A 53874-nucleotide genomic window follows, 5' to 3' on the forward strand; every position below is an offset into this window, starting at 1 on the left:
GAGAGGGGAGTTTCAGCCAGTAAAACCTACTCATCCCCACCCGCTAAACCCCATTGCATAGCGCATGGTGATGTTAGCGGTAGAAATCAAGTGCTTGTCCTGCGGGGGTTCCAGAGGTGTATTTAGGCCCTGTCGTCAGTCTTGGGCCATTTTTGGGCCAATTCGACTCGGGGCGGCAGCTTCTCCAGCTCCCTCCAGTCCGAGGAGGAGCTGATCCATTTCGCGTAGGTAGAGAGCAACATCTCGACACTGTGGCCAAGCTGGCTCGCGATGAACGCGGGGTTCATCCCAGGCATCAGGCATAGGGTGGCGTAGGTGTGGCGGGTGTCGTACTGACGGCGTTCACGGATGTTCAGCGCCTTCAGCGCCGATTTGAAGGGGCGGATTGTAACACTTGGCTCGTTGATCCACAGCCCACCTTTGCTAGGTTGGAGCACGAAGGGGCTAGTCGGGTGGGCCGACTTGGACGCCATGCGACGAAGGGTAGCGATTGGCTGGGCATGGTTGATGGCGTTCAATGCGCGCTCGTTTAACAGGACCACCCGATGATGCTTGGTTTTCGTCTGGTCAGGTTTTCGCTTCAGATTGATCGCGGTCGGTTGTGGTTATCAGCTTTCGACCCTTATCGGCCTCTCGTGAAAGAGTGCCTCGCCCCTTCTATTGATAGCGTCGATTAGAAGCCATTGTTAAACAACGGAAGCAGTTGTATTCAAAACATCTAGTCTTGATGCTTGATAACAGCACTGCATCTGATAGGGAAGTTGACTGAGTTGGCAATGAAACATTCGTGGTGAGCATCGTCATGCAGGCGTCTTGCAAGATCCAGATTTGACTGGCTGCTGATAATGACCTGAGGCCTTAACTCAGCGTCTTTGAAATGGCCCTTGCGCTGGCCATCCCCTTCAAGCATCCGGCCCACCGGGTAGTCGACATATTCCAAGACGTTCACGTTGTTGACTGCGCACAGATGAAGATACCAAAGCTTGTGGCAGGCCGAGATCGAGGCCAGCAACATGTCTTCAGGGTTCCAGCGTTCAGGGTTCCCGCGAAAGGCGGGGTCGGCAGAGCCAAGGATAGGTGCCTTGCCTGGAGCCTCCACGTTGAAGTCTCTCTGGTACGCCGTGTAACTGGCAGTACCTTCACCCGTGTTACCTATCCAATTTACCGTGACAGCGTAATGGTGTTCTTTCATGGTCACTCCTGTGTCGAAAGACGGCCGGAAAATCTTGCCCATCGCTTGGGTGCGGTTATCTTGCTCTCGATTGAGGGCTCTGCACCAGCATCTAGTGTTTGCAGCGACGCATGAGCAATCCGAGCACATGCAATGATCCGAACTGCGAACAGTCCTGATTGCTGGCTTCCTCGTGCTCTCTGTCGTGTCCTTGGCTTGAGGATATCGAAACCCTATCTCAGGCTTGGGGCCTCAACACGCACAGTGGTGCTTCAGCTCAACGGAGCCTTCGCCGCCGCCTCGATCGCGTCGAGGTCCAACTCAATTGTTTCGGGCATGACGATTCCTTGGCCGTTCTTGCGACCGGCCTGTGCTTTAATGGGCGATTGTTGAAATGGATTTTTCTAGCGAGGGATAACGCTTATGTTTGCTGTCGGAATTGCGCTTCTTGCCGTAGGATTAGGCACTTCAAATCCTGGGCTCTGGATACCGGGCGCCGCGCTCATGGCTGCCCGCATCGTGAAACGAGCACGCAGCTGACCCCTTGGCCGCCATATCGCGGCAGTGAATAGAGGGAGAAGGGGACAGGGGTTAAATCAGAAAGAGTACGGATTTGCCCTCAGATCAGAAGGACCTGCGCTGCGGAGCCGTCGTCCCCAGCTTTTGCCAGGACGTGCGCCCACCTTTATCTCGAAGAAATAGACCAGACGGTGCTCATGGGTGATGCAGGGGGTGCGTAGACACACGTCAATTAGGCGGTTGAGGTTGCCAAGGATGGTGAGGTTGGCACTCTGCCAGTGGCAGCTTGGACAAGGGCTCCCTCCGGGTCAATGTGCACCCAGCGGCGAGGTCATTCGATTATGATCTGGAATTGACCGCTACAGGGTACCTTGGATCGGGCTATCTATATCGGGGTCGAATGCGGCCAGTCCCAGAATGGCTGCAATCGACTCAAAGCGGTCGGTCACGGTCTATCTTTTAAGACTTGAGTCAGATTGATCGAGGCCTTGATGCCGATAGCTACCCCTGGAGAATTTCTGCAATGGGTCATAGCGGCGGCTTTCAACGTGCTGTGCAGTGCATTTCCGGCCCCTGATAGCCCCACACCACGATGGCCTCGCCATCGTGCTCCCATAAACTCTCATTTTGTCCCTGGTAGCGCGCGCCGCTTGCGGTCTGTTCTAGGTACATCAGCGAACTGCGGTCACCGAACTCGACGATGGCCGTGGGCGGCTCGGTGCGGAAGAAGCGGGCAACCACTTCCTTGGCCGGGTTGCCGTCACACTGGTAGAACACGGGGCCGGTGGCCTCGACCAGCCGGTAGCGCGCCTGCAGTTCGGCGATGCGCAGGCGGTAGCTGTCGGCGATGCAGGCGGGCTGGTCCGCGCTTTTCCAGCAATCGTTGCGGCCTTTGATCCAGCCCCGTTGCTCGGTCTTGAGCACCGGCGGATGTTCATTGCCGGCCTTCTGCTGCGCGGCTGTGTAGACCTCGGCCATTTTCCGGTCCAGTGCCGAGAGCGGCTCGCTCTGGCAGATCTGTTGTTCGATGCTGCCGGCCTCGACCTGAGTGCAGTTGAAGGCAGGTCCCTTAGCTTGGGTGTGCGACAGAGGCAGGGTGAGCAGCAGGGGAAGCCAGTGCTTCATGGGAACCACCATTAGCGATTCAGAATACTGGGCTCAGTCTAGCTCTGCGCTGACTGACGTGGAGGGTGGTCTATCTTTTCGGCGGCTAATGACTGCTATTGGCCGATTGCGGTCATTGCTAGCAAGTCGCTGACATCTATTATTTCACCATCGCTCTAACCTGGTGTGGAATCCTCAACCGGGCCCCGCTAGCGCCTCAGCGGTTGTGTGCTATGTTTCTAACTCCATTCATTATTCCCCGCCCCGAGCGCCTTGGTCTCATAACTCATGCAGTTCGTAAAATATCACGCGGCTGGCAACGACTATCTCGTCTACCACGACAAAACGCCATTCGATTGCTCTATGCTGGCCATCTCGGTGATATGCGACCGGCATAGAGGGTTAGGCAGTGACGGCATCCTGATTCCTGTAATCGAGCCAGGCAAGATGCTCTCAGTGCAGATTCTCAATACCGATGGCTCCGAGGCGGAAAAGAGTGGCAATGGATTGCGAATCCTATGTCGCTACCTTTGGGATCAGCGCATCGTTTCGCACGAACCCTTCGAGTTGTTAACCAAAGGCGGTAAGGTTCGTTGCCAGGTACTTGACGACGGCCGACGCATTTCCATTGCCATGGGTATGGCGACATTCCCCGAGAACGAACGACACTCAATGGAAGTCGATGGCATGCGCCTGCACCTGAACCTTGTGTCGATGGGCAACCCCCATTGCGTGGTGTTTGTCGATCAGACGACTGAGGCACTTGCACGCAAGCTTGGGCCAACCATTGAGCAATTGTCGCTCTTCCCAAACAGAACCAACGTGCAATTCGTGAACGTTGTCGATCGCCGAAACCTGATGGTGCAGATCTGGGAGCGTGGCGTGGGCTACACCCTATCTTCAGGCACCAGCAGCTGTGCCGCTGCGGCAGTCTCACGACGACTTGGGTTCGTTGACGATCATGTGACAGTGCACATGCCTGGCGGTCAGATCACCATCGAACTTGATGAGGACAACCACGTACTCATGAAGGGCCCGGTGTGCAAAATTGGGAAGTACTGGTTGGATCCGGAGTGTCTGGCACAGATTGGTTGAATACGCGGCACCTCTGTATTCGCCGTTATCGCGTGGACTGATCAAGCGTAGGTAAGTGGAACTAAGATCGAGAGTGCCGGATGAAGAGCAGGCAACAAACGAGGTTCTCTGATCAGGGAGATAAGAGAGCATGAGGCGTTCAACCTTGGATCATCTGGCCATTGTTTCACCGACCCGTCCGTTGGGGGCGCAATTTGTTGAGCGTCAGCTTGGAGCGAAACGGCTTTGCCAGATAACGTCAGTTTGCAGTAAGCGTCTGCCCAACACATCTTGCTCAATGTTCAGGGTTCTTCTGTATGCAGGAAATCTACCTCGTAGATACCCCGCGCCGCGCGGATGGTAACAGGGGATATTGGTCTTATGTCACTCAACTCCCATGCGAGCCAGCCGTCTTCAAAATAACTTGCGCAGGCTGCTTCCATGTCAGCCAGGATGAACGGACGCACGGCTTTTACGCGCACAATCGCGACCGCAATACCGTCATCATCTTCCTCCCCGTCGGCATGAAGAAAACGCCCATTTTCGACAATCAGAAGATCCTCGGTAGGTTGTAAGTCTGGATGCCAACGACGGACTTCGAGTGTTTTCTGGCCAGAAGCGATTCGACTGCCACTGGGCCGTACAATTGATAAAGCCTTGATGGTTCTCTCCTAAAAGATATGCGTCCGGCTAAGTTACTTTGTCGGAGGGATGGGAGGTACCGCTACGAGCGCAAGCTTGAGCTGCGGCCAGATTTTCACCCAATTTTTGGACTTGAGGCGGCTTTGATAGATCGCAGTTTTCTCCGTGGCGAACCTCCCCGCTGGCCTGATAATCAAGTCAAAAAGATCATCAAGCCCCAAGGGCGCCGCGACCTCGCATGAGCCTTTCTCTCGCAGTGCTACGGCTACCGCCGTTGCGGTTTCTGGCCAGTAGCGCATTGCGTCGGTCGCTGAGAGATATGGCTTATCGCCGTTCTGAGCATGCATTCTCGCTTGATTTTTCACAGACCATAATACGTTCGGCTCTAGACCTCTGAGAACTGCTTCCAGGGCTTCATCTTGCTCTGGTGTGCAGCGTTGTGCATCAAACCAGATCACATCAACGTCTGTTGAAATCGGGGATGAATCGCGCCCGTGCAGATAATCCCAAACCGCGTTTCGTACAAAGCCTGCTCCGATCCAGCAGTCTGGCAATCCCAAGGAGCGCACTATTTCGAGTAACCGCCACCGAATGGGGTCATCTGAGATAATCGCTTGGATTTTCGAACTATTGTCCACTCAGAAATCACCTTGCAGCAGCACTTAGATCGTTATCGGCGGAAGCTGAAAGCATTTCCATCCCGAGCATCAATGCATCCAGTTCGAGCCTGTTCAACGTTAATGGCGGCATCTCGAAGTCGGCATCCAAGGCATACCCCACGCCGGCGGTACCATAGATTGGGATTCCACTGAAGGAAAGATCGTCGATGTATCGATAGATTGAGCGAACGGAAACGCCAATTCGGCTAGCCAGTCGTTCAGCAGAGATCGGCTGATGGACACGAATCAGATTTACCAATTGAAATAAGCGATCAGCTTTACGCACTAGGTGTGCCCAACTGAGAGTCCTTTGCAAGCTCGATGGCCGCGTTAATGGCGGCCCGAGCTTGGGGGCTATTCTTCCAGCAACTCGATCCCACTGCTGCCGATGCCTGAGCCAGGATGTCACAAGCATTCGCTTTGCTGAGCACAGCCAGCGAGTCAATGCCCATCTGCTCAAGGCGAGCGATAACGGCCGGCCCTACGCCCTTTAGGGCCAACAAGGCATTATGTTCCGTCAGTGGAAATGGCATCCGTAAACTCCTGTTATCGGCCAATGAAACAACCGGAGTTTGCCCGACGGGACAGGGCATCTCAATAGATGGACTCCATCGCCCTCGGCGTAAGCATCAGAACGGTGCGCGCGTCAGGTTTGGGCCAATTTTGGGCCACAGCCCACCTTTGCTCGGGTGAAGCACAAAGGGTCTGACCGGGTATGGGGTTTTGGACGCCATACGCCGGAGCGTGGCCATCCGCTAGGCCAGGTTGTCCATCCGCCGGTAATTCATGGCGCTCGCCTAGCGGAACACCGTAGCCACTTTCCTTGAGCGACCGTGCGTTGACCGCGCGGCGATTGAAGGGGGGGCTTGTGGTGCGATCACGGCTGTTAAATGAAAAAAGCAGATGTAAAAAAATGTAACACGCACCTTCAGCAGTGGATTCATTGGAATAGCTGTGTATTCTGTCTCTCCAGTCAAGAATATGAGTTCAAGGTCCGTTCCATGCGTGATCGCGGCAAAATCTATTGGGAATGGGCCAATTCTGCGTTGCATTCCCGCAATTACGATGAGCGCCTTCCCTGCGGCACTTTAATCAACATCCAAGCCCGACTCTCACTTGAAAACGTCACTCAACTTTTCCTGGGTATCTACGGGAAAAAAGGCGTGCTCTTGCTCGAAGAGGTACACCCTGACTGCCGTGGACAGAAACTGTCCGCGGCGATGGCCTGGGCGCTCGAGCGTGCTCACGACTGGGTCGCCAAGGCGTTTCCTGCGCCCAAAGCACCAGGGCCTGAACCACTCCCGCGCAGAGGCTCGCGTCTTCACGGATAACGATGCAGGGAAAACGGAACGCTCGTCAGATCGCTTGAGTCGTATCTCCATCAAAAGCGCATTGAGGCGCCCAGTTGGAGAAAATGATGAGCCTTCAGTCCACCAGTCATGACCTTTACGTGCATGCCTACCTTGGTTACCAGGCATCGATTTACGTGCTGTGGGAGTCGAGCGTCGAATTTCCCACGGGGATGTTGGTCGAGGTAGGGAAGCCGGGCGCAACGGCGCGAACCCTGCGTGTGAGCCGACCATTCTCCTCTTCGACAGAAGCCATTCTCGAAGGGAAGGTTATGGCTGAACAGTACGTGGAAAGTCAAAAAAGCGGAGCTTGTGCTGCCAGGTGAATTCGCCGAGGTCTGATCGGACCCACCGCAACCACGGGCAGGTCGACCACCTGCGAATCTGTGCAGCTGTTGATAACGGTATTCCCTGTTCGTCGAGTCGAGCCATTTCAACAGTAACCGCTTGCGCAAGTGCCATTGTGGACGGTGGTGTTACCAATCGTCGTGCTGCGCGGGTTCCAAGTCGACGCGGTCCCCGAGTCGAAACCCTGCACATCAGTGGTCGATGATGTTGCGCTACCGGTACTTGGGCCGGCATGGTCTACTACCGCTTCACTGAAGCGGCTCTATCAGCTCGGCGCCTTGGTTGCGCACATTGCCAATGGCTGTGCTCACTCGATACCACTCGAAGGCCTCGGCTGGCTCACTTAGGTTGAGCGCCATCTGCTCGGCCTGTTCCCCGGGCATCGCGGTTTGCATCCACTCACGCGCAAGGTCTGGGGCCAAAACCACTGGCCTGCGGTCGTGCACATCCACCATTCCGCCCTGAGCATCGGCCGTAATGATGACGAACCCATCATGCTCGCTGCCAGCGAACTGGCCGATGCTGGCGCAAAGGGAAGGGCGCCCGTCCCGGCGTCGGATGTAGTACGGCTGTTTCTTCGGTCCGCCTTCATCGACCCATTCATACCAGCCGTCGATCGGCGTTATGCCTCGGTGCGGCCAGATCGCCCGGAAGAAGGGGCCGTGTGCCACCTTTTCGACCCTGGCGTTGATCGGCGCGGCACGGTCGGTCGCCCAATGCGGCCGCCAGCCCCATCTCACCAGGTCCGCCCGCGGGCCTGCTTCATCCACTCGCAGCACTGCCACCGGGGTGGTCGGCGCGACGTTGTACCGGCCAAGTGGCTGGTCGCCGACGTTGTTCCGCCAGGCCTCTGGCAGGCTCAGGGTTTCGACAAAGTCGTGTATGCCTCGGTACTGACTCAACCTTCCACACATGCGCAACCCTCCTGCCAGAGCAAGCATAGCGCTTGGGTGTATTGCCGGTGTGGATGACGCCGACGTGGTGCTGTACGCGCAGTTCTGACGGTGCCGGGCTGAATGAGCGCCCCACCTCCTTCAGCACGGCGCCAAGTCTGATCTTCCAGGCGTTATAGGGTCGTTCGAAGGGACCCTTACAAAAATGCAGTACTTACCGCCTTCCATCGATTCAAAGGCCACCAGCTTTTCCACCAGTGCGGCGCTCAAAACCTTGCCGGCGTTAAGCAGCAACATGCCGTTGTCGGCGTTCAGGTTGCGCGCAAGCACCATTCCCGGCGCCAGGTCACGGGTGGTACACACCTTGACTTCAGGGTCCACCAGGGTGATATCGCTGTGGAACGAGGCGCAAACCTGGACGAAATCCTCAAGGAGCGCCGGGTCATACAACCGGTCGGCGTACTTGCGCAGGTAGAGCAAGGCCTCATCGCTGTTCATCTGCCGTTCAAGAATCAAACCCCGTTGCAGCTCAACGAAGTCCACGGCCAGCTTGAGCAAGCGAGCGCCGAACGGGATAGCTTCACCTTTGAGCCGGTCCGGGAAACCGCTGCCGTCCCAGTGCTCCTGATGATGCAGGATCAGGCGCGCGGCATCTTTCATGGGCTCAAGGGTCATCAGCAGCGCTTCACTTTGGCGTGGGTAGTCGCGATAGCGGTCGCGGTCGCCGTGCATCAGCTGGTCCGATGGGGCTACGATCATGCTATCCGGCCAACTCAATTTGCCTATGTTGTACAGCGCCGCAGCCATGGCCAGATCGCGGCTTATCGCCTCGTCCAAGGCGTGGACCCGACAGTAGCAACGCACCAGTTCGATGATCTGTCGATTGGTCTGCTTGGCTGGAGGCAGCCGCAGATTAGCCAACATCGAGAACACCTCGGTCCCGGTCACATAACTGTGTTTCAGTTCTTCGTAGGCCAGATCGAGCATGTCAGCGGTCTGCTGCAGCTCCGCGGTACGGGCTGCAACGCGTTTCTCCAAGTCGTTATTGAGCAGTCTCAACTGGGCGTTCTGCCGACGTGCCAGCAGCTCCAGGCGTTGGCGCTCGCGTTCGGAATGCTGGTGGTCCAGGGCCTGGCGCAAGGTCATCAGCAATTCGTCGTCGTTCCAGGGCTTGCTGATGTAACGGTGGATTTGACCGTCATTGACGGCCTTGATGATTGCGCTTGGGTCGGCATAGCCGGTCAGCAAGATCCTGACGGTCGATGGGTGATGCTGATTGATCTGTGCCAACAAGGTGGCGCCGTCCATCCCGGGCATGCGCGCATCGCTCATCACCAGATCAACCGGGCCCTCGGCCATCTGCGCCAGTGCCTGCTCTCCGCTGGTCGCCAGCTTCACGTCATAGGGTTGGCCACGCAATAGCCGACGCAGACTGTTAAGGATCGACTCCTCGTCGTCTACCAGCAACACGGTCGGCCGATAGGGTGAAATCAGGGGCGGTTGCACGTCCATGGCAGGCCTCACGTGGTCGATCGATGGAGGCACTCGAGCTCAACGAGCGCTTAGGTCAAAGGCTAGTTCATTTTTCCGTGACAGGTGCCGGGCAAGGTGTGGCGGGTGGCAGGCAAATTGTCTGGAAGGCATCTAACCTGACGGCATGGCACCACCCTTCTGTAAGTCCGTCAGCCCAGGGAAAAGGATTCTCCCGGATGTCAGCGCGCACAACCTGTCGTTATCGTTCCGCTCTTCACCTGCAGCGCTTGCGCCGTTGTCTGGGCCTGTGGGTGCTGCTCGTTCTGAGCGGAGGCAGCGGGGCGGAGCCGCTGGACGAGCCGCTCAAGCCGCTGCCTCCGATACCCACTCTGGCACCTGGGCGTGTCGAGTTGGGCCGCCAGTTGTTCAACGATCCGCGGTTGTCGCGCAACGGCACACGGTCCTGCGCCAGCTGTCACCGTCTGGACAAGTACGGGGCCGATGACCGGGCGTTTTCCATGGGGGCAGATGGCCTGCCGCTTACGCTCAATACGCCAACGGTACTCAATGCCAGCCTTAATTTCCGACAGTTCTGGAATGGCCGGGTCGAGTCACTCGAGGAGCAGGGGGAGGCCGTGATCACCAGCGCTCACGAGATGGGCGGAGACTGGGGCGTGATCGAGCAGCGCATCGCTGCAGACGTGCATTACCGCCAGGCGTTCAAGGATGCCTACCCGGACGCGGTGACAAAGGACAACATCCTCAGCGCGTTGGCCGATTACCAAAGGACGCTTCTTACCCCTGGCGCACGCTTCGATCGTTACCTGCAGGGCGATACCGAGGCGCTTACCCTGGAGGAAAAATACGGCTACCAGCGCTTCAAGGACTATGGCTGCATCGCCTGCCACCAAGGGGTGAATATTGGGGGCAACATGTTCCAGAAATTTGGCGTGTTCGGCGACTACATCGCGGACCGCGGCCACCCCACCGAGGCGGATCAGGGCCGCTTCAACGTGACCGGAGAGGAGGCCGACCGGGGCGTGTTCAAAGTGCCGAGCCTGCGCAATGTGGCGATGACCGCGCCCTATTTTCACGATGGCTCGGCGCCTACGCTGGAGCGTGCGATCGATGTGATGTTTCAGTATCAGCTTGGACGAATCCCAAGCGATGAGGACCGCAGGCTCATCATGCTGTTCCTCAAAACCCTTACTGCTGAAAAGGCGGGTCAGCCATGAGGGTGATTTCCCGGCGCACAAGCCTGATTCTATTCAGTGGGTTGGTCCTTGTACTGGCGTCGATGCTGCTGTACCTGTACCTGAATTCCGGGTCAGAGCAGACCCAGACCTACAACGAATCCCGAGATCTCATTCGTCAGCTCAAGCAACAGGATGCTGTATGGGAAAACGAGGTGCTCAAGGCCCGGGTAGCCGTCTCTCATAACTATGATCCACTCGTGACCCCCCTCAAGGAGATGAAGCGGCTGTGGGCACGATTCGACAGCCGGGAAGCCGAACAAGGGCGCGTTGACGCAGACCAGTGGCGCGATGCCTATGACGGTTTTCTCTCTGCGTTTGGGGAAAAGGCTCGGCTCGTGGAGCAATTCAAATCGCACAATGCCTTGCTGCGAAATTCGTTGGCATTTCTACCCACAGCCGAGGACGGTATTCAGGCCCAGATCAACACCATGCTGGCCCCGAATCGGCCGGAGGTACACGTATTCGTTGCTGACACTTATGACCTGTTGCTAAGTACCCTGGAGTTCGCGCAGGTTACCTCTGTGGAAAGGGCTGCCGAGATAGAGGTGGGGTTAGGTAACCTGGCTGTTAACGCGCAGAACCTGCCCAAAGAGTTCCACACGCCCCTCAATTTGTTGAGTAATCACGTGGCGTTGATCCTGCGCGAGCAACCTGTCGTCAACCGCCTGCTCGAACAGATCGAGGCGATCCCGGTTGCCGAACGCCTGGATACGATCACCAGCCTCCTGGACAGGGATCAACAGCAGGTTGAAAGGATCAACCGTAAAAACCATCTCTACACGTTATGGCTATCCGGCTTGCTGATGTTCTCGGTCATTTGCCTGGCTGCGCTGCTGGTGCGCAGCTTCGCCGAGGTGAGACGGGTCAACAATGCGTTGCAAAGCGCCAATGATGTCCTGGAACAGCGGGTCGAGGATCGCACCCTGGAACTCAGAAACGCTCAGAGCGAATTGCTTAACGCGGCGCGCCAAGCGGGCATGGCGGAGATCGCTACCAATGTGTTGCACAACGTGGGCAACGTGCTCAACAGCGTGAACACATCCTCTGATCTGATCGCTCGAACGTTGCGCAGCAGCAAAACCCAGGGTTTGGGCAAGGCCATGCAACTGTTCCGCGAGCATGCCACTGACATCGGTCAGTTTCTCGACGAGGATCCCAGAGGCCGGTTGCTTCCCGGCTACCTCCACCAGCTGACCGAGGCGATCGCCGAGGAGCAGAAGGAGATGGTGATCGAGCTGGAGCGGATGAACAAGAGCATCGACCACATCAAGGAAGTGGTGGCCACCCAGCAATCCTACGCCGGGGCTAAAAATGTGCCAGTGCCGCTGTCGGTCAACGACCTGGTCGAGGACGCGCTGCGCATGAACGCAGGCGCGTTGATCCGGCATCAGGTGAGGGTAGTGCGCGACTTCGCAGATCTGCCTCTGGTGATGGGCGACCGGCATCGGCTGTTGCTGATACTGATCAACCTGATCAGCAACGCCAAGTACGCCATGTCCGGCCCCGGTAGCGACCCACGGACGATGATCCTCAGGACCCGCATCATTGAGGGGGGCTTGCTGGAAATGAGCGTGCTGGACGAAGGCGAAGGCATTGCGCCCGAAAACCTGCAGAAGATCTTTGCCCATGGCTTCACCACGCGCAAAGACGGGCATGGCTTCGGCTTACACAGTTGCGCCTTGGCCGCCATCGAGATGAATGGTCACCTGACCGCACACAGCGACGGCCCTGGCCTGGGTGCTGTCTTTACCCTGAGGATCCCGCTGATCGCGGTGACGGAGCCTGCATGAGTGACCTGACCAATCGCCGGATCCTGCTGATCGATGACATGCCGACTATCCACGAGGATTTTCGCAAGATCCTTGCCCCGGCCAAAGCGCAGAACACTGAGCTGGACGAGATGGAAGGGTTGTTGTTTGGCGAGCAGATCAAGAACGACCGACCGGTATTCGAACTCGATTCAGCCTATGGCGGTGAGGAAGGGCTCGGCCTGCTGAAGCGTGCGCTGCAGGCCAGCAAGCCTTACGCGTTAGCCTTCGTCGACATGCGAATGCCAGGTGGATGGGATGGCGCTCAAACCATTGAGCACCTGTGGGAAGAGGACCCGCTGTTGCAGGTAGTCGTCTGCACCGCCTACTCGGACTATTCCTGGGATGAGTTGCTTGACCGGCTGCGGGCCCACGATCGCCTGCTGATCCTGAAAAAACCGTTCGACAACATCGAGGTCCAGCAAATGGCCAGCACCTTGCTGACCAAGTGGGAAATGACCCAACGAGCCTCGCTGAAAATGCACCAGCTCGAACAGCGCGTAGAGCGGCGTACGCAGCAACTGACCCAGGCCAGCGAGGCGCTGCAGCAGGAGATCGAGGAGCGCAAGCAGCTGGAAAGCCAGCTGGTGCAATCGGAGAAGCTCGCCTCGTTGGGGCAGATGGCCGCCGGCGTGGCGCACGAGATCAACAATCCGATCGGTTTCGTGTCCTCCAACCTGGGCACTCTGGGAGGGTACTTTCAACAACTGTTAGCGATGCTCGACGCCTATCGCGAGGCCGAACTGATGCTCGGCGCAAACGAAACCACTGGGCGCTTGCAAAGGCTTCGTGAGCAGACTGAGCTGGAATTCCTCATGGAAGACATCCCGATCCTCATCAAGGAGTCCAAGGACGGAATCGGTCGAGTGGCGCATATCGTCAAGGACCTCAAAGACTTCTCGCGCGTTGACAACGCTCAGCAGTGGCAATTAGCCGATTTGCAGCAGGGCATTGACTCCACGCTCAACATCGTCGCGAGCGAGCTGAAACATAAAGCCGACGTGGTAAAACGGTACCAGCCGTTACCCCCTGTCGAATGCCTGCCGTCGCAGATCAACCAAGTGATAATGAACCTTGTGCTCAATGCCGTCCAAGCCATGGGCCCCGAGCGGGGCACCATCACATTGGGCACTGTTCATCAAGGCGGCTGGGTGTGCATCGACGTTGCGGATACAGGCGCTGGGATAGCACCGGAGAACATCAAGAAAATCTTCGATCCTTTTTTCACCACCAAGCCCGTCGGCCAAGGAACCGGGCTAGGCCTGTCCCTTTCCTACGGCATTGTAAAGAAACACGGAGGAGAGATATCTGTATCAAGTCAGGTCGGAGTGGGAACAACGTTTCGTGTACAACTGCCGGTTAAGCAGAGCGCAACGCTGTGACAGGGCACACAAGGTGGGTATACCACAACCCAACTAGGGCAGGGGGCGTGCCCCGGCGATCCCGCCAACCAGTCAATGTTTTGCGGTGGCGAGTAGCCGATAGCGTGAGAAGGGCGTGCCGTCGATATCCACCTCTGCGTCAAGGCAAAACCCCAGGCGAAGAATACCTTTGATTCGAGTTCTGGTTGATGGAAGCAATAGGGTAATGGACGCTAGCCCCATCTCCTGGAAAGCGCGCCGTACGATCTCATCGAAAATCACTCTGCCAAGCCCCCAGTAGTCTGGATGAAGCACCAAGGCAAGATCAGCGTCGCCGTCTTCCTGCTGCAGGCCACCCCAGCCGGCGAATTGACCGTCAACGAAAAAAGCCCAGGGACCATAGCCATTCAGTGCCCATTGGGCCTCTTTTTGGGCAACCCACACCTTGCATTTGCGTTCGTCAAAGTCGGGACGACCCAAGGGCATTTGGCGCAAGACATCGGGGTTGTTGTTGAGTGCGATGATGTCGGCGATGGGGGCGTCGCTCAGACGCCGGAAATGCAGCTGCATGATGTGCCTTGTCGAACGGCTTTAAACCTGATTTATAGCGCCTGCCATTGCCCCTTTTCAATCTTCAGATTCGTACCAGCTGAGACAATTCATGACATCGAAGAAACTGGGCCGAATACTCCGACGCTGAGTTCTGCGCCCTGGCCGAACGGTATTAGGCAGGATCGATGCATAGGCCGCCAATGGCGCGGCCTGAGGCCCGATTCTCGCGCTAGACCACCGCGCCAAACAAGTGCCCCACCAGTGCCGTGACGCCCATGGCCAACGCCCCCCAGAAGGTCACCCGCCAGGCGCCCGTCATGATGCTGGCCCCGCCAGCCTTGGCGGCAATAGCCCCCAATGACCCGAGAAATACCAATGACATGCCCGATATCCAGGGGCCCACGCTGTGCTCCCGTGCGACAAACGTCACCGCCAGCGGCAAGGCGGCGCCCACCACGAAGCTCGCGGCGGACGCCAGGGCGGCCTGCAACGGTTTGGCGGTGAGCGTGGCGCTGATGCCCAGTTCGTCGCGGGCGTGGGAGCCCAATGCGTCATGGGCCATCAATTGATCGGCCACTTGATGTGCCAGCTCGGGTGCTACTCCACGCTGCATGTAGATGTTGGCGAGTTCGGCGTGCTCAGCTTTCGGGTCGCTGGCCAGTTCTGCCCGTTCGCGGGACAGGTCCGCCCGCTCGGTATCGGCCTGGGAGTGCACCGAAATGTACTCGCCAGCGGCCATGGACATGGCCCCGGCCATCAGCCCCGCCATTCCGGTGACCAGCAACGTGGCGTGGCTGGCGTTGGCCGCCGCGACCCCAATCAGCAGGCTGGCGGTAGAGACAATGCCGTCGTTGGCCCCCAGGACAGCGGCGCGTAGCCAGCCGATACGATCACTTCTGTGTGCCTCGGTGTGCCTGTGCATGAATTTCATTGTTTGACGCGGCTCCCTGTCATCAGGCGGTTCACGTTGCACGGGTGCCGAGCGGGTCGGCAGCCGGCGTCAGCGGGCTTCAATTTGCACCTGCAGCTGTCCGCCGACAATGGATATTTCCCTGAACTGCTCACCTTCGCGCAGCACGAACAGTGCGTCCATCCCGCGTTCCTGAGCCAGACGAGGGCCCTCGGTTTCGCCCAGGACCATCAGCGCCGTGGCCCAGGCATCGGCGAGCATGCACGAGGTCGCCACCACGGTAACGGCGGCGAGCGCGTTGCACAGTGGTGCGCCGGTGGCCGGGTTCATGGTGTGAGCATAGGACTGACCGGCTATGTCGACCCACTGCCGGTAGTCCCCGGAGGTCGCGATTGACATATCGCTAAGCGCCATGACGCCCATGACTTCCCGCACGCCCCTTTTGGGCTTTTCCAGCGCCACGACCCAGCATTGTCCGTCAGGTTTGACGCCCCGGGCGCGCATCTCGCCATCGATACCGACCAAGTACCGCGTGATACCTGAACCTTCCAGGCAACGGGCCAGTTCATCCACGCCAAACCCTTTGGCAATCCCACTCAAGTCAAGGCTCAGCGGCACGCGCTTGCGCACCTGGTTGCGTTGTGGCTCAACCTCCAATGCGCCGCTGGCTAACAGCCGGGTGCGCGGCGCAGGGGAATCGATCACCTGCGTTGTGACCTGCCGCGCCGCTGGGCCGAAGCCCCACGCGCTCACCAGGTCACCGACAGCGATGTCGAAGGCGCCGCCGGATTGCCGGCTGACGCGCAATGCAGCAGACAGCACCGTGACCAGTTCCTTGGGCACCGATACCCATTCCTGCTCGGGGGCGGCATTGAGGCGGTTGAGGTCCGACTCGGGTTTCCAGGTGGACATTTGCTGGTCCACCCGGGCCACGGCGCGGGCCAGCTGCTGGCCAAGTTCGTCGGTATCCATCCCGGCCCCGGCATAAAACAGGGCGGTGTAGCGGGTGCCCATGGTTTCGCCGTTCAGGCTATAACGCTGCAACTCAGTAGACATCTTCACGGTAGCGTCCTTGTGCCTTGAGGATCAGCACGCTGAGGTGGAGGGGCGCCAAGACTTCATCCAGGGCCTGCATCACGCCTTTGGCCATTTCGCGACTGCCACACACCAGCACTTGGGCACCTTTTTCAATCAGCCGGCGCAAGGCGAGGGCATCACTGATCAGCCGGTCTTGTACGTAGCTGCGCTCCTGGACTTGAGAAAAGGCGGCGTGCAATTGCGTCAGGCGGCGGTCCGACAAGTATTGGTTGAGCTCCGGTTCGTAGAGAAAGTCCGAGGCCGGGTTGCGCCCGCCCCAATACAGGTGCATCGGGTGTCGGGCCTTGTTGTTGCGGATAAAACCGGCCAAAGGACCAATACCGGTGCCGGCGCCGATCAGGATTACCGGGTGCGTGCCCGATGCCGGACGAAATTGCGGGTTGGGCTGAATGAAGGCGTCAATCTGCGCGCCAATGTCCAGGCCGTGAAGAAATTCCGAGCACATGCCCCCGCTATGTTTACGCACACAGATCTCCAGCACGCCGTCCTGGGAACCGCTGGCCAGCGAGTAGAAGCGCGGGATTGGGCTGCCCGGGGGCAGAATCCCGACCAAGTCGCCGGCCAGAAAATTCGGCAGTCCGCCGCGAGCGTTGAAGCGCAGGACATGGGTCGGTGCATTTACCTGTTCGCCATAGGCAATCCGCTCTGTCAGCTCCAATGAATGGGTGCGCGGCTGCTGCGGGGTGTGAACCAGCGCCAGCGCCTGCCCCAACACGTCGCCCAGCGCGTGGCCCCAACGCGCAAACGCCTGAGGGCACTGGCGGTTGACGGTCTCCAGCCCCAGCAATGGCGAGCCACCGGCCTGCAACATCGCATGCTGCACTTGATGGGCGTACCGACAGAATCGCGCAAATTGGCGGTCGCCCAGGCCCAGCACCGCAAAGGGGAGGCCGGGCTTGACGCCGGTTTTGGCCAGCCGCGTCAGGAACTGCGAAGCCGAGGCCGGCGCATCGCCGTCACCGTGGGTCGCGGTAAGGATGAACACTCGTTTGGCATTAGGGTAATCGCCCAACCAGTCATTCATCGCCGCGCTGTGCACCTGATGGCCGCTTTGGTGCAAGGCGTCATGCAAGGTTTTGGCAAAACCCCAGGTGCTGTTGTTTTCACTGCCCACCAGAATCACGCTGTCGGCGGCATAAGCAGGGCTGTTGTGGCGGAGGCGCGGGCCAGCTTTGCGGCGGCGCCACCATAACAGAATGCCGGTCACGCTCATCAACGGCACGCAGAGGGCGCAGAGCCCGAGCAGCAGGCCCAGCCACCAGAGGCCTTCGCCAGTGTGCAACTGGTAGATCAATTCATAGAGGTTGAGCATTGGGTCGTGGGCTTGATAGGACAGCAAGGCGCCGCTGGCTTGGTCCACGTAGCCATCGCCCTGTGCTGTGCGCAGGGAAAACACATCGCGAGGGTTGCCGGGGCTCGGGTAGACCAGCTCGCGCAGGTCGTTCAGGTCGGTGGCTTGCAAGGCCTGCAGTTTTGCCACCGGCAAGGCCGGGCCGGCGCTGACGTGGGCAGGGAAGGCGGGTTCAGCTTGACTGCCGTCGGCGATAAAACCAAACGTGGTGGCGGACAGGTAGGCCCCGCTCAGTGCCGACAACAACAGTCCGAGCAAGGCCAGTCGCCCGACTTCAGCATGCCAGCGCTGGCTGAAAGTGCCCCGCAGCGGCCGTAGCAGGTTGCGCCAGCCACCCAGGCGTCGGGCCAGCAATAGCGCGCCGGACACTGACAGCGCCAGCATGAGCAGGGCACCAACACCCGACACCCCATGGCCCGGCGTGCCAAGGAACAGCGAGCGGTGCAGGTCTTTCACCCAGCGGGTGAACGCGGATGGCTCGTAAGGGGCGAGCCCTTGGCCGGTCAGTGGGTCGACCTTCTCCGCCCCGGCCTTGCCGTTCTGGTTGTAGTAGACGATCACCGTGCCGGACGCTGAGCGCTGGATCTGCTCCACCCCCGTAAAGTGGTTGGCTACGCGCCCGGCAAGTTGGCCGACGTTGAGTTGCCTGGCAGAAGTGGACGTGCTGTGCAGACGCTCCAGCGCCGGCTCGACAGACAGAATCGCGCCGCTGATGGCCAATACCATGACCAACAGGGCGGCGATCAGGCCAGGAAGGGAATGGAACTGACGAAGCATGTTCAGCCTCCGGAGGTGGCGGGTGCTACAGGTCGTAAGTAAAGGCGTCGACGTAGGCATTGCCGGTCGCGGGCTTGCCTGCGCCCTTGGAGGTCAGCGGCACGCTGACATCGCCGCGGGCGTCGCGTTTGTCCTCGACGGCGCTGTCGATGCGGATCTGATACCCGGCATCAATCAGCGTGTCCGCCAGTTCTACGCTGACTTTCAGCGTGCCCCCACTGCCGACGCTGGCGCCGCTGACCCCGTCGAATTCGCTCGGGTTCATCCCGCTGCCCCGGGCCCAGGCGGCCAGGTGCTTGTAATATTTGGCCTTCTTGCCGGCCACCCAGAGGGTTTTCTGGTACTGGCCATTGGCGTCGGTGACGTAGATCGCCAGGTAGGCATCATTGCCGCTGTAGTCCTTGAGCTGCGTGGTCAGGGTCACTTCACGGGCCTGGGCCAGCGCCGGTAGGGTAATGGCGCCGATGAGGCAGGTTGCTGCGATGATCTTCTTCATGAGCGTGTCCTCTTGATCGTCAGGTCGAGAGCCTGGACCTGCCGGCTGACAGCAACCTGAACGGCAGGAACATTCATAGACAGGTGAGTTGTCATTCGGCGAGCGGGCTGCCGAGATAGTCATTGGCATCGCCGTCATTGCGCAAATGGACCTCGAGTGTCTTCAGGCGCAGCGATGCCGGGGAGTAGCTGGCTTCGATGTCATTGCCCTTGCGGTCCAGGCCCTTGAGTTCGTAACAGCCGTCGTCGACCTTGATGCGCTGCACGCGCCAGCCGTATTGCCGCTCTACCTGCTGACGCAAGGTTTCGCGAGGCTGCCAGTCGCTTACTGGGTCGCTGCAGTCGTCACCGGCCAGGGCGTAACCGCTGACCAGCAAGCCCAACAGCGTGGCATTGGCAATAAAACCGGATTTCATGACTTGTCTCCTGTCGAGGGCGGCGTCTGTGGCATAACCTAAAGTGCCTACCTGACAGCCAGCTGAATCTTCAGATTCACATCAGGCAAGGCGATTAAGGTGCTGCAAGGCAACCATCTCAGGAGATGTCAGATGCGGGTTCTATTGGTTGAGGACGCTCCAGGCCTGGGTGAAGCGGTGCGCGAACAAATTGCCGATGACGGCCACGCCGTCGATTGGGTACAGCGCCTGGACCACGCGCGCAACAGCGTCCGCAGCACGCCTTATGACCTGATCTTGCTGGACCTGATGCTTCCGGACGGGCGCGGGTTGGACTTTCTGCGTCAACAACGCGCGGCAGGAGACGTGACCCCCGTGATTATCCTGACCGCCCAGGATCAGATTTCCGATCGTATCGCCGGCCTGAACGCTGGCGCCGATGACTACCTGGTCAAACCGTTCGACCTGTTTGAACTCTCGGCCCGCGTGGCAGCGGTGGGCCGCCGTTATAGCGGCAACCCCAATCCACAGATCAAACTCGGTGATTTGCAGGTCGACATGAGTGCCCGCACGGTGCAGCGGGGCAGTGCGACGGTGGACCTCACGGCGCGGGAATGGGCGCTGTTCGAAGCGTTTGTGCAGCGCCCCAGCGCACTGCTGTCAAAGTCGCAGCTCGAAGAGCGGCTGTATGCGTTCGGCGCTGAAATCGAGAGCAATACCATCGAGGTATACATCAGCCGTCTACGTAAAAAACTCGGACGCGAACTGATCGAAACCGTGCGAGGCATGGGCTACCGGTTAATGTCCGCATGAAGCCGTCTTCGAGCCTGCAGATACGTCTCGGCCTGGGGCTGACGCTTGGTATGACCTTACTCTGGCTGGTAGCGACAGTGGGGGCCTGGCTCGTGGTGCGGCATGAGTTGAACGAAGCGTTCGATAGCGCCTTGGAAGAGACAGCACAACGCATCCTGCCCTTGGCTGTGCTGGAAATCAGCAATCGGGAAGAATCCCGGACTGCACAACACGTCGCGACGCTGAAGATGCACAAGGAGTACCTGACTTACCTGGTGCGCGACGCCAAGGGCAAGATCCTGATGCAATCTCACGACGCCAACCCGGAGATTTTCAACCGACAACCGTCTGAAGGTTTTTCCACTTCTGAAAAATACCGATTGTATGGCGCTAGCGCATTGCGCCAGACACTGTTCATCGAGATGGCCGAACCGCTTGGTCATCGTCGTGAAGCCGCGCGGGAGGCCTTGTTTGCGTTGTTGTTGCCTCTAATGGTGTTGATTCCTGTCAGCCTGGCGGGCACTTGGTTGTTTGTACGTTTCAGCCTGCGCAGCGTGCGGGCTTATCGTCGTGCCATTGAAACACGCGGTGTGGGTGACTTGTCGCCGATCAAGGTGGCGCACCTGCCAGCAGAAATCGATCCGTTGGCGGAGGCGGTCAATCACCTTCTGGAGCGCTTACGCAATGCCCTTGAGGCCGAGCGCAGCTTTACCGCCAACAGCGCTCACGAGCTGCGCACGCCATTGGCCTCGACCCTGGCGCAGATCCAGCGGTTACACCACGAAGCGCCGGAAGGTCCGCTGCGACTGCGTGCGCAGAAGATCGAGCAGGCGTTGCGCGAGCTTTCAAGGCTTTCAGAAAAGCTCATGCAGTTGGCCAAAGCGGAGGGCGGCGGGCTGTTGTCCGAAACGCCACAAGACCTGATTCCGTTGCTTGCCCACGGCGTCGACGAGTGGAACCAGCGCAGCGGGCAGCGCATCGAGTTGCAGTTGCCAAGTCAGGCCGGCGTGTACTCGATCATTGACCCGGACGCGTTTGGCATCCTGCTGCGCAACCTGATTGAGAATGCGCTGAAGTATGGTGCAACGGACCAACCGGTCGAAGTCAGTCTCACCGATCAGGCACAGCTGCGGATAGTCAACAGCGGCCCGGCAGTGCCGCAGTCTGTATTAGAGCACCTGACCGAGCGTTTTGTGCGCGGTCACAGTGAGATCAGTGGTTCAGGGCTGGGCTTGGCGATTGCCAAAACCATCGTGCAGGGGGTAAACGCGCGCATGGCATTGTTCTCCCCGGCAACAGGCCGACGCGATGGGTTTGAAGTCTGCATCTGGTTACCGCTTGCCCCATCCTGAAAGACCCTGGAACTCACCACGTTCAACAGTGCTTTCCTGATACCCGAGCCTCGGCCAGGTTGAATGTAAGGAGATGAAGGCCTGCATCTAACGATCCTTGCTCAGGCAGAACGGGGATGGTCACGCGACTAAGCACTCAGCGCCCGTTTCAACACGTCGTAAATTTTGCCATCACCTGATTGGGCAACGTTGAAACGGAGGAAATCACCCGCAGCCATCGACTGGCTGAACGCATTACCAGGCGCCAGCACTACACCTTCATTCAAGCAAGCCCGAGCCAGCGTTGCTGCATCCTTGCCTTGAGGGAGTTGGCACCAGACGTACATGCCTGACTGGGGCGTTATCCAGGGCTTGATGCCAATGGCCCGAAGCCTCGCTACCGTTCTGTCCATAGCCTCGGCCAGCCTGAGGCGAACACTCTCCATGTGTTTCCGGTACCCGCTATCGGTAATCGCCAGATGGATGATGTCCGCGGCCAGGCGGCCACCCCCGAATGTGGTCGCAATCTTGAGATCGACCAGGCTCTCGATCCAGTCACTGCGAGCCGCGATGTAGCCGCATCGAATCGAAGCGGAGATGGTCTTGGAGAAGCTACCGATCTGGATGACACGAGAGAGGCCATCGAAGGCAGACAGCCGTGGCGCTGGCGCACTCTCGAAATCCCCGAAGATGTCGTCCTCTACAATCACCAGGCTGGAGTTGTCGGCCAGCTTCAGCAACCTGTGTGCCGTGACCGGAGACAGGGTAGCGCCGGTCGGGTTGTGGATGCCTGAATTGGTTATGTACAACCGGGGAGAATGCGCGAGCAGCGCTGCGCCGAAAGCATCGATGTCCGGGCCCGTCGCGGTGTAGGGAACGCCTACGATGTTCACCCTGTGCGCTTTCAGCAATGCGTGAAAATTGAAATAGCAGGGGTCGTCGACCAGCACAGTGTCCCCCGGCTCAAGCAGAAAACGGCAGATCAGGTCGATGGCGTGGGTGCCGGACTCAGTGAGCATGAGCTGTTCAAGAGGGGCTTCGACCCCGATCCCTGTCAGCTTGCGTGACAGGAACTGCCTGAGCGGCAGATGCCCAAGTGGCGAGGCGTACTCCGTCAGTTTCGACGTGTCTGAACGGGCAACGGTACGAAGCGCCTTGCGCAAGCCGGCTTCGAACATCCAGGAGGCCGGTAGCCACCCGCACCCCGGTTTCAACGCATCGCTAGCGGTGTCTAGAGACTGGCGCGAGATCCACAGCGGGTCCACTTCACGATCAAGCCTTGGGCCGAGTTCGGTGAGCACCAGGGGTGCCACTGGCCCGGCTACGTAAAAGCCGGAGCCAGGGCGAGAGTTGAGTACACCCTCTGCCATCAACCTTTCATAGGCCTCAAGCACCGTAGAAACCGACACTTGCATGGCCTGAGCCATCGCGCGGACCGAGGGGATTCTCGCGCCCGGGGTGTAGGTTCGAGAGGCTATCCGCGACTGGATCTCACCCATGACAGTTCGAATTCGCGTTGCGCTCCGTTTCATCACACCCTCAACTGTGCTGGATAAATATGCCTAACAGTTCGGTTTAAGTGTATTGGATTGTACATGGCCTGGGCGAGCCTGTCGGTGATGTACTGAACCTTGGCTTATCGAGGACTTACCGATGGAAAAATCAGCAAGCGGATGGCTCAATGGTTTCATAGGCGTCGCCATCTTTGCAGGCTCGTTGCCGGCCACCCGAGTGGCAGTCACGGCTTTCGAACCTACGTTCCTGACCTGTGCCAGGGCAACAATTGCCGCCATGCTGGGTGCGCTTTTCCTGATCGTGCTACGGCAGCCTCGCCCCAAACGGGGTGATTTGTCGCCATTGGCCGTAACAGCGCTCGGCGTCGTTATCGGTTTCCCGCTACTGACAGCATTCGCCCTCCAGCACATCACCTCTGCTCATTCCATTGTTTTTGTCGGGCTCCTGCCATTGTGTACCGCAGCATTTGCGGTTCTGCGGGGCGGTGAGCGACCTCGGCCACTGTTCTGGTTGTGCTCGTTGACAGGTGCCGGGCTGGTCGTTGGCTATGCCTTGATGAACGGAGGCGAGGCATCGGCGGTGGGCGATCTGCTGATGTTGGCTGCGGTTGTGGTCTGTGGTTTGGGCTATGCCGAAGGGGCGCGCCTCTCGCGGACATTGGGTGGTTGGCAGGTAATCAGTTGGGCATTGCTTGTAGCGTTACCGGTCATGCTGCTGCTGACGGTGGTCAATCTTCCAGCCCCTGATGACTTTGCCAGGGTAAGTGCTCCTGCATGGCTCAGCTTTGGCTACGTTTCACTGTTCAGCATGCTGATCGGGTTTGTGTTCTGGTACCGAGGGCTCGTCCAGGGGGGGATTGCGGCTGTGGGCCAACTGCAACTCTTTCAGCCGTTCATGGGGCTTGGGCTGGCAGCGTTGCTTTTGCACGAGCATGTCAGCTGGACGATGCTTCTCGTGACGCTGGGTGCTGTCATCTGTGTTTACGGGGCCAGGAAATATGCCCATTAAATGAACAGCCACGCAGAGCGCAATGCTTATTGAGTCCTTCCACACCGTGCCAGGGCTTGGTCAGCTGTCGATCATCTGCGCCGCTTGCCGGGTTGCCTGGCTGGTGCGCGTGGCCAGCTTGCGCACTTCATCGGCGACCACTGCAAAGCCCCGCCCGGCTTCACCGGCGCGCGCAGCCTCGATGGCAGCGTTCAAGGCAAGCAGGTTGGTCTGGCTGGCGATGCCCTGGATGGTGGCGACGATATGGGTCAGCTTACCCAGGGTCTGCTGCATCACCTGGTGCTGTTGGGCCTGCTCCTCGCGGAGGGTGCTTTCTTCGTGGCGGGCATGAATGTCAGTTATCGCCCCGACTACCCGCAGCGGCGCACCATCCTGGGCACGGCGGGTCTGCCCACGGCCGCGGAACCAGCGGTAGGCGCCGCTTTGGTGCTTGAGCCGGTACTCCACATCGAATGGTGTGCTACCGCTGCGATCGTCAACATGGGCGACAAATGCCGCGATAGCACGGGCACTGTCATCGGGGTGCAGGCGAGAGGTCCAGCTTTCCAGGGTGTTCGGGAATTCTTCAACGGTGCTGCAGCCCAGTAACCTGCGCATTTGTGACGACCACCAGATGGTGTTGTTCGGGTTGGCCGGGTCGCCGGCCACCACTTCGATATCCCACAGGCCGTCGTGGAGCATCTCACGGGCAATCTCGAAGCGTTTGGCGGCCAACTCCACCTGCTGGATGTGCAAGTGTTGTGCATGGATGTCGCGCAGCGTGCCCGTCATAGTGATCGCGACGCCTTGTGCATCGCGCAGCGAATTGCCGCTGACCCGACACCAACGATAGTCACCGCCAGCGGCAAGCTTCATCCGCACGTCCAGCGCGAACGGTGTGCGCCCGCTGCGGTCGGCAAGGTGCCGGGCCAGTGCCTGCAGATGAAGTGGTCGATCAGCCGGATGCAGTTGCTCGCTCCATTGACCCAACTGGGCCAGCCGGGGTGCCTGCAGCGAGGCAGAGCCGGTCCACTCCATCGCGCACTCCGCTGCCGGTGGGGTGGCGACAAGGGTGTGCAGTTGCCAGAACAGTTGATCGGCCCCCTGGGTAACCTCGGTCCAGCGCGTCTGCAGTTGCCGCACGACGTCCTCGCGCTCAGCCAGCCGCTGTTCAAGCTCGCTCACCTGCGAGGCTAGCGCACCGGCCTGTTCCTTGAGTGTTCGCCGCTCGTGCAACAACTGATCAACGCCCGCCAGAATGCGGCGCAAGAGCGGGTGACTCGACGACAACGGTGCGCTAGGTTGATCGGGCCGGTCGAGGCGGTCGGCGAGCGGCGCCAGTACCCAGCGGCTGGTGCGGTTGAAGAACAGCATGCAATACCTCCAACTAGAAAACGGCATCAGCCGGTAATGACTGCGTTTTGCTGGCCGACAAGGCCCGGCTGTCAAACGCGCTCGCCCCTGGCAACCTTGCCCAGGCCAACGGACCGATGGCGATTTCTTCTGCACTCAGCAGGCAATGGTCGAGTTCGCGTTGCAGTGTCTGGGTATCCAGGTCCTGGCCAATGAACACCAGCTCCTGACGGCAATCGCCGACGATGCTGTCCCACTTGGCCATGATGCCCTGCAAGCGATACTTGTCCTGCGGCCACTGTGACGGGTCGATGAAGTTCCACCAATGGCCAACGTAGTCCCATTGAAACTGCTGGCCGCTGTGCACCAGCAAGGCGATCTCGCGGTGGTGGCTGGCAAGCCAGAAATAACCTTTGCTGCGCAGAAGACGGCCGTTGCGCCAGGGCCGTGCGAGAAAATCAAGCAAGCGTTGCGGATGGAATGGGGCACGCGCTCGGTAGACCCATGACGTCACGCCATAGGTCTGCGACTCGCCGGCCGGGGTGTCGTGCGTGTCCATCTGTTTCATCCAGCCGGGCGCTGCGGCAAGGCTGGGCAAATCGAACAGCTGAGTGCCAAGGATGCTCGACAGGGCGACGTTGCCGGCCACCATCGGCAGGATCTGTGCGCCTGGATTGAGCCCGGCGAGAACTGCCTGCAGGGCTTGGTATTGCGCCTCATCGACCAGGTCGCGTTTGTTGACCAGAATCACGTTGGCATACTCGACCTGCTCGATCAGCAGATCGGCCAGCGGGCGCCTGGTGTTATCCGTGGCGACGGCGGCCCGCGCGACGGTTTCGGGTGAGTCGAGCATGGTCATGAACTGGCTGGCATCGACCACCGTCACCAGCGTATCCAGCCGCGCCAGTTCGCTGAGGCTGAAACCGTTGGCGTCGAGAAAGGCAAAGGTCTCGGCGACTGGCATCGGCTCGGAAATCCCGGTGGACTCGATCAACAGGTAATCGAAACGCTGCTGGCGCGCCAGCGCGCTGATCTGCTCAAGCAGGTCGGCGCGCAGGGTGCAGCAGATGCAGCCGTTGCTCATCTCTATCAATTCATCCTGGCCACGATACAGCGCAACGTCGCGCTGGACCTGGGCGGCATCGATGTTGACCTCGCTCATGTCATTGACGATAACCGCCACCTTCAGGCCCTGGCGGTTGCGCAGGATGTGGTTGAGCAGGGTGGTCTTGCCTGCGCCGAGGAAGCCTGAAAGGACCGTCACCGGCAGCCGGCCTGCCTGGGCGCCGGCACTCATGCGCGCACCACTCGCGGGCTTTCGACCCTGTCCAGATAGCTTTCGAACAGGTCTACCACCACCAGGCCGTCGTCTGCGGCATCGCCCCACAGGTCCCGCACGCGGAACTCGACATGGTAGGTCGGTTGATGCGCAGCGCTCTGGTCGCCATGGCCAATCGCGTCCGGAAATGGCCACTGTTCAGTGGTACGGTGCAGCACTACGCCTTGTTTGCCGCGCACGTACGCAGGCATGCGCACATGCCCGGCCACGTACTCATCGCGTACGATGACCCGGTCGCCCACTTCAAAAGGCGCTCGGCCGGTAATTGCAGCACGCCCTTGCGCATGAGCGGGGTTGGCCAGCTTGAAGTGCGAGCCGAGTGTTTCATCCAGTTCGGCCTGGGTAATCACGCCTGTTTCGACCAGCAGCGTGGCAGTGGCGATCACATAACGTTCGTAGTATTCGGTACCGACATGCTGGCGCACGTCAATGCGTTCGACGGCATGACGTATTTCGTCGACGCTGAACTTGTTCAGGTGGTCGACGCCGATGAACATCAGGCTGTAGGCCAGGTGTTCCCAGTCTTGCTTGAATACCTGCTTGTAGCTCAGGCTGTTGATGCGGTGGGGCACTTTGCCAAAGCCCTGGAAACCGCCGAGATCGTGAAAGCCATCCATATTGAACACTCCGGAAGGTGAATGGGGTTGGGCGGTCTTGCTCAGCCAACGCGGGGCAGGGCGACGCCGATCAGCACGTCCTTGGTGACCAGTTGCCGCAACTGCTCTTCGCTCATATGCTCTGAGCCCGCTGGCCGTTGCGGCAGCACCAGGTAGCGGCTTTCAGCGCTGGTGTCCCAGACCTTGACCACCATGTCGCCGGGCAACTCGGTGCCCAGCTCGCGCAATACCGTGCGCCCCTCCCGGACCAACCGCGCACGGAACTCGAAGCCCTTGTACCACTCAGGCGGCAGGCCCAGCACCGGCCAGTTCGTGCAGGAGCACAGGCTGCAGACGATCACGTTTTTCAGCTGCGGAGTGTCTTCCAGGGCGACGATGTATTCGCCCTGTGGACCGGTGAAGCCGAACTGGGCGCAGGCGGCCGTAGCGTCCTTGAGCAGCAGCTCGCGAAACTGCGGATCGACCCAGGCCTTGGCGACGATGCGCGCGCCGTTTTCCGGGCTCCAGCCGTGTTCCATCAGCTGGGTGAGCTGTTCGATGTAGCCCTCGGGGATGAGGTCTTTGCGCTTGAGCACTGCAAACAATGCGCGCGCCCGCTCACCAGGGGTTGAAGTTGCCGTCATGGGATTACTCCTCTCGTCCAACACGGTTGTTGAAATCTGTTGTTGTGCCAGTTGTTTTTTTGCAGGGGCGTAGCGCCCGCTGCCTGGGTCACAGCGTGCGCCAGTCCACCGCGGCCTCGAACGCTGCCGCTGCCTGATAGATCGTGCCTTCGGCATAGTGCTTGCCGACCAGCATCAGCCCGACCGGCAGGCCATCGACCAGGCCGCAAGGGATGGACATGGCCGGGTGACCGGTGATGTCTTGTGCGGCGGTATTGCCGAGCATCTCCAGCGCGCGCGAGACACTCTCGGTGATCGAGCAACCTGGCGCAGGCAGCGGCTGGGCGATGATGGGCACGGTTGGCATTACCAGCAGGTCGTAGCGCTCCAGCGCCTTGTCGTAGCCGGCGCGCGCGAAACGGGCGATGTTCTGCGCCTTTGCGTAGTAACGGCCGTGGTAGTGTTCCAGGCCAAACTGGCCAACCAGCATGCACAGCTTGAGCGAGGGCGACAGGGCGTCGGCCTGGGTTCGCCAGCCGGCCTGCTTGTCGAGCAAGGCGACGTCATACAGGCCCTTCCAGTTAAAGCCCGCGCCGTTGCCGTGCATCATCTGCATGGTCAGGCCTTCGCAGCCGATCGGGCTCCATAGCGAGCCGGCCAGCGTATGCTCGGCAACCGATACTTCCTCGACCACTGCGCCCAACGCCTCGAAGCGAGCGATGGCGCTGCGCACCTTGTCGCCAACGCGCTGATCAAGGTTAGCGAGCTGGAAACCTTGCTGGAGGATGCCGATACGCAGCCCGCGTACACCGCGCTCGAGGTAGCTGCCATAGGTATCGACCTCGGGCACGCCCTGGCGTGGGTCAAGGCCGTCGGCACCGGCCATGACTTCGAGCATGAGCGCGTTGTCGCGCACGTTGCTGGTCATCGGGCCGACATGGTCGAAGGTGGCCTCGATCGCCATCACCCCGGTATACGGCACCAGCCCGAAAGTCGGCTTCATGCCATAGATGCCGCACCACGCTGCGGGAATACGCGCTGAACCGCCCTGATCGCCGCCCACCGCCAGGTCAACTTCGCCCGCAGCAACCAGCGCGGCGCTGCCCGACGAAGAGCCGCCGGTGCTGAAACCAGGGCGCAATGGGTTGTGCACGGGTGCCGGGTCCGAGGTGTGGCTGGCGCCGGAGAGGCAGTAGTGCTCGCAAGTGGCCTTGCCGAGGATGGTCACCCCGGCGTCGAGCAAACGCGTAACCACAGTGGCATCGAATGACGGTACAAAACCGGCCAGTGGCGCGGCACCGTTCATCATCGGCACGCCCGCCAGCGAGATGTTGTCCTTGAGTGCGACTGTTTTGCCGAGCAGTTTGCCGGTGCTGGCGCCCATCACCTCGGTACGGTAGTACCAGGCGTTCAACGGGTTCTCCCGGCTGGAGGGGCGGTAACCCGCAGTGCGCTCGTAGCGCACCAAGGGGATGAAGTCCGGCAGTTCGTCGACCAGGTCATAGGCGTCGAGGCTTGCCTGCATGAGCGCCAGGTATTCGCTGGCTTGTTCGGGGGTCAGCTGCATGTGCAGGCGGCTGGCGAGGGCCTGCAACTGTTCGAGCGTCGGGCGGATGATGGCCATGGGGTGTCCTGTTTCCGGTGGCAGGCCGCAGGGGCCGATAAATGACTATTCGAGAGGCTCGCCGCGGCTGGGCCTGGTAACAAGCTAGCGCCAGCGCGCGAGCGGTACTTGGTTGAGCAGGACAGTCGCTTTGTTGAGCAGGACTGCGTTGCGCCAAGTGAAGTGCGTCCTGAATGTGGCCGGGTGGGCTTACGGCTCCAACTTGGGCACAGCTGCCTGCTCAGCCGAATCGGTGCGTCCGGGCCACACTACGCCGACGCTTTTCATGCCTTTGGCCGGGTCCATCGTGGGGTTGGCCAACACCACATCGCGGTAGGAAGGGCTGCCGATTACGGCGGGTTTGAACTTGACCAGGAAGTCGTTGACCTCCTTGCGCAGCTCCGGTGGCAGGTTGTAGTCGTTGTAGCACTCCTCCAGGCAATCCAGCGTGGCTTGCCAATGAACCTCGGTAAGCCCCATGCCGCGGTGTGCGGTAACCATGTCCCGGCCGCGGTACTTGGCGCTACCACCCCAGTGTTGCGAGAGGAAGTCGACGAAGTTGATGTGTTCCTTCTGGAAGGTCGACTCGGACATGTGTGCCCAGATATGACCGATCGCCGGGTGGGCCATGGTCTTGCGCAGTACCGCGCCGGCGAACTGGTAGATAGCGTCATAGCCGCCGAGGCGGGTATACAACGAAGGTTGCTGTTCAGGGGTTGCCTGTTGATCAGTCATGTACTGGTGCTCCGTATCTGCTGGGGGGCTTGCTGGTGCCAACGGGCCTTGGGTTAAAAGACCCGGACGTACCTGAGGTTCAGGCGGAAGTTTTCCTTGGGGCCGTTTTCTACCGCGAGGTCACGCCCCAGTTGCACCTGCAGCTGGTCCTTGGCGGTGAAGAACTTGTTCGCGGTGAGGCGCAAGTTGGTGGTTTCGGCGCGGTCGTCCTGCGCCGTTCCATCAATCTGGTTTTCCCCGCCCCAGGTGTGACCGAGGCCAATTGCCAGTGAAGTGCCTGGGTCTACGATGTAGCGCCCCATCAGTTGCGCCCCGTAGGAAACCTCCTGTTCACGGCGCGCAGAGCTGGAGCCGAAGTCGTCGTTGTCGCTGTACCAGATGGCATCACCGACCAGGTCCACAGCCCATTTTTCGCCCAAATGTTTGACGTAGGCGGCCTGCAGATCGACCTTCCAGCGGTTCTCGCCAAGGTTGAGCGCGTCGTCGCGGTCGTAATTGCCAGTGGGGGCGGTGAGGTAGACGGTGGCGCCAAGGATGTCGTTGGCCTCGTTCAAGCGGTACTTGAGCGGCGCCGTCAGGGTGAGGTCGCCGACGCCGCTGGTGTTGCCCAGGCCCGAGGCATCGCCGCTGCTCGATACGCGGCCGAACGGCAGCAGAAATTGCGGCTCCAGGGTCAGTCGATCAGTCAATTGATAGACGTGCAGCAGCCGCAGGATGCCGACGTTGGAGGTCAGGTTGAAATCGGAGCTGACTTTGTGGCCGTTGGCATAAGCGCTGTCGGTGGTGGAATGCTGGTAATAGACCACACCGATCGTTGCACCCACCGGCAGCGCTTCATAATCACCCGGATCAACTTCGAACGCTTGCGCACACACGCTTGGCACGGCTGCCGCGAGCATCAGGTAACGGAGCTGTTTCATGGACAGAGGTCCTTTATTCTGGGCAAAAAGAGCCCCACTGCCGCAGGGACGGCAGGTGCGGGGCTAAACGTGGAGTTGGGGCTAGTTGGAACTGACTTTTGCGTCGCGCAACATGCCGGTGTGTGGGTGGCAGTTGATGTATTCGAACACCTGGCTGCTTGCATCCGACACGGAGACTTCGTGATAGAGCCGCAACTTCTCGAGCCCTGCCGCTACCCGAAAGAAGGTGACGAAAATACGCAGATGGGTGGGGTGCGATTCCGCCCAGCGTTCGAGTTTCTCCAGTGAACGCCAGTGGCCGATGTTGTAACTCATGTCGAGCAAATTGCCGTTCGCGTCGATATTGCGTACAAAGCGATTGCTGTAACAGCCCAGCGGCTGGCCGTTATCGCGTAGAAAATCCATACCATCCTGCAAGGTCGGCAAGATTTCATCCAGATACAGCGAGCGCTCAGCCGATTCTGCCGCTGCCCAGTCCTGGCCCGAGCGAATCAAGGCGATATTGTCATGGCCGAGCACCACCACGCGACCGCCTTTGGCCGGGTCGCCAGCCACGACTCGCAGTTCGCCGTTCGGGTTCATCCAGTCCGTTTGCGATACCGGGAAACGGTCGCGCATCGAGCCCCAGTAACCGTGTTCCTCGATCTCGCCACTGGTGTTGTCCATGATTGCCCCGACCCCGGGCAAATCGCGCTGGAACGCATACAGCGTCTCGAACTGCTCGGCCCGCGGCGCGGTGATTTCGCGGTAGTAACCAAGGCCATCATTCAAGCGTTGCGGCGAACTCCACCAGCCATCCACCTCAGGCGAGCGTGACCAGCGGCAGTAAGCGCCGGTATCTTTCCAGTAGCCGACGATCATCAGGTTGTCGTAGCCACTGCTGTCGGTGTGGTGCGTCAGGTCGTGAGTCAGCGGGCCGTCGCTCAAGCCAAAGCTGTTGAGAATTTCGCGCATCGCCTGCAAGGCCCGCTCACGCTGACCATCACCCTGGTACTGCACCCCCAGATAGGCCATCACCACTTGCGTCAGTTGCTCATCAGCGCGGCCGACCCACATCGGGAAGGGCGGCTGGTAATCATCAGGCACCCGGCGCGATAACGTGCGCGGGCACATGAGGTGTTTATCGATTGCAGATTCCATCACAGGCTCCTTGTTATTTTATGTTCAGAACACGCTCAGCATTGCGTGGTGCGTTCGCCAGCCGGGCGCGCAGCGCACACGCCGCCCACTCGAGCACCCACGATAAAAACTCTTCGGGCGCCAGGTCGCGCCTATGCAGCCACCTGAACTCGTCGGCGATTCGCTGTTGTTGTAATTGCATGGGCTACCTCATCAGCGCAGTTGCTGGAAACAACGTGAGGTCAAAATTAGGGAGGACTGGGCAACGTCGCTTTGTTCGCAAGGACAATCGTTTGGTTGGAAACGACAGCGCCGTAACACCCGCTTGAGCACGAACCGCGATGGTGCAGCGTCCAGGGAAAAGCAGCATTTTTGCCCCGAAATGGGGAGCGATATGGGAGGTTTTGGAAAGCGCCTGTTGGCGCTATAAGGACGAAGGCTGAGATGGCCGCAGCATGTACCAGCGAATACCGCTGGCGTGAATATTGCCTACGCGAACTTCTGTAACAGTGCCCCTTTTTCAAGTTGCCACATGAAGGTGAGCGCCATCATGGCTGAGACCAACCACTATTCGACCCTTGCCGTTTCGCCATCCCGTCGCTTTGATTACTGGCGGGAGGTGGTCTGCCGCCATTGTTTGTCGGCAGACAGCAAACCCTCGTCGCAGAGCAACTTCGAGGGAGCGCTGCAGGTCAACGGCATCGGCCCGTTGGATGTCACGACGCTGTCGTCGCCGCTGCACCACTGGGTGCGCTCCGAGCAACACCTGCGCAGCGACCCCGCCGAAGACATATGGTTGGGAGTCACCCTCGACGGCTACGGCGAAATTGAACAACACAACCGCAAGGCCAGGCTCACGGCCGGCAATGTGTTTCTTTACGACGCAACCCAACCGTTTCGATTCAGCCTGGGTGGTACCGAAAACCACCTTATCCGCATCCCCCGGCCGCTGCTCGCACAGCGCGTCCCGCACATTGCTGACATCACCGCGCTGGTGCTGGAAGAGGGGCGCCCCGGAGTGATCCCGCTGCGGCAGATGATTGGCCAAGCGGCCAGTTCTGCGCCGTTGCTGCGGGACGAAGGCGTCTCCCGACGGTACTCCAACACCATCGTCGACCTGCTGGTGCTCAGCCTTGAGTTGCAGGACCTGAAGACTACCCATCGAGAACTGGATCTTTATGGGCGAATCATGAATTACATTCAACGCCATTTGACTGAGCCGGAGCTGTCGATCGAGTCGATTGCCCTGGCACATCACGTGTCGACACGGACGGTGACACGGGCGTTTGCCCGGCATCAGAAGTCACCGGTTGCCGAGATCTGGAGGGAACGGCTGAATGCTAGCCGCGCGGCGATTGAGTGTGGGCAGGTAAAGAGTGTTTCGCAGGCGGCGTTGGAGTTTGGTTTTTCAGACTTTTCGCATTTTAGCCATGCGTTTCGCAAGGCGTTTGGAGTGGCGCCGCATTCGTTGTTACCGCGCAGTAGGGGGTGAGAATTGAAACCTGCGCTTGGCCACGCTCTGTGCCCCTCAAACAAAAAACCTGATCCCTATGTAAAGGATCAGGTTTAGCATGACTTACAGGCCCAGTTCAGTCAGACCTGGGTGATCATCCGGACGGCGACCCAGTGGCCAGTGAAACTTTCGCTCGCTTTCCTTGATGGGCATGTCGTTGATGCAGGCAAAGCGCCGATGCATCAAGCCGTCGGCTTCAAATTCCCAGTTTTCGTTGCCGTAGGAGCGGAACCAGTTGCCCGAATCGTCGTGCCACTCGTAGGCGTAACGGACGGCGATGCGGTTGTCGGTGAAGGCCCAGAGCTCTTTGATCAAGCGGTAGTCCAGTTCTTTCTTCCACTTGCGAGTGAGGAAGTCCCGAGCTTCTTCACGGTTGTTTGCAAACTCGGCACGGTTACGCCATTGGGTGTTCACCGTATAGGCCAGCGCAATCTTTTCCGGCTCACGGGTATTCCAACCATCTTCGGCAAGTCGGACCTTTTCAATGGCCGATTCGCGAGTGAAAGGAGGAAGTGGCGGACGAGCGGGTTCGTTGGACATGGTGGTGCCTCCAGTCGTTTGGATGGTTCAGTTGAGTGGGTATTTCTTTAACTTAAAGCGCTTGCGCGCTGCACATCTTTCAGCAAGACCTTTGCGATTTCTCGTGCACTGTCGAGCGCGGTGTTATCACCCATGACGTGGGCCACAGTTATCGTGCCCTCTATAATCAAAAGAAGTTGCTTGGCCAAGCCTGTCGGATCGTTAACACCTAATGCGCTGGTCAGTTCTAGCGTGTAGTCCAGCAACTTTTGTTTATGCAGTTTTGCGATCTGTCGAACAGGGTCGTCTGCGTCACCTACCTCTCCGGCGGTGTTGATAAAAGCACATCCGCGAAAACCGTCTGACGCGAACCAACTGTTGAGTGCATCAAAAATGCCAAGGATGCGCGCTTCTGGCGTTTGCGCTTTTTCGCATTCACTTCTGAACCACGTCATCCAACGTATATCGCGTGCATTGAGTGCCGCTGCTGCGACATCGTCTTTATTCGCAAAATAGCGATAAATACTTTTACGTGCGACGCCCGAGGTCTTTACCAACAGGTCCATGCCCGTGGCGTGAATCCCATTTTCGTAAATCAGCTTCTCGGCAGTCGCCAGGATTTTTTCGCGTGTGTCAGTCATTGGCTTATCCATGTAGCCAGAGTAGAACGATCGTTCTCCCTGGTCAAGCAGCGCTTGAAATTATTCGATTGCGTACGAGCGGGGCGCCGGCATGCTTTCAATCAGGGTGGCTGGTTTCCCGCTGATCAGTCGCGCTCCAGTTCGGCGAAGCGGCTGGACAACCAGGCATGCAGTTGCCTCACCGCAGGCGACAACTGCTTGCGGTGCGGGCACACCAGGCTCAGAGGCATGGTCGGCCCGGGGTAATCCTGCAATAGCACGACAAGTCTTCCCGCCAGCACATCGTCGCTCACATCCAGCCACGACTTGTAGGTTATCCCTTCGCCGCCCACGGCCCAGCGCCGGGCAATATCGGCGTCGTCGCAGAGCAGGGCGCCACGCACCTGGACGGTCTGCGTGCCCAGTTGCCACTTGTCGTAGACCCGGCCCTGTTGCATGTACAGCAGGCACTGGTGTTCGAGCAGATCTTCGGGGGCTTGCACGGTGCCTTCCCGCGCCAGGTACTCGGGCGAGGCCACCAGTACCTTGCGGTTCCAAGGTGCCAGTGGCAGGGCTACATAGTTGGCGTCGGCGTTCAGGCCATAGCGGATGGCGATATCCACCGGATCGCGGAACAGATCGGCGATCTGGTCGGAGAGGAAGAAGCGCAGGTTCAACTGGGGATGCTCTCGGCGAAACGCCGTGAGCCAGGGCAGCAGCACGTTGCGCCCCAGATCGGAAGGCGCGGCCACCTGCAACGTTCCGCTGAGCTGGGCGCTTTCCTGACGCAGGTTGTCGCGCCCTTGCCTGAGGGCTTCCAGGGCAATCAGGGCCGAGGGCAGGTACTGCTCGCCTTCGGCCGTGAGGCGCAAGCTGCGCGTGGTGCGGGCAAACAATCGCACATCCAGCTCACGCTCCAGGCGCTTTACTGCTTCGGCCGCCTGGCCGGGTAGCAGGTCGGCCTCGCGGGCCGCCGCGGTAAAGCTGCCCAGCGCGGCGCTGCGAACGAAGATGCCCAGGTCGTCGAGACGGATCATTATCACTCCTGCAATGAAAGTGTTGACGGGCAGGGCCCGTTTTTCCCGGACGCCTGGCACGCCAGACTCAATGCCAAATCAAACCACATTCAGCAGCGAGTGCCCATGAAAGCGATCAGTTTCATCCACAAAGGTTTGCCTATCGAAGACCCTGCGTCTCTTCAAGACATCTTCATGCCCAAGCCCAGCCCTGGGCCCAGGGACCTTCTGGTCGAGGTCAACGCCGTGTCGGTCAACCCCGTCGACACCAAGGTGCGTGCCGGCACTTTCACGCGTGAGCCGAAAATACTCGGCTGGGACGCGGCCGGTATCGTCCGCGAAGTCGGGGCCCAGGTGACCTTGTTCAAGCCCGGAGACCAGGTGTACTACGCCGGCTCCATCGCCCGGCCCGGCAGCTACAGCGAATATCACCTGGTTGACGAACGTATCGTCGGGCATCAACCGCGTAGCCTGGGTGCAGCACAGGCAGCCGCGCTGCCGCTGACGGCCATCACCGCCTGGGAACTGCTGTTCGATCGCCTGGGTATCGTGGAGGGCGGCGGGGAGGGCGATGCCCTGCTGATCGTTGGCGCTGCCGGTGGCGTCGGTTCGATGCTGGTGCAGTTGGCCCGGCAACTGACCCGCCTGACGGTTATCGGCACGGCCTCCCGCGCCGAGACCAGCAACTGGGTACGCGAACTGGGCGCCCATCACGTCATCGATCACAGTGCGCCGCTGCAAGGGCAGCTGCAGGCCTTGGGGATCGAGTCAGTCAGCCATGTCGCCAGCCTTACCCATACTGATCAACACTTTGCGCAACTGGTTGAAGTGCTGCGACCACAAGGTCGCCTGGGCGTGATCGACGACCCGCAGACCCTGGACGTCATGCCGCTCAAGCGCAAGTCGCTGTCGCTGCACTGGGAGCTGATGTTCACCCGCTCGCTTTACGAAACCGACGACATGGTGCGCCAGCACGAGCTGCTCGAGCGCGTGGCCGGGCTGATCGATCAAGGCATCCTGCGTACCACCTTGGGCGAGCATTTCGGCGCCATCAATGCCGCCAACATGCGCCGTGCCCATGCGCTGGTCGAGAGTGGCAAGGCGCGCGGCAAGATCGTCCTGGAAGGCTTCTGAAACCTGTTTGACCGACAACGGCGGACCGGTCGATCCGGTCTGCCAGGAGCATGCATGCTTGAACGAACCGTGTTTCTCTGCGCCGCGCAGATTCCCGGCGCTACGCCCGGTGAAACGCATGCACACATTGAAGCAGGCACTACCGTGCCTGCTCTTTGCAACTGACCAGGAGCTTGATGTGAACCGACAAGATTACCCCCTCGTTTCCCTCGCCATCCTCAAGGCCAAACCAGGCCAGGCACCAACGCTCAAAGCGGCCTTGCTGGCGTTGATCGAACCGACTCGGGCGGAGCCCGGTAACCGCGACTACATGCTGTTCGAACGTCGTGACGAGCCAGGGACGTTCTACATGCGCGAGGCGTTCGATAACCAGCAGGCCCTGGATGCGCACCTGACCACTGCTCATTTCCAGCGGTTTGCCGAGCAGGCTGAACAGCTGCTGGCAGAGCCCTTGCAACTGATCTTCCTTGACCCGGTGTCATCTGCCGTTGCGCCCTGTCCCTGAGGTCATTCATCCAGGCCCTGGCCACTGTGGCATTACTGCCAGCAGCATTGGCACGTAGGCTCACCCAAGCGTGGCGGGCAAACAGAGCCAGGCCATGCTGCGTTGAAAACAGCCTCGCCTGACCTGCGTCTCAAGACTTTTCGTACAGAGCCTAGAGCTGCATCACGGCGAGCGCTCTACGCAGGGGCTCGTCGGATATCTGGATAGGACCGTGAAATGGTATGTCCATGTCCAATACGAGGTACACGGAAGCCGCAATAAGCAATGAAGAGAGGATGAACATGCCTTTTACCATCGAGTTACGAGGCGCACGGTATCCAAAACTGGCGAAAATGAGCGTCAACCAAGCAGCAAGCATCCCAATAAGCGGGCCAGGAATTGCCCCCTCTGACTGCTCGACGATTCTCCAGCGTTGCTCAATGAGCGAGTGATATTGCTGACGAATATCCTGAAGCATCGTTTCATGGTAGCGGTCCACAGGCCTTATAACGGCCAGCGCTTTGCCTATGTCATCCAAGTATTTAGCCGCCTCGCTGTTACGGTGTTGCAGCGCCTCGTCCCCCCGATAGGGCGTCTCGATAGCGTGCTCTAGATAGGTGATCAGACGATTGCGCGTGTCTTGGGCCGCATCGCCATAGCCCCGCAGTGTCCGATCAAAAATGATCATGCTGGTTGCGTACCCATGGAAGTTTGCGTCGATGGACTCGAAGGTATTTTTGGCGGAATTGATCATCAAGCCAAAGACCAGCGATGTCATGACCACAAAAATGTTAGCTACCAGGCGAATTACCGTGTTCGTGTCCTCATCCCTGTGGTGGGATGCCAGCTTTGGGTACCACTGCATCATGAGCAGCGAGGCGGCGACCAAGCAGCCAAAAATGGCCAGTGCGATCCAGAGGGCGTTCATGCATCAAGGCTCCGATCAATCTGAGTCAAGTCTTAGAAGATAGACCGTGTTCAAACAGACTTATCAGGGTGCCTGTAATTGCAATCAGCGCCAGCATGAATAACCCGTTGTATGACTGTTCCATGATCTCGTCCTGCGGGGTGATGGGTAGACGTCGACGAAAGTTCCTGGGCGGCGGGTCATGTCATACGCCGTAACGCCACGACCATGGCCCCCCCGAGTACCGCCATGGCCAGCAGCAGCGCGGGGAACGTCAACCACCAGGGCAGGCCGGCGGTCATCATGCTGAACTCCGACATGCCGCCGATGCTGGCGAGCAGGTTCAAGGGCAGGAACACCACATTGATCATGGTCAGGTTGCGCAGCGCGTGGTTCATGCCGTTGTTGGCCAGGTTGCCGCGGGCCTCGATCAGGTTGGTAAAGACCTGGGCATGGATCTTCGCCTGTTGGTAGCTTTGCTCGTTTTCGATGATCAGGTCATTCAGCATTTCCAGTTGTTCGGGCCCGAAGCCGTGTTTCTGACCATGGCTGCGCAGCAGGGCTAGCACGGCGCCATTGCTTTGAATGGCGTTGACGTAATACACCAGGCTTTCGCTCAGGCTGTACATCTGCACCAGGTGCTGGTTGTCCATGGTCCGATCGAACTGCAGCTGGATTTCGCGGGCCACCTGCTTTACCACCCGCAGGTGGCCCAGGTAGTGATGCACGCTCTCCGCCAGCATCGCCATCAGCACATCCAGTGGAGTGCTCATGCCGGTCTGCCGGTCTACCCCGGCGAGTAGCGAGTTGGCGGCGCAGATCACCACCAGGCGCTTTTCGCTGAGTACGACGCCAAATGACGAGACATTGAATACCCGGCCATCAAAGTTTTCCGGGCGCTTCCAGATCAGGAACAGGTGATCGGGCTTGATCTCGATACGCGCCACTTCATCCGGGTCCAGGGAGGACTCCAGCGACTGGGCGCTGACCCCCAGGCACTTGCACAACCGGGATTGCTCCGCGGCGTCTGGCGCGACACACAACCATACGCTGGCTCGTTCCTCGGGGGCTTCAAGAAGCGCACCGTCTACGGCGAGGTAGTATTCGATCATCGTTTACCAGGCCTGGCCGAGGTGTTTACGTTCAAGCCGCTGCACGAAAGCCTGCAGCACTCGCTGGTAAAGCGCGTTACCCAGCACGGCGTCTTCGGTGCCAGCATCGAGGTTGGGGTTGTCGTTGACTTCGATCACCAGTACGCGGTCGCCGGTCTGCTTCAGGTCCACACCGTACAGCCCTTGCCCGATCAGCCTGGCGGTGTCGACGGCCAGCTTTACGACTTCGGGCGGTGCCTGTTCCACCGGGACCGCGCGGCACAGGCCGTTGACTTCGCCGGCCTGGGCCTTGTGGTTGTAGATCTGCCAGTGGCCCTTGGACATGAAGTACTGGCAGGCGTACAGCGCCTCACCGTTGAGTACGCCGATACGCCAGTCGTATTCGGTGTAGCAGTACTCCTGGGCCAGCAACAGTACCGAGTGTTCGAACAACTCCTGTGCCGCCGAGGCCAGTGCCTGGGCGTCGGCGACCTTGATCATGCCTTTCGAAAAGCAGCCGTCGGGAATCTTCAACACCAGCGGAAAACCGAGGCGCCGGCCCACAAGCTCGAGTTCCTGCGGGCGGTCCTTGTACAGGATTTCCGTGGCCGGTGCGCCGAGGTTGTGGCGTTTGAGCAGATCGGCGAGATACACCTTGTTGGTGCAGCGCAGGATGGAGGAAGGGTCGTCGATCACCACCAAGCCTTCGCTTTCGGCCTTTTTGGCAAAACGGTAGGTATGGTCGTCCACCCGCGTGGTCTCCCGAATGAACAAGGCGTCAAATTCGGCCAGGCGTGCATAGTCCTTCTTTTCGATCAGCTCTACATCGATGCCCAGCTGTTTGCCGTTTTCGATGAACTGCTCCAGCGCCTCAGGATTGGAAGGTGGCAGCGCCTCGGCCGGGTCATGCAGAATGGCCAGGTCGAACCGGGCCAGGCGTTTGGAGGCGGGCTGGCGCCACGTCCGGCGGTTGAAGGCATCCAGCGCGTCGGCAAACAAGTGCTGCTGCTCATCCCGCAGTTTGTGCAGCGCGCCGGCCTTGATCCCGTCGATCTGCCAGGTGTCACGCCTGCGAAACTCCACCAGCAAGACAGGGCAGGGGAACGACTCGAACAGCTGTCGGCCGATATCCTGAAGGGGTTCAATGGCGGTCCGCCCGAAATACAAGGTGAGGGTGAAGGCTTCGGTGCTGCCATAGGGGTGATCGGCCAGGGCTCGCTCCAGCGTGCGTTCCAGGTCATCCAGCCCCACGCCATAGAGCGCCTTGCGGGTAAGCTCGCTGATGGTTCGCACCGACGGGAACACCTTGTGGCCCCGTGCCTCGGCGAGCAGCGAGCAGTAGTAGCCTTGCCCCAGATACTTGTAGCTGCGGCACAGGTTGATTACCTGCGTACGCCTCGCAACGTCGTCGCTGTGTTCAAAGTAATCCTGGGCCAGCATCAGGCTCTCGCTGGGAAAGTAGCTGGCCCAGTCTTCCTTGCGCTCCACCACGATCAACAAGCGGTTACCAGCGCTCCGCTTACTGGGGGGCTCCTCGGAGAGGGTTATTGTGGAAACGTCGGTTTTGGCCAATACTTCGGCCACGTTGGCTTGCACCGCTGACATGAGTATTCGATCCCTGTTGAAGAAGACGCCCCTTCAATAAATCACGGGTTTCCCGACCTGTCCCGGTTCGTTACTCAAACATTACGGTGTTGCCATGGCTTTTGATTTTCGCTTTGCATCGGTGGCCGATATCGATGCGCTGGTTGCCCTGGAGCAGGACTGTTTCACCCTCGACCGCCTGAGCCCGCGTAATTTCAACTGGATGGTGCGACGCGCCAATGCCTGCCTTATTGTCGCTGAACAACAGGGCCATCTGGCAGGCTATGCGCTGCTGCTGTTCCATCGCGGTACATCACTTGCCCGTTTGTATTCAATTGCCGTAAGCCCGGCCTGGCGCGGCCATGGGTTGGGCCAGCAGTTGCTGGGCCAGGCCCAGGCCAGTGCGCTGGAGCGTAATTGCGCCTGGCTGCGTCTAGAAGTACGCGCGGACAATCCTGCGGCCATCAGCTTGTACGAAAGCAATGGCTATCAACGCTTCGCTGTGGTTGAGAACTACTACGAAGACCACAGCCAGGCGCTGCGTTTCGAGAAGCGTATCCTGCGCAGTGCTCCGCCCCCTGCACGGCAAGTGCCGTACTACGCGCAAACGACCGAGTTCACCTGCGGAGCGGCCTGCCTGCTGATGGCCATGGCTGCGGTCGAACGGGAGCGGGCCATGCACCGCAGCGAGGAGATTCAACTGTGGCGAGAGGCGACCACCATCTTCATGACGGCAGGCCACGGCGGTTGCAGCCCGCAGGGGCTTGCACTGGCGGCTTGGCGACGCGGGTTTGAGGTGTGCATGGTGGTCAGCCAGCCTGGATCGCTGTTCCTCGATGGGGTGCGCAGCGCGCAGAAAAAAGACGTAATGCAATTGGTCGAGGATGGCTTTGCCGGGGCGTTGGCCGAAACCGACGTGCATCAGGTGCTGGCGCCCGGCCTTGATGTGCGTTCAGCGTTGCAAGCCGGGTTCAGGCCGGTGGTGCTGATTAGCAGCTACCGTTTCACCCGTCTGAAGGCCCCGCACTGGATTCTGGTCACGGGTTGCGATGACGAATTCGTGTACCTGCATGATCCTGATGTGGATCACAGCCGCCAGAAACGCATCCTGGATTGCCAGCATCTGCCCGTAAGCCATGCCGAATTTCAGCGCATGAGCAGTTTCGGCAGGCAGCGGGTAAGGGCCGCTGTGCTGTTGCGCGGGCGATAGAACGGCTGCACAGGTGAGTACGTATGGCATGGGCATTGAGTGAACGCAAGCAGTGCTCCGGATGGGGTCACATGCCGGAGCACTCTACACTTCAAGCGTGAAGCAATGCCTCGAGCTGGCCCTTGCTGTCGAGACGTGCCAAGTCATCGAAGCCGCCGACATGCACCTTGCCAACAAATATCTGTGGGACGGTTCGGCGTTGGGATCGCTGCATCATTTCCGCCAGGTGCAGGGGTGACGCTTCAACGTTGATTTCGTCAGGGGTGATGCCCTTGCTCGACAGCAGTCGCTTGGCGCTCAGGCAGTATGGGCAGTGCGGGGTGGTATAGATAGTCACAGGGCTCATGGCGGTTACCCTCCTAGTTTGCCGATGGCGGAAAGTCGATATCGGTAGCGGCGATGTTGTTCAGGTAGTTGGTCAGGGTTAACAGCGTGACCTGTGCCACCACCTCCACGATCTTGCTATCAGTAAGCCCTGCCTCACGCGCGGCAGCGATCTGCTCGTCACTCAACTGGCCGCGCCTTGCCGTGATCTGCTGCGCCAGTGCGGCAACCGCGCTGAGTGTGCCGGCTCGGGCTTGGCTTACGGCCTCATCGCTCAAACCCGCCTTGCCGCCGAAGAAGGTGTGTGCAGCCAGGCAGTAGTCGCACCCGTTGATTTCCGAAGTGGCCAGGGCAACGACTTCACGCTCGGCGGCGCTCAGTGAGCTTTTACCCAACGCTTGGGCGAGGCCCAGGTAACCATTGAGCGCGACCGGAGCGTGCGCCAGGGTCTTGAATGCGTTGGGAATGAAGCCGAGACCTTTTTGAATGCCTTCGAGGGCTGCGCGCGAGCCAGTAGGGGCCTGGTCCAGCGAGAGAGCGGTAATTCGAGTCATGGTCGTTCTCCAATAGGTGTATTAACCGGCTTGTCTATCAAGCGTGGAGTCCATACTAGAGAGGCAGACTTTTCTTTCGGCTTCAGATCGTCGAAGTTATGCAACAGATCGTCTAAACCTGAGTGCGCTATGGACCGATTGTCGACACTGCTTAAGCACTTCAACCTGCACGCTAGCGCGTTTCACCAAGGTGGGTTCTGTGGAACGACCCACCTTGGGCAACACAGTGTCGGCCACGCCCATCTGTTGCGCTCGGGGCGTCTGGCCCTCAAGGACAAGCGTGGCCAGCGAATCGAGTTGACCGAACCCACCCTGATTCTGGCGGTGCGCCCGCAGGAGCATCACTTGCTGGCCACCGACGCCGATGAAGCGGAGTTAGTGTGCGCCACCCTGCAGTTCGATGGCGGCGCCAACAATCCGCTGACCCTGGCTTTGCCGGACTTCATCATCAAGCCCCTTGGCGAATTGCAAGGCCTTGATGGCACCCTTGACTGGCTGTTCGAAGAAGCCTTTGGAGATGAGTGTGGTCGTGATGTCATTCTCAATCGCTTGTTCGAGCTGATGATCATTCAGCTGCTTCGCCACCTGATCGCCAGCCGCAGCATCGCCTCGGGAATGATGGCGGGTCTGGCCAATGCTCAGCTGTCTCGCGCGCTTGTGGGGATCCACGATGAGCCGCAGCGCAATTGGTCGGTGGCGGAACTGGCGAATCTTTCGGGCATGTCGCGGGCAAGCTTCGCTTCGCACTTTCGCGAGATCGTGGGTATTACGCCTGCGGACTACCTGGCGAACTGGCGCATCAGTTTGACGCAAAAACGTCTTCGCGAAGGGCGCCCCATTGCCCTGATCGCCGATGAGGTCGGCTACGAAAGTCCTTCTGCGCTAGCCCGAACCTTTCGCCGCAAGGTGGGCGCGAGCCCGAAACAATGGCTGCAGCAGGGGACGGTGTGACGCCTGGCCGACCGACGTGCACGTCAGGCAATGAGCGAGGTTCTGCGCCCCACCGGGGTCGCTTACACGTTCTCCCGAAGAAAATCGATGAACGCCATCGTCCTTGCCGAGCGGCGCCGCTCACGGCTGAACACGGCGCTGACCGGCAGCGCGGTCGTCTGGTATTCGTCGAGCAGGCTACACACGCCACCCTGCTCGAAGTCCGCAGCAAACAGCCAATGCGGAGACAGGGAGATGCCCAGACCACCGAGGACCATTTCACGAATGGCCTCGCTGTTGTTGCTGGTGACGTTGCCTTTGATTGCAACCTCAAGTGCTTCGCCACGATGGGTGAAGTGCCAGCGGTCGTAATGCTCAAGCAAGGTGAAGGCGATGCAGTTGTGGCCTGCCAGTTCGGCGGGCTCGCGTGGCTGGCCATGGCGATCGAGATAGGCCGGTGCAGCATAGACTCGCCGTGTGCTGGTGCCCAGAGGCACGGCCACCAGCCCCTCGCTCTTCACCACACCAATGCGGATGGCCAGGTCGATGTTTTCCACGAGCAGGTCTTCGTTGTAATCGTTCAGGCGCAGGTCAATCTGCACATAGGGGTGGCGCTGTAGAAAAGCCCCGATCAGGGGCGCTATGCACAGCCTCCCATAGCTGACCGGTGCGGCTATTCGCAGGGGGCCGGCGATCTGCTCCTGGCCGCTGGCGAAGCTGCGTGTTGCATGCTCCAGCTGGCTGAGAATCTCCTGGCAGTGGCTGTAGAAGCGTTGCCCTTGATCGGTGAGGGCGAGGTGCCGGGTGCTGCGGGCGAACACGGCGCCACCCAGGTACTGCTCCAACGCACGGACCTGCTTGCTGACTGCCGGCTGCCCCATGTTCAGCTCCCGAGCCACTGCGGAAAACGAGCCGCGCTCCACGACGCGCACGAAGATGCGCATGCTGTCGAACAGATCCATCGCTATTGGGCCTCTTTGGGGAATAAGTAATATCCAAATTTAGTTTCTTATCGGAATGAGGAAGACGGTGCAACCTGTAAGCGTCCACTCATTCAGAGGTTCCCGTCATGAATCAGACCATGCTTGCCGCTATCGCCGAATCCGCCCAGACCCCGCTGGTCGTGCGCCACATCGCCCGCCCTGTGCCCGGTAAGGGACAGGTTTTGGTGCGGATTCACGCCGCCGGGGTCAACCCGCTCGACACCAAGATTGCGATCGGTGCAGGTGCTCACGCCCGCCAGGAGTTGCCGGCCGTGCTTGGCCTGGATCTCGCCGGGACCGTCGTCGAACTGGGCGAGGCGGTTGCTGGTTTCACGCCTGGCCAGGAGGTCTTCGGTATGGCCGGCGGCATCGGCGGCGCCCAAGGCACCCTGGCCGAATACATCGCCGTGGATGCCAGGCTGATTGCATCAAAGCCGCATGCACTCGGCATGCGTGAGGCTGCCGCGCTGCCGTTGGTATTCATCACCGCTTGGGAAGGTCTGGTAGATCACGCCAATGTTCGTAGTGGTCAGCGTGTGTTGATCCATGGCGGCGCAGGTGGCGTCGGCCAAGTTGCGGTGCAATTGGCCAAGGCTCGCGGTGCCGAGGTCTACGCCACCGGTTCGGCGGGCAATCTCGACTTCATTCGCGCGCTGGGGGCCACGGCGATTGACTATCAGACGCAGCGTGTAGAGGCCTATGTCGAACAATATACGGCCGGGGAAGGTTTCGACATCGTTTATGACACCGTCGGCGGCAGCACGTTGGACGCGTCATTCAAGGCAGTAAAGCCTTATACCGGGCACGTACTCAGCTGCCTCGGTTGGGGCCAGCACAGTCTCGCGCCTTTATCCTTCAAAAGTGCCACCTACTCGGGCGTATTTACCCTGGCACCGCTGCTAACCGGCAAGGGACGCGAACACCATGGAAGTATCCTGCGCGAGGCTGCCGTTCTGGCCAATGCCGGGCAACTGGCGATCCGGGTGGACCCGCAACAGTTTGCATTGGATGAGGTCAACGACGCATTCCGACAGGTCGCGGAAGGTCGCGGCAGGGGCAAGACGGTTATCCAGTTGGTATGTGAATAGTCTCCCGAGCTTTATTAATCAGCAATTACCTGCCAGAAATGCCCGTTTCCAGCCTTGGCTGGCCTTCACAAACAACTGCCAAAGGGGGACATGGCAAGTGATCATGAAAGTTGTTCCTTGATGTGAGGGGCTTTGTTCCAGGCGGTGCCGGCGGCCGGTCAAGCTGGCCGCAATCGAAGTGGTGACTTTGTCGCTACTGTCGGGAGGAAGGGGAGTGCCAGAAGAATCGATCATTCACGCGTGGTTATACCGGCATGAAGCAGCGCCGCGATAATGAAAGGCGCCTTTTTCTCTAGATACTCAGCCATCCCACCCGTATTGATCGACTCCAACTGAAGCTTCAGCGTTTCATACTGTTGGCGGATCGAGGCATCGCGCCTAAGCAAATCTCTGAACCCCAGCATTTGAGTGATCGTCAGGTGGTCGCGGGTACAAACATGGAGCTTGTGCGTACGAATCCCATCCACATTGCGCCGGTAGAAATGATGGCCCTCTGACAGATCACTTCCCCGTACATACCCCAGAGCCATCAACACCTCGTCCCGCGTCGAGGTATTGCGATGCGCGTGAACCTCAATGAGCACATCGAGTTCGGGCTTCGCCGCCAGCCCTGGGACAGACGTGCTTCCAACGTGGTGGATAGCAATCAGTTCAGCGTCGAATGCCGAGGCAATGAGTGGCTTGTCTGTCAGGAAGCGGGCGGGCCATGTGGGATCGTAGGGGGTAATCTTGCTGGTCAGTGCCATGTCCGTTCCTTGGCGATAACTATTTGAGGCGCCGGATTGTCCATTAAGGCGTGTGCATTTGCCACCGACTTACAGGTCAATCACTGTCGCCGAGATGTGTCTTCGGAATCCGGGCGATTCACGCTTCAACACCTGCATATCGATAGACCGTCGCACTCCAATACTGGCTGCCGTTACGCGTTTGATGTTTCCATCCGTCTGCCATCAGGTGTTTGGAGATCATCCGATTCATGAAACCGTGACCGAACAACGGCTGTGACTCGTTTTGGCTGGCCGTGGCGCATCAGGATTATTTCCCCGCTCACAGCAGGCTGCCTTTTTCAAACCCGCCATGATCACGGTACCACGCCACGGTGTCGGCGATTGTCAGCTCGAGTGCCCGGAAACTCAGCCCAAGCTCCTGTTCACTCTTGCGGTGGTCGAAACGGGTGCGGTCCTGCTCTCGAACCAGTAGACGCAACGTGGCCATGCTCAGCAGAATGGGTCTGCCGGTCAGGCGCGCATAGATCTCCTGAACAGCCGCCAAGGTGTATAGAAAGGGCAGCGGTATTTGTCGGGCGGGTGTCTTGACGCCCGCCATACGTCCTAAAACAGGCATCAGTTCGCGCATTGTCATATGTCGACCCGCCGCGAGATAGCGCTCACCTCGGCGCCCATGTCTGGCTGCGGCAATGTGTGCCAATGCCACATCGCGGGCATCGACAATGGAAAAACTGCCAGGGATCAACCCCGGTAACCTGCCCTGTACCACATCGTTGACCAATTGCCCCGACGAGGTTGGGCCAACGTCGCCAGACCCCCACATCCAGCCAGGCAAGACCATACAGGGATGCATCTGGGGGTGGCTCTCCAGGAACGACAATACGACACGGTCAGCGAGGATCTTGCTGCGGTAGTAGTCATCGGCGTCGGCGTCGGCCCTCAGGCAGTTCTCCTCGATGGGGGGAAGCAAGGAAACACTGACCGCCGTGGTAAGCGTCACGCCTGGAAATTGCCCGAGTTCGGCATGTCCATCTACGGCGCTACCAAAGCCTTCGTGCTGTTTCTGTCACAGGGGCTGAGTCAGGAGCTGTCACCCAAGGGCGTGTACGTGCAAGCGGTGCTGCCAGCCGCGACCCGTACCGAGATCTGGGCGCGTGCCGGCATTGACGTCAACACACTCCCGGAGGTGATGGAGGTCGGTGAGCTGGTCGATGCTGCACTTGTCGGTTTCGACCGTCGCGAGTTGGTAACCATCCCGCCACTTCATGTTGCCGAGCGCTGGGATGCACTGGAAGGTGCACGTCAAGGGCTGATGTCTGACATTCGACAAACCCACGCGGCTGAACGATATCAGCGCCCACTGAACGCGTGATTGTGTACGAATGATCGAATTCGCGGCCTCCGCTTCCCTATGAAACCAAGGCGACCAAGTCACACGTTGTGCTTGGCCGCCCGATGACTTTAGACTTAAAGTCAACTTTAAGGTCAATAGGTTTTTCAGGGTGAGGTATGAGAATAGGCGAACTGGCAAAAATCAGTGGGCTGGCTCCGTCACGCATCCGTTTCTATGAGGCCAGTGGCTTGATTAGCGCCGTCGAGCGCAAGGCCAATGGATACCGGGACTATGCGCCTGATACCGAATGGGTGCTGCAACTCATAACCAGCGCACAGGCAGCAGGTTTTTCTTTGGAGGAGATCCGGCAATTGATGCCGATGGACGCCAGTGGCTGGCGGCACGGCGAGTTGCTCACTGGGCTCAAGCAAAAGGTTGAGGAAATCAGTGCGCTGGAGGAACGGCTGGCACAAAACAAAGCGCAACTTCTGCGCGTCATCGAAGGCATCGAGGGTAAGCCCGAAGGCATGGCGTGCGCGGACAATGCGCAAATGCTGATAAATCGTTTGCGTGAAGAAGGGGTTGGCCAAGCGTCCGGCAAGCGTGCGGTAACGTCTTCAACGAGAAAAAACGCCCGCCAGGCTTCCGGGGCCTGACAGGCGCAAAAAGTCTCAGCGCTCGCCAATCAGGCCGGCGAGCGGTTTGGGGGCATAGAGCGCACTCTGAAACGCTGGCACGTATTCGTACTTCATCATTTTCCCAAGCTTCAGGGGGCGGAGGTAATTCGACAGAGCGCCGTCGCCTAGTGTGAGGGTGGCTGAATCTGCGTCGTGGCTCGAGCCGTGACGCAGTTGGCGGGAAACCGCATAACCGTATGCCAACTGGCCCTGATGATCGAGATTGGTGAAGCTGCTGGTGACGATATCGACTTCGCGAGAGAGCTTGTCGAGTTTCTTCGCTTTGAAGGACACGTCGACTTTTCCGGTCTGGCTGTCGGTGCTGCCAAGACTTCGATTGAACACCCCACTCGGTTGTCGGGCGCCCATCGGGTGACACACTTGCCAGGACCTGGCGCGTTGAAAATCGACTGACCTTGAAAAAGGTATTGACCTTAAAGTCGACTTCAAACTTAAGGTGGCCTCATATCCAGTTGAGGACTGCTCCATGAATGTGTTCGACACCCTGATGCTTCCCAACGGTTCGACCGTCAAGAACCGAATCGCCAAAGCCGCCATGGAAGAGAACATGGCGGATGCCCACCAGGCGCCTTCTGAAGCACTCATGCGTCTCTATCAAGCGTGGGCCGACGGTGGTGCCGGCCTGATTATCACCGGCAATGTGATGGTCGACGGCCGCGCCATGACCGGACCGGGTGGTGTGGTGTTACAGGACGATCAGCAACTGGACAAGTTCAAGCGCTGGGCGCGTATTGGTCGATCCGGCGGCGCGCAGTTCTGGTTGCAGATAAACCACCCAGGGCGGCAGATGCAGTCCAATCTTGGGCAAAAAACCTGGGCACCGTCAGCCGTGCCGCTGGAACTGGGCACAATGTCCAAGCGTTTTGCCACGCCTCACGCGATGCCCCCCGGCGTGATCGAACAGGTTATTCAGCGCTTTGCGAACACCGCACGCCTGGGCGAACAAGCCGGATTCACAGGTGTGGAGATCCACGCGGCCCACGGCTATTTGTTGAGCCAGTTCCTTTCGCCACTGACCAACCAAAGGAAGGACGAGTGGGGTGGCTCTCTGGAAAACCGGGCGCGCCTGTTGCTCGAAATCGTCAAGGCAGTCAGGGCAGTGGTTTCTGTGGATTTTGCAGTGGCGGTCAAACTCAACTCCGCCGATTTCCAGCGTGGAGGGTTCACTACCGAAGACGCGAAAAAGGTCGTTGAGTGGCTCAACGACCTGGGCGTAGACATGGTGGAATTATCGGGAGGCAGCTACGAAGTCCCCGCCATGCAGGGTGACGCGCGCGATGGTCGCACCCTGGCTCGCGAAGCTTATTTCGTCGAGTTCGCCCGTGATCTCCAAACCGTCGCCAAAATGCCGGTGATGGTCACTGGCGGTATACGTCGGCGCGCGGTGGCCGAAAGCGTTGTGCAGAGCGGTGTGGACATGGTGGGTATCGGCACGGCGTTAGCCATCGATCCGCACTTGCCTCGTGACTGGTTGCAGGGCAAAGACAACGCCCCTCAATTGCCGGCGATCACCTGGAAAAACAAAGCCATCGCATCCTTGGCAAACATGGCAGTAGTGAAGTTTCAACTGCGCAAACTCAGCCGGGCTAAAAAGCCTGACCCGAGCGTTTCGCCGTTGCGCGCGCTGATCGTGCAACAGCTCTTCATGGCTTATCGCACGCGCCAGTATCGAAAATGGATTGAAACGTCTGCGCATGACAAGGGCCTGGGAGACGCAAGATGACGATCGCTGTAGAGGGCTCGTTGGCTGTTTGGCAATGCGCCTGAAGCAGAAGTTTGGGACCGGCATTTTGTGACTTGTGGCCAGAATCGAGAGGAGGGCGGGATTTTTGATTATTGGGTTGTCCCGGCTAGCCTGGCTTCAGATGTCTTCGCAGAGATCCAGACGTTGGTAGATGGCCAAGCAGACGGGGAGGTGGAGTTTCCCGGTAGCGGATACGTTCGCGTGTCCCCGTTGTCAGCTTCTGCGCGGCTGAAGGGTCATGACCTATGCGCGTAGCTAAACGATGTGCTACGCAGTGAGCCAGTGAGACCGAGCAATTGCTTCCGCATCTGTGGATGGCTGACTGATCTGTGCGAGGTGTGTACGCTGGCCGCTTACTCTTTAGCACTTCATTCGAGATATCCATATGACACCCAATCCGACAACCGATAACGCATTACGCGTTGCGTTGGTGACAGGATCAACGTCCGGTATTGGTGCAGCCATTGCACGTGTCCTTAGCCGGGCAGGCTATGCGGTGGTGCTCCATTCGCGAAATTCTGCGGATACGGGACGCGCGATGGTTGCCGAAATGAAGCAGGCTATTTACTTGCAAGCTGATCTTGCTGTCGAAGCTGACAGGGTCAGGCTTGTTAACGAGGCTATCGCCGCGTGGGGGCAGCTCGACGTACTGGTCAATAACGCCGGTATTAGCAGAGTCATTGCGCACGGCGACCTTGCCTCTGCCAGTTCGACGGTGTGGCACGAGCTTAACGAGGTTAATGTCGTGGCACCGTTCCATCTGGTTGCTTTGGCCGAGTCGGCACTGCGCGATGCTGCCCGTTACCGTCGAGCAGGTTGCGTCGTAAACATCAGTTCGCATGCCGGTACCCGTCCTAAGGGCGCATCGATTCCCTATGCGGTAAGCAAAGCTGCGCTAAATCACATGACCCGCTTGCTCGCGCTATCGCTGGGGCCAGACATTCGCGTAAACGCTGTGGCGCCTGGCTTGGTCGACACGCCTCTGACCGCAGAGTGGACAGAGGCCCAAGAATTGTGGCGAACTCGCGCACCCATGCGCAGGGCCGCCAGCCCAGACGACATCGCAAAAGCTGTTGTCATGCTGGTCGAGTCGGACTACTTGACCGGCGAGATACTCCTTTCAGACGGTGGGTTGAATCTGACTTAGGTTTAGCGTGTTTCGGTGGAGCAGAAGAGCCACGCTGTTTCACCGACTCGCTCATACGCCGGACGGATAGCATAGGCATCTGTAGCCAGCTTCTTGGCGTCCGCTGTCACGGGGCAGGCCCAGAGTCGATCCCCTCTATCCGCGTCTGAAGCCTTTGCATAAGTACTTTGCGAGGGTGATAGGATACTCGCCGATGTCACCCCAAGATTCTGGACAGGTCTACCTCGAAGTAATCGTAGGTCACCGGTTCAAGCGCCTTGACGATGTCGCGGTAGATAACCTGACGTTCGACCAATGCAGTGGTGTAACGTTGGAGCTGTGGGGGGCTCATCAAATACGCTTCTAGCAGGGTTTGCGCTTCGATGATGTCACTGTAGAGAGGGTACGCGTCCGCAGATTCCACCCCGTTTGCTTTGGTGACTACAATGTTATGCCGTAGTACGCCTCTTAGGAAAGTCGCCAGAATCATGATGTCGACAATGGGCGTGCCGGCGTAGGGAATGCCGCAGTGGGTCTGCCCGTTGAGCAAAATGAGTGGTTGGATTTTGAAGTCTTCGGGCAGACGGAAATCACGTCTCGCGCACTCTTCACGGAACTGTTTTCTGTATTTTTGGATGTAGTCTGTTTTGCGTTGAAGTTGGGTCTGGGCCTCAATGATCTTTTCCCGATGCTTGAATACTTCATCGGGGTCGACCGGTTGCAGAAAGCATTTTGCTTCGCCAATGACAACGACATTACCGATGCGCAACACGATGTCGATGTCTTCGAAGAGAGGTTCTTCCTCAACGTCTCCCGGTAAATTGAATTTCAACGCGTGGGGCATCAGAGCAACGTCCCGCTTTATCGGGGAGGCGCTGATGGTGTAATTCAACACGTCGCGCAGATAGTTTTCAAATGACAGCCCACGGGTATCAAACTTCGCACCGAGTTGGCGGATCCAGATGTCTACGTTGCGCTGGGTTGTGCCCAGTGAGGGGGTAAAGAGCACCAGCAGCTCGCTGTCGTTCAAGGCGATAAGGGGCTGTGTCCACAGTTCATTTTCTTCATGCCGCTGTGCTGCTGAGGGTGAATAGGTGAAGAACTCGAGCAGCTTGTGGCTGATGTCGGCGGTGACGCACAGTGAGTCACGGATGGCTTCTATTAACGCACCTCGTGGGATTCTGGGCGTGGTGAGTTCGGCCAATGCTTGGGTGGGGGTTTGCGGGTTGTTGGATACGTGAGACCCCTTCTTCAAAAGTGCCACCAAGCTTTGCAGCACGGTCCAGCACTTGATCACGTCGATTATCGTGCCTCCTGCGAGCCGAGGGCTTTGAAATCGGGCAAGTTCTGCGTAGTACGGCTGCAAGGCTTCTTGCATGAGAACGTAGCTTTCGCGGGACCGCTCACCGATTGTTTCATCCGCTGCCAGCACGAATGTGTAATTTCCGTCGACGGCAGTCACTGCAACGATGGGTCTAGGTATGCCGAGCGCGGCATGGCTGTTTGAGCGGCGGGCTTGCTCAAACATCGAGTGATGGTGAAGGCTACTGGCGTGATGAACGGCACTGCGACGACTTAAGGTTATCCACTTCCAATTTGCGTCAGAGGGCCGTGCTGGCGACAACTTGACGCCTTCAGCGGACTCGGTGAAAACGTAGTTATTCCACAGACACTCTTCCCATAAGTCTTCGATAATTTTGTAGAAAGTTCCGATTGCGTAATCCACTGCGATATCGCTTTGTGATGCTGTTCTCGATTGCGCTTCTTTGGCGTGCGACGGCTTCTGGCTAAGGATCATTCGAAGCGGGAGTTGTAGCCCGTCGATATCCGATTGCGCGATCTGATCCAACGAATGGGCTACACCATCACGGTCATGCACGCTGGGCAGGATATGGCTTGCACTTCGCTGCGCAGGATTCTGCGCCCTGGACTTACGAACAATGTCGGCAATTGATAACTGGTAGCCGATGGCGTTCAAGTTAGCATGGCTGACGAACGCTAACAGCTTGTCATTCCGGCTGATTTTCTTGTCAGCCGCGAAGCTCAACTCGCCCCTGATGGTTGAGAAGGCCCGGAAAAACCAGACACCGGCTTCGTATAAATTTTTGGACGCTTGATCCATCCCGTCGAGTTCAAAAGC

The 53874-nt window shown here is 59.1% G+C and carries 54 protein-coding genes and 6 pseudogenes (1 of these 60 only partly in view); 20 read left to right on the top strand and 40 right to left on the bottom strand.

All coding sequences use genetic code 11. The features are described 5' to 3' along the window. Nucleotides 1–122: 122 nt before the first annotated feature. From AC3WLP_RS09525 to AC3WLP_RS09535, 3 genes are all read right to left on the bottom strand, one after another. Nucleotides 123–542 (bottom strand): site-specific integrase, encoded by a 420-nt coding sequence (locus AC3WLP_RS09525; protein WP_088512172.1) that lies wholly within the window; start codon nucleotides 540–542, stop codon nucleotides 123–125. Nucleotides 543–718: 176 nt separating this feature from the next. Beyond that, nucleotides 719–1192 carry an OsmC family protein gene (locus AC3WLP_RS09530; RefSeq protein WP_017147656.1) on the bottom strand — a complete coding sequence of 158 codons (474 nt, stop codon included), beginning with the start codon at nucleotides 1190–1192 and terminating at the stop codon, nucleotides 719–721. Between the two features lie 1041 nt (nucleotides 1193–2233). After that, nucleotides 2234–2815, bottom strand: coding sequence for an MliC family protein (locus AC3WLP_RS09535; protein WP_017147655.1), 582 nt, complete (start codon nucleotides 2813–2815; stop codon nucleotides 2234–2236). 267 nt (nucleotides 2816–3082) lie between these two features. Here AC3WLP_RS09535 and dapF point away from each other — a divergent pair, with 267 nt between their 5' ends. Further along, nucleotides 3083–3889, top strand: a complete 807-nt coding sequence (dapF, locus tag AC3WLP_RS09540) for a diaminopimelate epimerase (protein ID WP_012052513.1) — start codon at nucleotides 3083–3085, stop codon at nucleotides 3887–3889. 281 nt (nucleotides 3890–4170) lie between these two features. Here the strand turns inward: dapF and AC3WLP_RS09545 are convergent, their stop codons facing one another. Genes AC3WLP_RS09545 through AC3WLP_RS09560 form a run of 4 tightly spaced genes read right to left on the bottom strand, consistent with a single transcriptional unit; the run spans nucleotide 4171 to nucleotide 5702 of the window. After that, a complete protein-coding gene (locus AC3WLP_RS09545; RefSeq protein ID WP_080580377.1) occupies nucleotides 4171–4530 on the bottom strand; it encodes an ASCH domain-containing protein in 360 nt (119 codons plus the stop codon). A gap of 33 nt (nucleotides 4531–4563) precedes the next feature. Beyond that, the gene (locus AC3WLP_RS09550) at nucleotides 4564–5148 is read right to left on the bottom strand and encodes a nucleotidyltransferase family protein (protein WP_014756466.1); all 585 of its coding nucleotides are present in this window, start codon (nucleotides 5146–5148) and stop codon (nucleotides 4564–4566) included. A 7-nt stretch (nucleotides 5149–5155) separates the two neighbouring features. Next, entirely contained in the window at nucleotides 5156–5455 is a 300-nt protein-coding gene (locus AC3WLP_RS09555) for a helix-turn-helix transcriptional regulator (protein ID WP_012052511.1), read from the bottom strand. After that, nucleotides 5448–5702 (bottom strand): hypothetical protein, encoded by a 255-nt coding sequence (locus AC3WLP_RS09560; RefSeq protein WP_012052510.1) that lies wholly within the window; start codon nucleotides 5700–5702, stop codon nucleotides 5448–5450. The genes AC3WLP_RS09555 and AC3WLP_RS09560 overlap by 8 nt, the downstream gene beginning before the upstream one ends. Nucleotides 5703–6059: 357 nt before the next feature. On the opposite strand from AC3WLP_RS09560, the gene AC3WLP_RS09565 reads away from it, so the two are divergent. Both AC3WLP_RS09565 and AC3WLP_RS09570 read left to right on the top strand, forming a co-directional pair. Continuing rightward, nucleotides 6060–6500 carry a hypothetical protein gene (locus AC3WLP_RS09565; protein WP_256596054.1) on the top strand — a complete coding sequence of 147 codons (441 nt, stop codon included), beginning with the start codon at nucleotides 6060–6062 and terminating at the stop codon, nucleotides 6498–6500. An 86-nt stretch (nucleotides 6501–6586) separates the two neighbouring features. Further along, nucleotides 6587–6844, top strand: a complete 258-nt coding sequence (locus tag AC3WLP_RS09570; RefSeq protein ID WP_004576696.1) for a hypothetical protein — start codon at nucleotides 6587–6589, stop codon at nucleotides 6842–6844. A gap of 270 nt (nucleotides 6845–7114) precedes the next feature. Here AC3WLP_RS09570 and AC3WLP_RS09575 read toward each other — a convergent pair whose 3' ends face one another. Next, nucleotides 7115–7780, bottom strand: coding sequence for an SOS response-associated peptidase (locus AC3WLP_RS09575; protein ID WP_088512170.1), 666 nt, complete (start codon nucleotides 7778–7780; stop codon nucleotides 7115–7117). Between the two features lie 120 nt (nucleotides 7781–7900). Next, the gene (gene nosR, locus AC3WLP_RS09580) at nucleotides 7901–9271 is read right to left on the bottom strand and encodes a response regulator c-di-GMP phosphodiesterase, NosR family (protein ID WP_088512169.1); all 1371 of its coding nucleotides are present in this window, start codon (nucleotides 9269–9271) and stop codon (nucleotides 7901–7903) included. A 197-nt stretch (nucleotides 9272–9468) separates the two neighbouring features. On the opposite strand from nosR, the gene AC3WLP_RS09585 reads away from it, so the two are divergent. The 3 genes from AC3WLP_RS09585 to AC3WLP_RS09595 are packed head-to-tail and all read left to right on the top strand — an operon-like array spanning nucleotide 9469 to nucleotide 13678. After that, nucleotides 9469–10467 carry a cytochrome-c peroxidase gene (locus tag AC3WLP_RS09585; RefSeq protein ID WP_088512168.1) on the top strand — a complete coding sequence of 333 codons (999 nt, stop codon included), beginning with the start codon at nucleotides 9469–9471 and terminating at the stop codon, nucleotides 10465–10467. Further along, nucleotides 10464–12278, top strand: coding sequence for a DAHL domain-containing protein (locus AC3WLP_RS09590; RefSeq protein ID WP_088512167.1), 1815 nt, complete (start codon nucleotides 10464–10466; stop codon nucleotides 12276–12278). The genes AC3WLP_RS09585 and AC3WLP_RS09590 overlap by 4 nt, the downstream gene beginning before the upstream one ends. Next, the gene (locus tag AC3WLP_RS09595) at nucleotides 12275–13678 is read left to right on the top strand and encodes an ATP-binding protein (RefSeq protein ID WP_088512166.1); all 1404 of its coding nucleotides are present in this window, start codon (nucleotides 12275–12277) and stop codon (nucleotides 13676–13678) included. Before AC3WLP_RS09590 ends, AC3WLP_RS09595 begins: the two co-directional genes overlap by 4 nt. 72 nt (nucleotides 13679–13750) lie before the next feature. Here the strand turns inward: AC3WLP_RS09595 and AC3WLP_RS09600 are convergent, their stop codons facing one another. The 6 genes from AC3WLP_RS09600 to AC3WLP_RS09625 form a co-directional block, all read right to left on the bottom strand. Next, on the bottom strand, nucleotides 13751–14227 hold the full coding sequence (locus AC3WLP_RS09600) for a GNAT family N-acetyltransferase (RefSeq protein WP_012052503.1): 477 nt from the start codon (nucleotides 14225–14227) through the stop codon (nucleotides 13751–13753). 211 nt (nucleotides 14228–14438) lie between these two features. Beyond that, the gene (locus AC3WLP_RS09605; protein ID WP_088512165.1) at nucleotides 14439–15140 is read right to left on the bottom strand and encodes a VIT1/CCC1 transporter family protein; all 702 of its coding nucleotides are present in this window, start codon (nucleotides 15138–15140) and stop codon (nucleotides 14439–14441) included. 69 nt (nucleotides 15141–15209) lie between these two features. Further along, a complete protein-coding gene (locus tag AC3WLP_RS09610; RefSeq protein ID WP_047604930.1) occupies nucleotides 15210–16175 on the bottom strand; it encodes an FAD:protein FMN transferase in 966 nt (321 codons plus the stop codon). Next, nucleotides 16165–18345 (bottom strand): PepSY domain-containing protein, encoded by a 2181-nt coding sequence (locus tag AC3WLP_RS09615; RefSeq protein ID WP_088512164.1) that lies wholly within the window; start codon nucleotides 18343–18345, stop codon nucleotides 16165–16167. The genes AC3WLP_RS09610 and AC3WLP_RS09615 overlap by 11 nt, the downstream gene beginning before the upstream one ends. A 25-nt stretch (nucleotides 18346–18370) precedes the next feature. Further along, nucleotides 18371–18841: a DUF2271 domain-containing protein gene (locus tag AC3WLP_RS09620; RefSeq protein WP_088512163.1), complete on the bottom strand. Its 471-nt coding sequence runs from the start codon at nucleotides 18839–18841 to the stop codon at nucleotides 18371–18373. A gap of 91 nt (nucleotides 18842–18932) precedes the next feature. After that, nucleotides 18933–19256 (bottom strand): PepSY domain-containing protein, encoded by a 324-nt coding sequence (locus tag AC3WLP_RS09625; protein ID WP_003248168.1) that lies wholly within the window; start codon nucleotides 19254–19256, stop codon nucleotides 18933–18935. A gap of 132 nt (nucleotides 19257–19388) precedes the next feature. Here AC3WLP_RS09625 and AC3WLP_RS09630 point away from each other — a divergent pair, with 132 nt between their 5' ends. Together AC3WLP_RS09630 and AC3WLP_RS09635 are read left to right on the top strand one after the other, a co-directional pair. Further along, entirely contained in the window at nucleotides 19389–20048 is a 660-nt protein-coding gene (locus AC3WLP_RS09630; RefSeq protein WP_014861096.1) for a response regulator transcription factor, read from the top strand. Beyond that, on the top strand, nucleotides 20045–21379 hold the full coding sequence (locus AC3WLP_RS09635; RefSeq protein ID WP_047604928.1) for a sensor histidine kinase: 1335 nt from the start codon (nucleotides 20045–20047) through the stop codon (nucleotides 21377–21379). The genes AC3WLP_RS09630 and AC3WLP_RS09635 overlap by 4 nt, the downstream gene beginning before the upstream one ends. A 128-nt stretch (nucleotides 21380–21507) precedes the next feature. On the opposite strand, the gene AC3WLP_RS09640 is transcribed toward AC3WLP_RS09635, so the two are convergent. After that, nucleotides 21508–22890 carry an aminotransferase-like domain-containing protein gene (locus AC3WLP_RS09640; protein ID WP_088512162.1) on the bottom strand — a complete coding sequence of 461 codons (1383 nt, stop codon included), beginning with the start codon at nucleotides 22888–22890 and terminating at the stop codon, nucleotides 21508–21510. Between the two features lie 121 nt (nucleotides 22891–23011). Here AC3WLP_RS09640 and AC3WLP_RS09645 point away from each other — a divergent pair, with 121 nt between their 5' ends. After that, nucleotides 23012–23881, top strand: a complete 870-nt coding sequence (locus AC3WLP_RS09645; RefSeq protein WP_017147647.1) for a DMT family transporter — start codon at nucleotides 23012–23014, stop codon at nucleotides 23879–23881. A gap of 69 nt (nucleotides 23882–23950) precedes the next feature. Here AC3WLP_RS09645 and AC3WLP_RS09650 read toward each other — a convergent pair. From AC3WLP_RS09650 to AC3WLP_RS09695, 10 genes and pseudogenes are all read right to left on the bottom strand, one after another. Further along, nucleotides 23951–24241 (bottom strand): annotated as a pseudogene (locus AC3WLP_RS09650) (methyl-accepting chemotaxis protein); the annotation flags it as partial. Further along, a pseudogene (locus AC3WLP_RS09655) lies at nucleotides 24236–25261 on the bottom strand (PAS domain-containing protein); the annotation flags it as partial. The pseudogenes AC3WLP_RS09655 and AC3WLP_RS09650, both read right to left, overlap by 6 nt. Next, nucleotides 25248–26510, bottom strand: a complete 1263-nt coding sequence (locus tag AC3WLP_RS09660; RefSeq protein WP_088512161.1) for a GTP-binding protein — start codon at nucleotides 26508–26510, stop codon at nucleotides 25248–25250. The pseudogene AC3WLP_RS09655 and the gene AC3WLP_RS09660, both read right to left, overlap by 14 nt. Beyond that, complete coding sequence (nthB, locus tag AC3WLP_RS09665) at nucleotides 26507–27169, bottom strand: nitrile hydratase subunit beta (RefSeq protein WP_012052492.1); 663 nt, start codon at nucleotides 27167–27169, stop codon at nucleotides 26507–26509. Before nthB ends, AC3WLP_RS09660 begins: the two co-directional genes overlap by 4 nt. A gap of 41 nt (nucleotides 27170–27210) precedes the next feature. After that, on the bottom strand, nucleotides 27211–27792 hold the full coding sequence (gene nthA, locus AC3WLP_RS09670) for a nitrile hydratase subunit alpha (RefSeq protein WP_014756483.1): 582 nt from the start codon (nucleotides 27790–27792) through the stop codon (nucleotides 27211–27213). An 88-nt stretch (nucleotides 27793–27880) separates the two neighbouring features. Beyond that, complete coding sequence (locus tag AC3WLP_RS09675; protein WP_088512160.1) at nucleotides 27881–29395, bottom strand: amidase; 1515 nt, start codon at nucleotides 29393–29395, stop codon at nucleotides 27881–27883. Between the two features lie 189 nt (nucleotides 29396–29584). After that, entirely contained in the window at nucleotides 29585–30109 is a 525-nt protein-coding gene (locus AC3WLP_RS09680; protein ID WP_088512159.1) for a group I truncated hemoglobin, read from the bottom strand. A gap of 53 nt (nucleotides 30110–30162) precedes the next feature. Next, nucleotides 30163–31029, bottom strand: coding sequence for a transporter (locus AC3WLP_RS09685; RefSeq protein WP_088512158.1), 867 nt, complete (start codon nucleotides 31027–31029; stop codon nucleotides 30163–30165). An 81-nt stretch (nucleotides 31030–31110) separates the two neighbouring features. Continuing rightward, nucleotides 31111–32169 carry an aliphatic aldoxime dehydratase gene (oxdA, locus tag AC3WLP_RS09690; RefSeq protein ID WP_088512157.1) on the bottom strand — a complete coding sequence of 353 codons (1059 nt, stop codon included), beginning with the start codon at nucleotides 32167–32169 and terminating at the stop codon, nucleotides 31111–31113. 13 nt (nucleotides 32170–32182) lie between these two features. After that, complete coding sequence (locus tag AC3WLP_RS09695; RefSeq protein ID WP_178085897.1) at nucleotides 32183–32350, bottom strand: hypothetical protein; 168 nt, start codon at nucleotides 32348–32350, stop codon at nucleotides 32183–32185. 348 nt (nucleotides 32351–32698) lie between these two features. Here AC3WLP_RS09695 and AC3WLP_RS09700 point away from each other — a divergent pair, with 348 nt between their 5' ends. Then, a complete protein-coding gene (locus tag AC3WLP_RS09700; RefSeq protein WP_041167384.1) occupies nucleotides 32699–33640 on the top strand; it encodes an AraC-like ligand-binding domain-containing protein in 942 nt (313 codons plus the stop codon). A gap of 84 nt (nucleotides 33641–33724) precedes the next feature. Here AC3WLP_RS09700 and AC3WLP_RS09705 read toward each other — a convergent pair whose 3' ends face one another. The 3 genes from AC3WLP_RS09705 to AC3WLP_RS09715 all read right to left on the bottom strand — a co-directional run bounded on the left by AC3WLP_RS09705 (nucleotide 33725) and on the right by AC3WLP_RS09715 (nucleotide 35837). Then, entirely contained in the window at nucleotides 33725–34201 is a 477-nt protein-coding gene (locus AC3WLP_RS09705; RefSeq protein ID WP_088512156.1) for a nuclear transport factor 2 family protein, read from the bottom strand. Between the two features lie 47 nt (nucleotides 34202–34248). Further along, entirely contained in the window at nucleotides 34249–34833 is a 585-nt protein-coding gene (locus AC3WLP_RS09710; protein WP_088512155.1) for a TetR/AcrR family transcriptional regulator, read from the bottom strand. Between the two features lie 113 nt (nucleotides 34834–34946). After that, on the bottom strand, nucleotides 34947–35837 hold the full coding sequence (locus AC3WLP_RS09715; RefSeq protein WP_019751749.1) for a LysR family transcriptional regulator: 891 nt from the start codon (nucleotides 35835–35837) through the stop codon (nucleotides 34947–34949). A gap of 105 nt (nucleotides 35838–35942) precedes the next feature. Between AC3WLP_RS09715 and AC3WLP_RS09720 the strand changes: the two genes are divergently transcribed. Together AC3WLP_RS09720 and AC3WLP_RS09725 are read left to right on the top strand one after the other, a co-directional pair. Further along, entirely contained in the window at nucleotides 35943–36950 is a 1008-nt protein-coding gene (locus tag AC3WLP_RS09720) for a zinc-binding alcohol dehydrogenase family protein (RefSeq protein WP_003248183.1), read from the top strand. A 118-nt stretch (nucleotides 36951–37068) separates the two neighbouring features. After that, nucleotides 37069–37455: a putative quinol monooxygenase gene (locus AC3WLP_RS09725; RefSeq protein ID WP_080580378.1), complete on the top strand. Its 387-nt coding sequence runs from the start codon at nucleotides 37069–37071 to the stop codon at nucleotides 37453–37455. Between the two features lie 151 nt (nucleotides 37456–37606). Here AC3WLP_RS09725 and AC3WLP_RS09730 read toward each other — a convergent pair whose 3' ends face one another. From AC3WLP_RS09730 to AC3WLP_RS09740, 3 genes are all read right to left on the bottom strand, one after another. Further along, complete coding sequence (locus AC3WLP_RS09730) at nucleotides 37607–38362, bottom strand: bestrophin-like domain (protein WP_003248187.1); 756 nt, start codon at nucleotides 38360–38362, stop codon at nucleotides 37607–37609. Between the two features lie 179 nt (nucleotides 38363–38541). Then, nucleotides 38542–39453 (bottom strand): magnesium transporter CorA family protein, encoded by a 912-nt coding sequence (locus AC3WLP_RS09735; RefSeq protein ID WP_088512154.1) that lies wholly within the window; start codon nucleotides 39451–39453, stop codon nucleotides 38542–38544. Nucleotides 39454–39456: 3 nt separating this feature from the next. Beyond that, the gene (locus tag AC3WLP_RS09740) at nucleotides 39457–41037 is read right to left on the bottom strand and encodes a RimK family ATP-grasp domain-containing protein (RefSeq protein WP_088512153.1); all 1581 of its coding nucleotides are present in this window, start codon (nucleotides 41035–41037) and stop codon (nucleotides 39457–39459) included. A gap of 94 nt (nucleotides 41038–41131) precedes the next feature. On the opposite strand from AC3WLP_RS09740, the gene AC3WLP_RS09745 reads away from it, so the two are divergent. After that, nucleotides 41132–42226 (top strand): GNAT family N-acetyltransferase/peptidase C39 family protein, encoded by a 1095-nt coding sequence (locus AC3WLP_RS09745; RefSeq protein WP_012052482.1) that lies wholly within the window; start codon nucleotides 41132–41134, stop codon nucleotides 42224–42226. A gap of 91 nt (nucleotides 42227–42317) precedes the next feature. On the opposite strand, the gene grxC is transcribed toward AC3WLP_RS09745, so the two are convergent. Beyond that, on the bottom strand, nucleotides 42318–42572 hold the full coding sequence (gene grxC / locus AC3WLP_RS09750; protein ID WP_004576678.1) for a glutaredoxin 3: 255 nt from the start codon (nucleotides 42570–42572) through the stop codon (nucleotides 42318–42320). A gap of 13 nt (nucleotides 42573–42585) precedes the next feature. Continuing rightward, nucleotides 42586–43104 (bottom strand): carboxymuconolactone decarboxylase family protein, encoded by a 519-nt coding sequence (locus AC3WLP_RS09755; protein ID WP_003248198.1) that lies wholly within the window; start codon nucleotides 43102–43104, stop codon nucleotides 42586–42588. Nucleotides 43105–43233: 129 nt separating this feature from the next. Here AC3WLP_RS09755 and AC3WLP_RS09760 point away from each other — a divergent pair, with 129 nt between their 5' ends. Then, complete coding sequence (locus AC3WLP_RS09760; RefSeq protein ID WP_014756497.1) at nucleotides 43234–44055, top strand: AraC family transcriptional regulator; 822 nt, start codon at nucleotides 43234–43236, stop codon at nucleotides 44053–44055. Between the two features lie 62 nt (nucleotides 44056–44117). On the opposite strand, the gene AC3WLP_RS09765 is transcribed toward AC3WLP_RS09760, so the two are convergent. Next, a complete protein-coding gene (locus tag AC3WLP_RS09765; protein WP_088512152.1) occupies nucleotides 44118–44996 on the bottom strand; it encodes a LysR family transcriptional regulator in 879 nt (292 codons plus the stop codon). 107 nt (nucleotides 44997–45103) lie between these two features. Here AC3WLP_RS09765 and AC3WLP_RS09770 point away from each other — a divergent pair, with 107 nt between their 5' ends. After that, complete coding sequence (locus AC3WLP_RS09770) at nucleotides 45104–46105, top strand: zinc-dependent alcohol dehydrogenase family protein (protein WP_088512151.1); 1002 nt, start codon at nucleotides 45104–45106, stop codon at nucleotides 46103–46105. A gap of 230 nt (nucleotides 46106–46335) precedes the next feature. Here the strand turns inward: AC3WLP_RS09770 and AC3WLP_RS09775 are convergent, their stop codons facing one another. The 3 genes and pseudogenes from AC3WLP_RS09775 to AC3WLP_RS09785 all read right to left on the bottom strand — a co-directional run. Beyond that, nucleotides 46336–46851 carry a GrpB family protein gene (locus AC3WLP_RS09775; protein WP_088512150.1) on the bottom strand — a complete coding sequence of 172 codons (516 nt, stop codon included), beginning with the start codon at nucleotides 46849–46851 and terminating at the stop codon, nucleotides 46336–46338. A 118-nt stretch (nucleotides 46852–46969) separates the two neighbouring features. Continuing rightward, nucleotides 46970–47101, bottom strand: a pseudogene (locus tag AC3WLP_RS09780) (histidine phosphatase family protein); the annotation flags it as partial. A 51-nt stretch (nucleotides 47102–47152) separates the two neighbouring features. Continuing rightward, nucleotides 47153–47791: pseudogene (locus AC3WLP_RS09785) on the bottom strand (Rossmann-fold NAD(P)-binding domain-containing protein); the annotation flags it as partial. A 54-nt stretch (nucleotides 47792–47845) separates the two neighbouring features. Between AC3WLP_RS09785 and AC3WLP_RS09790 the strand changes: the two are divergent. Both AC3WLP_RS09790 and AC3WLP_RS09795 read left to right on the top strand, forming a co-directional pair. Further along, nucleotides 47846–48205: pseudogene (locus AC3WLP_RS09790) on the top strand (SDR family NAD(P)-dependent oxidoreductase); the annotation flags it as partial. Nucleotides 48206–48342: 137 nt separating this feature from the next. Beyond that, nucleotides 48343–48822, top strand: a complete 480-nt coding sequence (locus tag AC3WLP_RS09795) for a MerR family transcriptional regulator (protein WP_014756504.1) — start codon at nucleotides 48343–48345, stop codon at nucleotides 48820–48822. Between the two features lie 15 nt (nucleotides 48823–48837). Here AC3WLP_RS09795 and AC3WLP_RS09800 read toward each other — a convergent pair. Continuing rightward, nucleotides 48838–49164: pseudogene (locus AC3WLP_RS09800) on the bottom strand (hypothetical protein); the annotation flags it as partial. A 166-nt stretch (nucleotides 49165–49330) separates the two neighbouring features. Here AC3WLP_RS09800 and AC3WLP_RS09805 point away from each other — a divergent pair. From AC3WLP_RS09805 to AC3WLP_RS09815, 3 genes are all read left to right on the top strand, one after another. After that, on the top strand, nucleotides 49331–50587 hold the full coding sequence (locus AC3WLP_RS09805) for an NADH:flavin oxidoreductase/NADH oxidase family protein (RefSeq protein WP_012052468.1): 1257 nt from the start codon (nucleotides 49331–49333) through the stop codon (nucleotides 50585–50587). 69 nt (nucleotides 50588–50656) lie between these two features. Continuing rightward, nucleotides 50657–50863 (top strand): DUF6196 family protein, encoded by a 207-nt coding sequence (locus tag AC3WLP_RS09810; RefSeq protein WP_371919688.1) that lies wholly within the window; start codon nucleotides 50657–50659, stop codon nucleotides 50861–50863. A gap of 130 nt (nucleotides 50864–50993) precedes the next feature. After that, complete coding sequence (locus AC3WLP_RS09815; RefSeq protein ID WP_017147635.1) at nucleotides 50994–51755, top strand: SDR family NAD(P)-dependent oxidoreductase; 762 nt, start codon at nucleotides 50994–50996, stop codon at nucleotides 51753–51755. 196 nt (nucleotides 51756–51951) lie between these two features. Here AC3WLP_RS09815 and AC3WLP_RS09820 read toward each other — a convergent pair whose 3' ends face one another. Then, nucleotides 51952–53874: the 3' portion of a hypothetical protein gene (locus AC3WLP_RS09820; protein WP_017147634.1), read on the bottom strand. Its footprint extends 81 nt past the window's final position; the window shows 1923 of its 2004 coding nt (coding positions 82–2004); its start codon lies beyond the right edge, outside the window — the gene reads right to left on this strand; the stop codon is at nucleotides 51952–51954.

This window comes from Pseudomonas sp. FW305-E2 (assembly GCF_058782925.1).

What these genes read in the sequence shown, in the direction of transcription:
- AC3WLP_RS09720 (WP_003248183.1), top strand. Translation starts at nt 35,943, where the DNA reads ATGAAAGCGATCAGTTTCATCCACAAAGGTTTGCCTATCGAAGACCCT.
- AC3WLP_RS09605 (WP_088512165.1), bottom strand. Translation starts at nt 15,140, where the DNA reads ATGAAATTCATGCACAGGCACACCGAGGCACACAGAAGTGATCGTATC.
- AC3WLP_RS09710 (WP_088512155.1), bottom strand. Translation starts at nt 34,833, where the DNA reads ATGGATAAGCCAATGACTGACACACGCGAAAAAATCCTGGCGACTGCC.
- AC3WLP_RS09745 (WP_012052482.1), top strand. Translation starts at nt 41,132, where the DNA reads ATGGCTTTTGATTTTCGCTTTGCATCGGTGGCCGATATCGATGCGCTG.
- AC3WLP_RS09565 (WP_256596054.1), top strand. Translation starts at nt 6,060, where the DNA reads ATGAAAAAAGCAGATGTAAAAAAATGTAACACGCACCTTCAGCAGTGG.
- AC3WLP_RS09620 (WP_088512163.1), bottom strand. Translation starts at nt 18,841, where the DNA reads ATGAAGAAGATCATCGCAGCAACCTGCCTCATCGGCGCCATTACCCTA.
- AC3WLP_RS09610 (WP_047604930.1), bottom strand. Translation starts at nt 16,175, where the DNA reads ATGTCTACTGAGTTGCAGCGTTATAGCCTGAACGGCGAAACCATGGGC.
- AC3WLP_RS09630 (WP_014861096.1), top strand. Translation starts at nt 19,389, where the DNA reads ATGCGGGTTCTATTGGTTGAGGACGCTCCAGGCCTGGGTGAAGCGGTG.
- AC3WLP_RS09530 (WP_017147656.1), bottom strand. Translation starts at nt 1,192, where the DNA reads ATGAAAGAACACCATTACGCTGTCACGGTAAATTGGATAGGTAACACG.
- AC3WLP_RS09705 (WP_088512156.1), bottom strand. Translation starts at nt 34,201, where the DNA reads ATGTCCAACGAACCCGCTCGTCCGCCACTTCCTCCTTTCACTCGCGAA.
- AC3WLP_RS09765 (WP_088512152.1), bottom strand. Translation starts at nt 44,996, where the DNA reads ATGGATCTGTTCGACAGCATGCGCATCTTCGTGCGCGTCGTGGAGCGC.
- AC3WLP_RS09675 (WP_088512160.1), bottom strand. Translation starts at nt 29,395, where the DNA reads ATGGCCATCATCCGCCCGACGCTCGAACAGTTGCAGGCCCTCGCCAGC.
- AC3WLP_RS09775 (WP_088512150.1), bottom strand. Translation starts at nt 46,851, where the DNA reads ATGGCACTGACCAGCAAGATTACCCCCTACGATCCCACATGGCCCGCC.
- AC3WLP_RS09725 (WP_080580378.1), top strand. Translation starts at nt 37,069, where the DNA reads ATGCACACATTGAAGCAGGCACTACCGTGCCTGCTCTTTGCAACTGAC.
- AC3WLP_RS09735 (WP_088512154.1), bottom strand. Translation starts at nt 39,453, where the DNA reads ATGATCGAATACTACCTCGCCGTAGACGGTGCGCTTCTTGAAGCCCCC.
- AC3WLP_RS09535 (WP_017147655.1), bottom strand. Translation starts at nt 2,815, where the DNA reads ATGAAGCACTGGCTTCCCCTGCTGCTCACCCTGCCTCTGTCGCACACC.
- AC3WLP_RS09635 (WP_047604928.1), top strand. Translation starts at nt 20,045, where the DNA reads ATGAAGCCGTCTTCGAGCCTGCAGATACGTCTCGGCCTGGGGCTGACG.
- nthA (WP_014756483.1), bottom strand. Translation starts at nt 27,792, where the DNA reads ATGACGGCAACTTCAACCCCTGGTGAGCGGGCGCGCGCATTGTTTGCA.
- AC3WLP_RS09660 (WP_088512161.1), bottom strand. Translation starts at nt 26,510, where the DNA reads ATGAGTGCCGGCGCCCAGGCAGGCCGGCTGCCGGTGACGGTCCTTTCA.
- AC3WLP_RS09625 (WP_003248168.1), bottom strand. Translation starts at nt 19,256, where the DNA reads ATGAAATCCGGTTTTATTGCCAATGCCACGCTGTTGGGCTTGCTGGTC.
- AC3WLP_RS09600 (WP_012052503.1), bottom strand. Translation starts at nt 14,227, where the DNA reads ATGCAGCTGCATTTCCGGCGTCTGAGCGACGCCCCCATCGCCGACATC.
- AC3WLP_RS09815 (WP_017147635.1), top strand. Translation starts at nt 50,994, where the DNA reads ATGACACCCAATCCGACAACCGATAACGCATTACGCGTTGCGTTGGTG.
- nosR (WP_088512169.1), bottom strand. Translation starts at nt 9,271, where the DNA reads ATGGACGTGCAACCGCCCCTGATTTCACCCTATCGGCCGACCGTGTTG.
- oxdA (WP_088512157.1), bottom strand. Translation starts at nt 32,169, where the DNA reads ATGGAATCTGCAATCGATAAACACCTCATGTGCCCGCGCACGTTATCG.
- AC3WLP_RS09755 (WP_003248198.1), bottom strand. Translation starts at nt 43,104, where the DNA reads ATGACTCGAATTACCGCTCTCTCGCTGGACCAGGCCCCTACTGGCTCG.
- AC3WLP_RS09640 (WP_088512162.1), bottom strand. Translation starts at nt 22,890, where the DNA reads ATGAAACGGAGCGCAACGCGAATTCGAACTGTCATGGGTGAGATCCAG.
- AC3WLP_RS09760 (WP_014756497.1), top strand. Translation starts at nt 43,234, where the DNA reads ATGGACCGATTGTCGACACTGCTTAAGCACTTCAACCTGCACGCTAGC.
- dapF (WP_012052513.1), top strand. Translation starts at nt 3,083, where the DNA reads ATGCAGTTCGTAAAATATCACGCGGCTGGCAACGACTATCTCGTCTAC.
- AC3WLP_RS09575 (WP_088512170.1), bottom strand. Translation starts at nt 7,780, where the DNA reads ATGTGTGGAAGGTTGAGTCAGTACCGAGGCATACACGACTTTGTCGAA.
- AC3WLP_RS09570 (WP_004576696.1), top strand. Translation starts at nt 6,587, where the DNA reads ATGAGCCTTCAGTCCACCAGTCATGACCTTTACGTGCATGCCTACCTT.
- AC3WLP_RS09770 (WP_088512151.1), top strand. Translation starts at nt 45,104, where the DNA reads ATGAATCAGACCATGCTTGCCGCTATCGCCGAATCCGCCCAGACCCCG.
- AC3WLP_RS09740 (WP_088512153.1), bottom strand. Translation starts at nt 41,037, where the DNA reads ATGTCAGCGGTGCAAGCCAACGTGGCCGAAGTATTGGCCAAAACCGAC.
- AC3WLP_RS09805 (WP_012052468.1), top strand. Translation starts at nt 49,331, where the DNA reads ATGAATGTGTTCGACACCCTGATGCTTCCCAACGGTTCGACCGTCAAG.
- nthB (WP_012052492.1), bottom strand. Translation starts at nt 27,169, where the DNA reads ATGGATGGCTTTCACGATCTCGGCGGTTTCCAGGGCTTTGGCAAAGTG.
- AC3WLP_RS09585 (WP_088512168.1), top strand. Translation starts at nt 9,469, where the DNA reads ATGTCAGCGCGCACAACCTGTCGTTATCGTTCCGCTCTTCACCTGCAG.
- AC3WLP_RS09730 (WP_003248187.1), bottom strand. Translation starts at nt 38,362, where the DNA reads ATGAACGCCCTCTGGATCGCACTGGCCATTTTTGGCTGCTTGGTCGCC.
- grxC (WP_004576678.1), bottom strand. Translation starts at nt 42,572, where the DNA reads ATGAGCCCTGTGACTATCTATACCACCCCGCACTGCCCATACTGCCTG.
- AC3WLP_RS09590 (WP_088512167.1), top strand. Translation starts at nt 10,464, where the DNA reads ATGAGGGTGATTTCCCGGCGCACAAGCCTGATTCTATTCAGTGGGTTG.
- AC3WLP_RS09560 (WP_012052510.1), bottom strand. Translation starts at nt 5,702, where the DNA reads ATGCCATTTCCACTGACGGAACATAATGCCTTGTTGGCCCTAAAGGGC.
- AC3WLP_RS09680 (WP_088512159.1), bottom strand. Translation starts at nt 30,109, where the DNA reads ATGACTGATCAACAGGCAACCCCTGAACAGCAACCTTCGTTGTATACC.
- AC3WLP_RS09685 (WP_088512158.1), bottom strand. Translation starts at nt 31,029, where the DNA reads ATGAAACAGCTCCGTTACCTGATGCTCGCGGCAGCCGTGCCAAGCGTG.
- AC3WLP_RS09645 (WP_017147647.1), top strand. Translation starts at nt 23,012, where the DNA reads ATGGAAAAATCAGCAAGCGGATGGCTCAATGGTTTCATAGGCGTCGCC.
- AC3WLP_RS09615 (WP_088512164.1), bottom strand. Translation starts at nt 18,345, where the DNA reads ATGCTTCGTCAGTTCCATTCCCTTCCTGGCCTGATCGCCGCCCTGTTG.
- AC3WLP_RS09695 (WP_178085897.1), bottom strand. Translation starts at nt 32,350, where the DNA reads ATGCAATTACAACAACAGCGAATCGCCGACGAGTTCAGGTGGCTGCAT.
- AC3WLP_RS09595 (WP_088512166.1), top strand. Translation starts at nt 12,275, where the DNA reads ATGAGTGACCTGACCAATCGCCGGATCCTGCTGATCGATGACATGCCG.
- AC3WLP_RS09795 (WP_014756504.1), top strand. Translation starts at nt 48,343, where the DNA reads ATGAGAATAGGCGAACTGGCAAAAATCAGTGGGCTGGCTCCGTCACGC.
- AC3WLP_RS09700 (WP_041167384.1), top strand. Translation starts at nt 32,699, where the DNA reads ATGGCTGAGACCAACCACTATTCGACCCTTGCCGTTTCGCCATCCCGT.
- AC3WLP_RS09715 (WP_019751749.1), bottom strand. Translation starts at nt 35,837, where the DNA reads ATGATCCGTCTCGACGACCTGGGCATCTTCGTTCGCAGCGCCGCGCTG.